The organism is Croceicoccus sediminis (genome assembly GCF_007570835.1).
GTDB lineage: Bacteria > Pseudomonadota > Alphaproteobacteria > Sphingomonadales > Sphingomonadaceae > Croceicoccus > Croceicoccus sediminis.
Genome location: NZ_SUNC01000002.1, coordinates 57,171 through 114,841, shown reverse-complemented (window position 1 = coordinate 114,841; position 57,671 = coordinate 57,171). Strand labels below are relative to the sequence as shown.

Genomic DNA, 57,671 nt, shown 5'->3' with positions numbered 1-57,671 from the left:
AGCCAGCAGGTATTCGCGCCCCGTTTCGGGATCGAAGCGGGAGGCGGCGAAAAGGCCCGGTTCCTGTTCGTAAGCGCGCACTATCTGCTTGCCCTTCGACAGGGCGGGATTGGCGCGGCGCAGGGCCGAAAGCTCGCCGATCAGGCGGTAGATCGGGTGACCAGTGTCGAAATTGGCATCCGCCGTCGTCGCGTCGGTGCCGATCAGGACGTTGTCGTTGTAGACCGCGGTGCGGCTGGGGAACATGTCCTCGCGCGCGAGCTGGTCGTTGCCGTCGCCGACGAAGCCTTGTTCGTCGCCGTAGTAGATCACCGGCGATCCGCGCAGGGTCATCATCATGGCATGGCCCAGCATGACGCGGGCGAGCAATTCTTCCTGCGAGATTTCGGGCATATCCTCGCGGATCAGGGTCGAGAAGCGGCCCATGTCGTGGTTGCCCAGGAACGTCGGCAGGTTCAGCGCCGCTTCCTCGCCCCCTTCGTACAGCACGTCGCCATCGAACATCTGGGCCAGCACGACCGTCCCCTGATCGCGGCCCAGCAAGTCACGCATCGCGGCCTGGAACGCGAAATCGAGCACGGAGGGCAAGCCGTCGCGGCGGGTGTACTGCGCGATGTAACCGCTGTCGGGCACATCCTTGTAGACTTCACCGAACATGTGGAAATTGGGAATGCCGCGCGCGGCGGCGCGGGCCTGCAACGCGGGGACGAATTCCTGCCAGAAGCCGGGGTCCACGTGGCGGGCGGTATCGATGCGGAACCCGTCGACGCCGAAATCGTCGACCCATGATCCATAGATGTCGATCATGCCTTCGCGCACGCGGGGGTGTTCGGTGAACAGATCGTCCAGCCCGACGAAATCGCCGAACCGGCTATCCTCGCCGGTGAAGGTCGAATTGCCGCGATTATGGTAATAGATCGGATCGTTGAGCCAGGCGGGGACTTTCACCCCTTCCTCGCCCGCAGGGACATAGGGGGTATAGGCGAAGGCCGGATCGGTCAGCTTCGCGAAGTTTTCCTCGCTGCTGTCCCCATCGCCCCTGAATCCGGGATTGATTGGCGCGCCGCCTGTGTCGCCGCGGGTTGAATAGGGGTAGTCGGCCCGGCTGCGATAGGGAAAGCCGTCGGGCCCCACTTCGCGGTACGTGATGACGTCGGCCGTGTGGTTGGTGATGATGTCCATGTAGACCTTCATCCCGCGCGCATGCGCCGCATCGACGAAAGTGCGGAATTCCTCACGCGTGCCGAAATGCCCGTCGGGGCGGGTGAAGTCCGTCACCCAGTATCCGTGATAGCCCGCGCTTTCATCGCCCTTGGGCCCTTGCACCGGTTTGTTCTGAAAGATCGGCGCGAACCAGATCGCGGTCACGCCCATGCCCTGCAGGTAGTCGAGCCGCTGCGTCAAGCCCGCCAAGTCGCCGCCGTGGAAGAAACCCTTGGCCGTGGGATCGTAACCCGTCGCCAGCCGGTCGCCGGTAAAGTCGCCGGTGTCGTTGGCGGTATCGCCGTTCTCGAACCTGTCGGGCAGGACGAAATAGACGACTTCTTCCGACGGCGCGCGCAGGCGGAAGTCGCCGTCGACGCGAACTTCGCCGGTGCCGTTGGCCTGTGGGGGCGGTGTCGTCGCGCAGCCCGCAAGCGCCAGTGCGCCAAGACTGCCAAGAAGGGCGTGGCGGATCGTCATGCGGGTTCTTTCGTTGCGGAGATGGTCTGCTGCAAACAGTCGATGTGCCGCGGCATGGCGCGCACTTCCTCGACCAGTGCAGCTTCGGTCCCGTCGAGCAGATTGCGAAGGTCCGCCTCGGCCATCGTGTCGGCGATGGGGTTGTGACCTTCGGCCTCGACTCCTTGTCCGGCAAAGACCTGGAACCATGCGACTTCGGTGAACAGTTCCTCGTGCTCGCGGGGGATGAAGCCAGCCTCGCGCCATAGCGCGATCTTGTCGGTCAGCGTCGCGGGCAGTTCCATGTTGCGCACTGCGTCCCAGAACGGCTCTCCGGTCCGCTGGTTCGCGGTGTAGTGGAGCACCAAGAAATCGCGGATGCGCGTCCATTCGAAATCGGCCTGCGCGTTGAAATGGTCGATCACGGCCTGGCCGGGCTTGCCCGAGGGAAGGACCGCGAGAAAGCGGCTGATCGCGCTCTGAATCAGGTGGATGCTGGTCGATTCCAGCGGCTCCATGAATCCGGCGGCAAGGCCGATGGCGAGGCAGTTGCGGTTCCAGTGCAACCGGCGCTTGCCGGTGCGGAACCGGATCGGGCGCGGATCGCCCTGTGCCTCGCCGTCAAGGTTGGCGAGCAGGATCGACGCCGCCTCGTCCTCACCCATGTGGGCCGAAGAAAAGACCATGCCGTTGCCGATGCGGTGCTGCAGCGGGATGCGCCATTGCCACCCGGCCCGACGTGCGGTCGATCGGGTATAGGGCGTGAAATCCCCGCCGCCTGCACATGGCACGGCCATGGCCCGGTCGCACGGCAGGTAGTTGGTCCAGTCGTCGAAGCCTGTTTCCAGCGCGCCTTCGATCAGAAGGCCGCGAAACCCGGTGCAGTCGATGAAGAAATCGGCAGACAGCACGCGTCCGTCGTCGAGCGTGATCGAGGCGATGTCGCCGCTTTCGCCATCTCGCTGGACACTGGCGATGAGCCCCTCGTGCCGCGTCACGCCGCGCGCTTCGGAATAGCGACGCAGGTATGCCGCATAGAGCCCGGCGTCGAAGTGATAGGCATAGGGCATTTCGGGCGAACCCGGCGCGCGGCGGCCGCGCTGCATCCGCATGGTACGCGCGGCCAGTTCGTTGAGCGAATAGCGCTGGAGCGGCTTGGCCAGTCCGAGCTTTCGGGCGCGCAGCCAGTAATGCTGAAACGGAAGCAGTCCTGCGCCGCGCCCGATCGCGCCAAAGGCATGCATGTAGGCATCGCCTTCGCGCAGCCAGCCGTCGAACTCGATGCCGAGCTTGAAGCTGCCCTTGGTCTCACGCAGAAACTCGGCCTCGTCGATGCCCAGCGCGCCGTTGAAAAGGTGGATCTGGGGGATCGTCGCCTCGCCGACCCCCACGGTGCCGATCGCCTCGCTTTCGACCAGTACGATGTCATGGCCGGTCGCGAAGCGCGACAGCGCGGCCGCCGTCATCCATCCGGCAGTCCCGCCACCGGCGATCAGGATCGAGGGTCTGGTCTGCTCCATCTTACGGGCCCCTGTATTCTTGCGCCCCGCACGATGTCTGGAGTCGGAGCGATTTGCCTGGGATCGTCATGAAGGAAGATCCCCGGCCGGACCATATTGAGGGAGAGGAGTCCGGCCGGGGAGGGAGAAACGTCTACCGATCAGAACCGGTAGGACGCGCCAACAAGGTAAGTGCGGCCATAACGTTCGTAGTCGATGACCTGATCGCGATCGGCGTTCTGGTACGAAACGAACGGCTCGTCCGTCAGGTTCAGGGCCTGGACCGTCAGCGACAGACCGTCGAGCGCGCCCGACTGGAAGCGATAGCCGACCTGTGCGTCGAAGATCGATTCCGCGTAAGTCTGGCGGAACTGGCGGCTGGCCGAGATGCCGATGAATTCAGCCAGGAACGACGAGCGGTAGCGGTGCGAGACGCGTGCCTCGAAGCCGCCTTTTTCGAAGAACGCGGTCGAGTTCACGACCCACTTCGAAAGGCCCGGGACGTCGCTTTGGAACGACGTGTCGTTGACCGTGTCGTAAACCGTCAGGTTGCTTTCGGTATAGGCGATGCTGGTCTGGAAACCGAACCCGTCAAGCGCGTCGGAGAACATGCCGAACGGGATCGCGGTGCTGACCTCGATGCCCTTGATCGTGCCGTCGGCCGCATTGTCCGGACCGCTGACGAAGCCCAGCGTCGTGGTCGCATCGACGATGGCGCGCTGTTCGTTGCTCAGCGTCGGGATAAGGTAGCTGAAGTCACGCACGACGCTGACGGCATTGGGGTTCACGAAATCGTCGAGCCACTTGTAGTAGCCGGCGATCGCGATGTAGCCCTCGCCGCCCGCGAAGTAGTGTTCGAACGACAGGTCGACGCTGTCCGCGAGATAGGGGCGCAGCTTCGGGTTGCCGCCGCTGGCCGAGAAGATCGAGTTCAGCGCGCCTTGCGGCTGCGTGGCGACCGATGCGTTAGACGATGCGTTCAGCTGGTCCATGCGGGGACGGGCCAGAGTGCGCGCCGCGCCGAAGCGGACCTTCGTGTCCGGCGCCACTTCGAAGTTCAGCGACATCGAGGGCAGGAGGTGCGCGTATTCGTCACCCGACGTAACCGGCGTGCGAACCGCGTTGATGCCGCCCGGCGAGTCGAAACCGCTCGACGACTGGTCGGTGAAGACGACCTGCACGCCGATGTTGCCGGTCATCGGGACCGAGCCGAGATCGGTGTCGAGATCGGCGCGCATGTAGCCGGTCCAGACCTTCTCGTTCACCGACCAGTCGCCCGGGAAGGGCAGGTCGGAGCTCTGGATATCGGTCAGGACGTAAGTGCCGTTCTCGATCAGGGTGAACGGGTTGTATGCGACCTGCGGGCCAAAGCCGAGGAAGCCGAGCGAGTCGATCGGGCTGAGCAGCGCGTCGGCAGGGATCGGCATTTCAAGGACGGCGTTCGGGTCGTTCGGGTTGATCGAACCGCCCGACAGGCTCAGGAAGTTCTGCGTGATGTCACGCGTCTTCGTGCGGTCCGAATAGGCGATGCCCGCCACCAGCTGCTTGACGAACGGATGTTCGAGCTTGCCGACGATCTCGCCGCGGGCAGACCACAGTTCGTCCTTGGTCATCGTGTCGTTGATGAAGCCGGTCTGGACGATATTGCGTCCGCCGCCCCAGCCGCGCGGGTCGGTCAGCACGATCGTGCTGGTGTCCGAATAGTCGGCCGTGTTCGAGAACTGGAACGGGAAGCCGCTGTCGCTGCGGGTATAAGTGACGGTGTCCGACGGATCGCTGCTGCTCGCGCCGTAGCCGAAGCCCGAATAGCTTTCGATCTGCTGAAGCCGGCGATCGGCCTTCGAGTAGGAGACGTCGAGGTTCAGCAGGATGTCGTCGTTTTCGTACTTCGTGTTCCAGCCTGCGGCGAACGTTTCGGTGTCCTTGCGGTCATAGTCGTTGCGCACGACCGGCTGGACATTGGCGAACGTCACGCTGTCGGGGAAGTCGCCGCCCGAATTGTCGGTGATCGTCGTGCTCGCGCCCCAGCCGGGGTTGAGCGGGAATTCGATGCCGCGCATCGGGATGCGTTCGCGATAATCGGCGTAGAACAGGTCGACCGAGGTGTTCCAGTCGGGGCTGGGCTCCCACTCGATCGTGCCGAAGGCGCCGACGCGGTCAAGGTCGACCGACTTGGAGAACGGCTTCATGCCGCCCAGAACCATGTAACCGGCGTCGTCCGGATAGCCCCATGCGTTGAAACGCTCGATCTGGCTCGGGCTCGACTGAACCGCAAGGCCAAGTGCAACGCCCAGCGTATCGTCGGCGAACTGGTCGACGTAAGTGCCGGTGGCGCGATAGCCCCAGCCCTTGAGATCGGGGTTGAGCGAACCGCCCTCGTTGAATTCGAGGCGACCCGCGACCGAGACGATGCGCTCACCCTTCGACAGCGGACGGATCGTGCGCAGGTCGACGGTGCCGGCAAGGCCCTGGCCGATGAGACCGGCATAGGGGGTCTTGTAGACGACGCCCTGGTCGATCAGTTCGGAAGGATACTGGTCGTATTCCACGGCGCGGTTGTCGCCCGAGGAAACGAGTTCGCGGCCGTTGAGCAGCGAGGTCGAGTAGTCGGGGCCAAGGCCGCGAACCGAGAGCGACTGGGCGCGGCCGTTGATGCGCTGCACGGCAAGGCCCGGAAGGCGGCCCAGCGTTTCGGCGATCGAGACGTCGGGCAGCTTGCCGATGTCTTCGGAGCTGAACGCTTCGGCGATGACCGGGCTTTCGCGCTTCAGGTTGATCGAGGTTTCCAGCGCCTGGCGATAGCCCGAGACGATGATGACGTTCTGCGTTTCCTCTTCGGAAACGTCCTGGTCGCCAGGTTCGACGGTGGCTTCCTGCGCATAAACGACGGCAGGCGCGGCGAGCGTGACGAGTGCGACCGTAAAGGCGGTGGCGCTGACGCTCTGACTCAACTTGGTCCGGAAATTCATGTTCCTCAGTCCCCTAAGCGCGAAGGCTTCGCCCCGTGGCGTGCCTCCTTGATTCTGGCCATGCAAACCCCGTCTTGGGTTGCTGGCGATGGGGCTGATACGTCCGAAACACGCCGCTGCGGAAGACAGCATACGTATACGCTGCCAGTGCGAAAAACTGACGGTATCGGCATTATTCCAATTTATTCATATACTTGCATACGCCTCTTTTCCTTCCAGACAGCGCCTCTGTGGGCTATGCTGAGGCCCACGACAGTGGCCGAGCGGGAGTTGCAGATGGGGCGCAGGCCAACGGGAAGGCCTACCAGTTTCGACATCGCCTATGCAGCGGGGGTATCGCAGCCCACCGTGAGCCGCGCGCTGCGCGGCGACCTGTCGGTCAGCAAGGAAACGCGCGAGAAGATCGAGAAGATCGCCCGCGATCTGAACTATACCGTCGACAAGAATGCGTCCTCGCTGCGTTCGCAGCGGTCGAACACGATCGCACTGCTGTTCTTCGAAGATCCCACCGCCGACGACAGCATGATAAACCCGTTTTTCCTCGCCATGCTAGGATCGATCACGCGGGCCTGTGCGAATCGGGGGCTCGACCTCTTGATCTCATTCCAGCGGCTGGAAGACGACTGGCACGTGCGTTACCAGGATTCGCACCGGGCAGACGGCCTGATCCTGCTCGGTTACGGCGATTTCGAACTCTACCGCTCACGGCTTGAAAAGCTGGTCGAACAGGGCACGCACTTTGCGCGCTGGGGCTCTGTTCGCAGCGATGAAAGCGGCGCAACCATCGGGTCGGACAATCTGGGCGCGGGCAGGCTGGCGGGCGAACACCTGTTGTCGAACGGACGGCGCAGGATCGCCTTTCTCGGCCATGCGACGTCCCAATACCCGGAATTCGCCCACCGCTACGAAGGCCTGTGCGAAGCCATGCGCGAGGCGGGGGTGGAGCCCGATCCCGCGCTTCAGTACGAGGCGCTGACCACCGAGGATGCAGGTTACCGCGCGGCAAGCGAACTGCTTGCTTCGAAAAAGCCGTTCGACGCGATCTTCGCGGCCAGCGACCTGATCGCCATCGGCGCGATGCGCGCGCTTTCCGGGGCGGGGCTGAGGATACCCGAGGACGTCGCCGTGATCGGTTTCGACAACATTCCCGCGGCCAGCCTCACCAGCCCGCCGCTGACAACCGTGCAGCAGGACGTGGCCGGTGCGGGCGCAAGGCTGGTCGATACGCTGATGGCGCAGATCGCGCGCCGTCCCGGCCCCGATGTCCGCCTGCCGACACGGCTGATCGTCAGGGGAAGTACCGTATCGTCCTGAGCCTGGGTGCAACGCGATACATTCGTATTCTTGTTGTGCGACCAGCGGCCATCGTGTGACCTGATCGAAACCCACGCGGCAAAAACATAGCTGCGGGGCAACGGGAAAGGATCGTTCCGCGATGGAAAAACCGCGGCAGGGCTTCTGGGGCCTGTGGAACATCAGCTTCGGATTCTTCGGCATTCAGGTCGGCTTCGCGCTGCAGAATGCGAACATGAGCCGTGTCTTCCAGACGCTGGGCGCCAGCATGGACGACCTGCCCGCGCTGTGGGTCGCGGCCCCGCTGACGGGGCTGATCGTACAGCCGATCATCGGCCACTTGTCGGACCGGACGTGGAACCGGCTGGGCCGCCGACGCCCCTATTTCCTGACCGGCGCGATCATGGCCGCCATTGCCCTGTTCCTGATGCCGCTTGCGCCCACGATCGCCGCCCCGCTCGTCTTTGCCGCGGCCATGCTCTGGGTGCTCGATGCCAGCCTCAACATCTCGATGGAGCCGTTTCGCGCCTTCGTCGGTGACATGTTGCGCACCGATCAGCACGCGGCGGGCTATGCCGTGCAGACCGCCTTTATCGGCGCGGGCGCGGTGCTGGGTTCGATCTTCCCCTGGCTGCTGGAACACCTTGGCGTCGACAATGTCGCGCCCGAAGGCGCATTGCCCAACACTGTCCGCTATGCCTTCTGGTTCGGAGCCGTCGCCATCCTGGTCGCCGTCGTCTGGACGGTCTTCACCACCCGCGAATACAGCCCCGAAGAACAGGCCGCCTTTTCCGGCCATGTGGCGGCCGACGACGACGGCGAGATCATCGCGCGGCTGGCGGCCAAGAAGCCGCTGGGCGGGATTGCCTGGATCGTGGCGGGCGTGATCGTGGCGCTCGCGGTCGACCTGCTCGGCCTGCAGAAGGAAGTCCTGCTGCTGGGCGCGCTGCTTGCGATCTATGGTGTGCTCGACATCGTCGCGATCCGCATGGCGCGCCGCGGCACGAAGCCCAACATGCTTTCCAGCATCGTCGGCGACTTTTCCGGCATGCCGCCGGTGATGAAGCGGCTGGCACTGGTGCAGTTCTTCTCGTGGTCAGCGTTGTTCATCATGTGGATCAACACCACGCCGGTCGTGACACAGTACGTGTTCGGCTCCACCGACACGGCCAGCGCCGCCTATAACGAAGGGGCGAACTGGGTGAACGTACTCTTCACCGTCTACAACGGTGTGGCCGCCGTCGCCGCGCTGGTCCTCTTGCCGTGGCTGTCGCGCCGATTCGGGCCGGTGCGCACGCACTCGATCTGCCTGACGCTGGGCGCATTGGGCTTTCTCGGTTTCTTCTTCCTGCGCGATGCCAATGCGCTGATCGTATGCGAGATCGGGATCGGTATCGCCTGGGCCTCGATCCTGGCCATGCCCTATGCGATCCTCGCCTCCAACCTGCCGCAGGCCAAGCTTGGCATCTACATGGGCCTGTTCAACATCTTCATCGTCGTGCCGCAATTGCTGGTCGCGACCGTCATGGGCTCGATCATGCTGGCGTTCTTTCCGGGCGAACCAGTGTGGACGATGCTTTTCGCCGCCGCTGCTTGGGCCGTTGCAGCCCTTGCCATGACCCGCGTTTCGGCCGCCATCCCCGCGAGGACCGCATGAAACTGACCCGCCCCCTGATCGCCGCAACCGCCGCCGCCCTGCTGGGCACGGGCAGCCTCTACGCCATGGGCAGCGCGCCCGACGAACCCGCGCAGGAAAGCGCCGATCCCTGGGCGCCGCAGCCCTATGTCGAACTGACCCATCCTGAATGGTCCAAGGACGCGGTGCTGTATCAGATCAACACCCGCCAGTTCACCGAGGAAGGCACGTTTCGCGCCGCCGAAAAGGAACTGCCCCGGCTAAAGGAACTCGGCGTCGATATCCTGTGGCTCATGCCGATCCACCCGATCGGCGAAAAGAACCGCAAGGGCACGCTGGGCAGCCCCTATTCGGTGCAGGACTATTACGAGGTGAACCCCGAATTCGGCACGAAGGAAGACCTCAAGCACTTCGTCGACGCCGCCCATGCACAGGGCTTTCACGTGATCCTTGATCTCGTCGCCAATCACACCGCGTGGGACAACGAACTCGCCGCCAAGCACCCCGACTGGTACGAAAAGGACTGGAAAGGCGACTTCCGCCCAACCCCGTGGTGGGACTGGTCCGACATCATCGATCTCGACTGGTCGAAGCCCGGCGTGCGCCAGCACGTGGGCGAGGCGATGGAATACTGGGTCCGCGAATTCGATATCGACGGCTATCGCGCGGACGTGGCCGGATATGTGCCCATCGATTTCTGGGAAACCGAGCGCGCCCGGCTGGACGCGATCAAGCCTGTCTTCATGCTGGCCGAATGGAAGACGCCCGACCTGACCCGCAAGGCTTTCGACGCGGTCTATGCCTGGGAATGGCATTCCACCGTCAAGAACATTGCAGCGGGCAAGGCCGATGCCACCGCGCTGTTCGGCTATTACGCCGAGAACGAGAGCAACTGGCCGCGTGAGGCCATGCGCCTCACTTATATCGCCAACCACGATAGCAATGCTTGGGAAGGCACCCAGTACGAGAATTTCGGCGACGCGCTGCCCGCGTTCATGGCGCTGTCCTTCACCGGCGAAGGGTTGCCGATGGTCTACAACGGACAGGAAGCGTGCAATGCCAAGCGGCTGGAGTTCTTTGAAAAGGACACCATCGACTGGTCTCAGGGCGAAGATTGCCAGCTCGGCGACCTGACGCGCGACCTGATCGCCTTTCGCAAGGCCAACCCGGCGCTGGCCAACGGACAGTGGGGCGCGCGGATGCAGCAGGTCGTCAATGACAAGCCTAAGCAGCTTTTCGCCTGGGTCCGCCAGCAGGACGGCAACAAGGTCGTGGGCCTGTTCAACCTGTCGGCCCAGCCGGTCAGAGCGAAGCTGGCCGATGCGCTGGCGGCGGGCACTTATACCGAGTTCGGCACCGGCGAGAGCGTGACGATCGCGGACGAAGGCACGGTCACGCTCCCGGCATGGGGCTATCGCCTCCTGTCATCGGGCGCGAAGTAAGAACGGAACGGAAGGTCGGCGGCGATGGGTAGCTATGCACGATGGGCGCTTGTCGCCGCTTTGGCCGGGTTCCTGTTCGGGTTCGATACCGCGGTCATTTCCGGCGCGGAACAGGCGGTTCAGCGGGTCTGGAACCTGTCGGACGCGATGCACGGGCTGGCCATTTCCGCCGCGCTTTGGGGCACGGTGGTCGGGGCCTTGCTGGGCGGCTGGCCGTCGGACCGGTTCGGGCGCAAGCCGACGCTGATCGCCATTGGCGTGCTCTATGCCGTGTCGGCCATCGGCTCGGCGCTGGCGTGGGATCCGACATCCTTCATCCTTTTCCGCCTGGTCGGCGGGCTTGGCGTGGGGGCCAGTTCGGTCGCCGCGCCCGCCTATATCGCGGAAATCGCGCCCAAGGCGCAGCGCGGGCGGCTGGTCGCGCTGTTCCAGACGATGATCGTGACCGGCATCCTGGTCGCGTTTGCCACCAACTGGCTGATCGGCGGCACGGGGGCTGACGACTGGCGCTGGATGCTGGGGGCAGAGACCTTGCCCGCCATCGCCTATCTGGCCGCGACGTTCGCCATTCCCGAAAGCCCGCGCTGGCTGCTCGTCCATGCGGGCCGCGAGGGAGAGGCACGCGCCATCCTCGCACGGGTGAACCCGGCCGCAGTGGACGAAACCGTTGCCGCGATAGAGGCAGAATCCCGCGCAGAGGCGCGCTCGATCAGCTGGGGCCAGTTCCTGTCGCGCCATTACCGGCGTCCGGCGATGCTCGCCTTCCTGATCGCGTTCTTCAACCAACTGTCGGGCATCAACGCGATCATCTATTACGCCCCGCGCATCTTCGAGATTTCGGGCGCGGGATCGTCTACCGCGCTGCTCGCCACGGTGGGCATCGGCGTCGTGAACCTCGTCTTCACGCTGATCGGCCTGATGCTGATCGACCGCGCGGGCCGCAAGCTCCTCATGTATGTCGGCAGCGTGGGCTACATCGTGTCGCTGGGCATGACGGCTTACGGCTTTGCCGCCGATCAGTTCGCGCTGGTCCTGCCTTTCATCTTCGCCTTCATCGCGGTTCACGCCATCGGGCAGGGCGCGGTCATCTGGGTCTATATCAGCGAGATTTTCCCCAGCGCGGCGCGCGCCAAGGGGCAGTCGCTGGGCGCGGGCACGCACTGGGTGTTCGCCGCATTGCTGACGCTGGTCATGCCGGTAGTGCTGGCGAATATCGCGCCCGTCATCATCTTTGCGTTCTTTGCGGCGATGATGGTCCTGCAACTGGTCTGGGTACGCTTCGCCATGATCGAGACCCGCGGGCGCAGCCTTGAAGATATTTCGGCGGACCTGCTGAAGGACGCGTGACCGTGTGGCCGGATCAGCGCCGGCCGTACTTCACGTCGCCATGCGCATCGAGGCGGACCGAGGTGTAGGGTAGCTGGAGGTAGTCCAGGACCCTGTCGGCGTGCCTTGAAAAGCCGGTCTTGTTGCGACCGAACAGGATTTCGCCCACGTTCAGCCCGACCCCGACGAAGAGGTGGCGGCGCGGTTCCTCACCGGCCTGGATATCCGATTTCAGGAAGTTCGAGGCATAATAGCCCAACTGAAGGTCCAGGAACCGCAGCGGCGTGTTCTTGAGCCCTTCGAAACCGCGCCCCTTGATGGAGAACATGTAGCGCTGCTGTTCGTAGTGCCTGCGTCCGCGATAGGAATAGACGTTGCTGTTGGGCACGATTTCCAGCTTGAACGCGATCTTTTCGCGCACGCCGGGAACGGTGTTGCGAAATACCGAAAACAGCGCGCCGGCAGAGTTCATGACGATGTCATTGAGCGAATAGCCGGTATCCGGCTCGATCCCGTCCGACAATTCGTTCGCGGCCATAAGCGCCGATGCCAATGCGGCGGCAACCCATGCGTCGCCTTGCGATGCATGGGTCGTCTTGTGCAGGCGCATGTGCAGGATTTCGGCAATCAGGTACGTGTCGAACGCGTGCAGCATCTTGTCCGAACCCAGGCTTCCGGTGTCCTTGCCGAACCAGCCTTCGTCGTGGAAGCTGAAGCTGTCGGTTTCGCGGAACAGCTTCTTCCCGCTCTGTGCGGAGAAGTAGAGCGCGAACAAGGCCATCTCGGTCTTGATCGTGCTGAACTGCGAACCGAAATTGCGGTGCGTCGCATAGCCGTGCGGCACGTGATCGGCCCAGCGTCGCAGGACGACATCGCCGTCTTCGTCGAAATAGGGATTGATCTCCGGTCTCGCCGACGGGTCCGGTTCCTGCTCCATCGCAGGGGCCTGGGACCTGGGTTCGGCCGGGCCGTACGCTTCATCGTCCTGCGCGAAGCGGGCAAGATCGAAACCGTTGTCCGACAGGATCAGCAGGGGACCGTTCCCGGACCGCCCAGGCATCGCACCCGCGATGGTCGACAAGTCGGTAAAATCACTTCGGCCTTCGATGGAAGATGCCTTGCTATCAAGGTCCAGCGACGCGATGACATCCAGATCGGTCGCGCGGGCCTGTGCGGTTCCGGCCGAAAGTGCAACGGCCGCAAAAAGCCAAGGCACCTTTGCGGCGCTCGACACGAGGTGCTTTGGCAATTTAACTGTCTCCGAATGCGACCAATTCAGTGGTAGCGCCAAACCATATTTTCCCCGCCACTTGAACCCCCAATTATTCTATGGCGATGGAGTCCGCCGCAAATCCTGCAATTCTTGTCTCATCCTTGCAGGATCGATTAAAATTACTTGCGCATGCGCCTTGAGCGGATTCGGCCAAGCAACTGGCGAATGCGCCCTTTCGGTTCGTTCTGATAGGACCGGTTGCCGACTTCGTCCGCCGAGAGACTGTCGATCAGCGTCTCATGACGAAGGCGTGAGTGGAGAAGAGGCGCAAGCGAGCGCTGCGCGCGGGGATTTTCGCGGTGATGCTCAATCGCGTGGAGCACTTCTGCCACTTTGCGGGTTATGTTTGGACGCGGATCGAACAGCGATTTTCTGGCCCATTCCACGTCCACCACCGGCGGATTTTCGGGGTCGATTTCTTCGAAGGGGCGCATCAGTCCCGATCCGTAGAAGAATTGGATTCCGGTGTCGTCATGTGCGCCAAAGTCGCTGATCAGGGCTGTGGGCACGCCCGCATGCACCGCTTCTAGCGCCACGGTCGATGTCACGGTAAGGCAGAGCGACGCGTCGGCGAGGAGTATTTCGACCGCTTCGTGGCTGATCGACAGGTTGGCGGGCGTCCCGCCTAACTTCTGCCCCGCCGCTGCCAGCGTCGCCTCGATGTGGACGCGGGCACGGTGCAAGGTGAACTCGTCGATTCCGTGCCGTGGCTTGATCACAAGTTCGTAATCCGGGAAACGCCGTGCCAGCAGGATCAGCTGATCCGACAGGAAAGCTCGGTCGTTGCGGGAGCGTGGGATCACGGTCTGTTCGAAGAACACGATCCGCTTGCGCGGTCGCGCCGCGCGATGGACTGGTGCGAGCAGCGCAGGCAGACCGAAAACAGAGGCGTTGGTGGAATCAGCTCCAAAAGCGGCGCACATTTCTTCGTAACGCGTAAGATCGTCTTGGGCGTTTAGCCAAAGGAAATCGGCTGGCGCGCGGCTGGCAAACCCGTCGTAGTGGTAGCGCAGCACCGCGCCGGGATATATACCCAGAATGAGCGGGCGATTAGCGCCCTTCATTTTTTCGAACCGCAGGAAGAAGCGGCGCCAGGCAGATCCGTCGACGGCCATTATCAACAAGTCGTATTTTGATAGCACGTCCGGGACGCACATGCTGTCGAGTGTTTCGACCGACCCATGGAAGGGAACTTTCAGACGGTCCAGCTGCGGCCTTGCGATCTGTTCGGATCTGGTCTGCAAAAGTGCGAATTCGACTTGGGCACCGGCGTCGGCGAACGGACGCCCGACAAGGCAGACCGACCGAATGAACGAATCGAACCCCGCGACGAGCAGGATACGCGCCGGCCCTTTCATACGGTCTTGCCCCTCACCAACTACTTGACCTGAAGGCCCTTAGCGCTCGATCGATGAAAGAAAAAGCTCAGCCATCGTGCGAAGCGCGCCATGCCCTCCAGCCTCTGGCAGGACCATGTCGGCAGCCACCAGCGCCTCGATATGGGAATCGGCCGGACAAAGGGAAAGGCGGGCCGCCTTCATACAGTCCACGTCGTTGATGTCGTTTCCGACGAAGGCGATCTCGTTCCACGTCAGATCGTTTTGCGCCAGCCAGTCCGAAAGGACCGCGTGTTTGGCGTCGACGCCGTGGATGACCTCCAGGTTTAGTTTCTGCGCGCGGCGTGCAACAACCTGGTTAGTTTCCTTCGATAGGACCAAAATGCGAAAGCCCGCGTTGCGTAGCAGTTCTATGCCCATCCCGTCGCGGCGGCTGCACATGACCGCTTCGCGCCCGTCCTGATCTACCAGAACCCTGTCATCGGTGTGCACGCCGTCGAAATCGGTGACGATCGTCCGGATACCTGAAAGGCCGGTTTCGGCCATGAGCCGTGCGTCCATCCTGTGCGCCATCGCCTCGGCGACATGCCAGTCCGAAGGATCATCGATTTCAAGTGATGGCGTAGTCAGCGCAACGGGGACCGCCCGCCCGCAGAAGCGGACCCCACGTTTGCGAAAGGCCGCGACGTTCATGGCATAGATCGCGCCGGTTTCTCGAAACTGCGGTTCGAGATCTTGGCGCCGTTGGCGCGGTGCGCTCTCGTCGTGGTTGATGCCTACTCCCGCTCCATCGCCATCAATCCGCCATAGGAAGCCGTGATCCTCCTTTACCGAGAACGCGCAATCGCTCCCATCGGCAAGTGCGGCGACAACCGCATCGATGTCTGCTGGCGAGGTGAAGGGGGACGTACACTGGAGGAACACGACGATATCGACCGGCGTCCCATCTTTCTCGATCTTGTCGAGAGCGTGGAGCACGGCGCTTTCCGAAGACGCCCCGTCCCCCGAAATCTCGGCGGGACGGTCGACGACGCGCGCGCCCCACGCAAGAGCAGTTTCACGGATATGTCCGTCGTCGGTGGAGACAAAAACCTCGTCCACCGACACAGCCGCGTTCGCGGCCCGGATCGACCGGGCCACGAGCGGGATGCCGCCAAGAGGTTTGACGTTTTTGCCGGGGATGCCTTTCGAGCCGCCCCGAGCCGGAATTATCGCGACGGTCCGCACTTTACTGCTGCCCTCCTGCCCGAGCGCAGCCTCCCGTCAACGCGCGAGGTTCACGACCTTGCCGTCACTGGCAGTCGCTTTCCACTTGAGCTTGTCGCGCTGGACCTGTTCGATCGGAAGCACGTCTTCCGACTTGTAGGTCAGCGTGCTGGCGATGTTCCGAACGTCGCGGCAGAGGCGCCGCATACCATCGGGCTCAAGGCTTGCTGCGTGGTCGGTACCCTTCCACGTGCGGTCGAGCGTGAAATGACGTTCGATGTAGCCGAATTTGCCTTGGCCATACCGTTCTTCACCGATGATGCCAGTAGTCATCGCCGCGATGTCTGCGGCAATCCCGAGGTGGTGGCCGGAAAAGCCGATGTACTTGACCTTATCGCCGAACTGTTCCTGCAGGCGATTAATTTCGAGGAGGCAAAGATCCTCGAACGGAACCGGATAACCTGAGGTGCAGGCATAGACCACCAGGTCTTTCGAGCGGCCCTGCTCAGAGTAGAAGTCGATGAGCTCGGCAATTTCGTCGCGCGAGGTCATGCCGGTCGAGACGTGAATCTCTCCGCCATAGTTGTCGCACAGGTAACGCTGCAGGTCATAGTGCTGGTTTGTCGCCGAAGGTATCTTGATCAGCGTGGGGTTGATCTCGGTGATCTCGCGCGCCGAGGTCATGTCCCAGACCGACGTCGAATATTCGATGCCCAGAGCGTCGCACTCGTCGCGCAACTCACGATGCTGGTCGAGCGTGAATTCGAGAAATTCGCGATGCGCGCCGTAGGTGTCACCGTAGGCGTTGGCCGGCACGGGATGCGGCGTTGCATATTCGGCGGGGCTCAGAAGCTCACGATTGTTGCGCTTCTGGAACTTTGCAACGTGGGCGTTGCAGACTTTTGCTGCGACGCGAATGAGTTCCTTGGCGATTTCCATGTCGCCTTTATGGTTGCAGCCGATCTCTGCAATGACCTTAACTTCGTTCATAAACCGACCCGAATCCTTGTCTTCTTTGTCTTATCCACGGCACAAGTGGTGCCGACAGCCCGAGGTGTTACTCGCACTCGTAGGCAAATCATACTTTCTTGGATAATTTGCTAATACAGCTCTCAACGTACGCTTTTATGCCTGTAATTGCTGCTTTGCACAATACCTGCGGCATAGACCTACGAAACCTCGAACGCTCCCATCGCCTTGACTTTGGGCAGGAAGCGCCAAGGCCAACCTGTCGACCAATAGCGAAGCTTGATGTTCCGATTTTGCGGGCGAAGGTCCAGGGCTGAGGCGAGATTCCTGCGCGCGGCCTCGTAGTTTTTCGCCGCCAGCCAGGCCTCGGCCGCGAGACGAAATGCCTTTGCGGAACGATAATTGTGCGCTGCGGCCTCTTCGAAGAATTGGGCGGCTTTTGCGTATTCTCGCGCATCCCAGGCCTTTCGGCCATCCGACAGGGCGTGCTGAAATTCGGGCGAATCGCCGATGCGCTGGGCTGCCGATGCGATGTGGTGGGCTTGGTAGATCGGTTGGCGGAAGTCGTGTGCCTGCCGAACTTCCTCAAGTGCCTTGATAAGCTCTGTACCGCCCGAAATGCCGAATCCGACCTGCCTGCTCCAATCGGGGGCGGGCTGTCCCACTTCGAGCAGGTCTAGATCGCCGGTTTCGTCGAGTCGGCGCAGGAGGCCGCTTCCGTGAAAGACGTGGGTTCCAAGAGCGTTGCGAATGCCAAAATCCGAAGCAATGAAGCTTGGTACTCCGCGTTCGAGAGCTTCGAAGATCGCGGTCGATGAAATCGTCGCGAACAGGCCTGCCCGGTCCAGGAGCGAGGGCAGGGGTTCGTAGCTGAGCGCCAAGTTTGCAGGCGTTTCGATCCTCTCGAAGATTCGCGCAATATGTTCGCTACTCTGGTGAAAGGTCTCTTCGCCCGGCTTGATTCGAGCCTTGATCAGGATTTCCCAATCCGGATTGGCACTAGCTAGCCGCGCCAGCTCGATCACGAGCTGTTCTCGTTCACCCGTCTTGGTAGGCACGATCACCTGTTCTGCAAACACGAGCAGCCTTCGCGTCGTGCAACGCTGGGGCCGGGCCGGGCCCGGTGTGCCGAAACCCGTGACAACCGCCCGTTGCTTAGGCCCGGTCGCGAAGAAGGCTTCGAGCGCGGTGCGATCGCGTTCGCCATTTACAGTGATGACGTCGTAGCCGGCACGCCAGGCAAGTCCTTCCTCGAATTTTTCGAAGACGAGGCCATTAAAGCCGGTGAATATTGCGGGCCGTTGACTGCCAAGATCGCGGCATGCGCCTTCGAACTCGTGACGGAACTGGGCGAGGCCGGAACCCTTAGTGTAGACGCCGATCGCATCAAGACCCTGGAAGATCTCGCTTCTTGCCAGCCCTTCAAGCGTGATCTGCCTTACCTCGTAAAGGTTCGACAGTCTGTCCATTACGGCCTGCGGGATGCGGTCCGGATCGGGCACTGCGTATCGAACATGCCAGTCGGCGCTGGCCAGTGTCGCGGCGTGCCGTAGGGTACCAAAAATCTGGCTGTCGCTATCGGCGAAGAAGATCACCTGGCGAGGAGTACGGCGCATGCGGCGAGAAGATCGATCGCCTGTGGGGTCGAGATCGAGTGGCATGATCGACCGCCTAGCCTTCTGGTCCGGAGAAGCAAGTAAGTAATATTTTCGCGCCGGGGGTTTCGCATTCGCAGAAAATGCAGCTAGGTACGCAACACTTTGCAGATGCGAATTGCCAGGACGATTTTTTAGATGCGCATTGCGCTCGTGAATGCCCTGTTTCCCGAACTCGGGATCGGGGGTTCGGAAATTTCCACGTTCTTTCTTGCCAAGGGGCTCATCGGCCTCGGGCATGACGTGCGCGTGCTTAGCCAGAATGTCGGTCAAGAATCGGTCTTCGATGAATTCGAAGGCGTATCCGTATTTCGGCTCGGGTCTCCGGCGGGCTATGAACCGAATGTGCTGGCGAAACCAAGGCTTGAAATTGACGCCCTGCGCAAGCAGCAATCCAAAGTGGCGCATCTGTCGCAGCGCATGCGCGGCGCGATCGAGGATTTTTCGCCGGACATCATTAATACCGCAGTCGTTGGCAACGCGACCGGCTTCTGGAAGCTGGCCAGCGACATGGAAATTCCGGTCGTCCACACGCTGCGGTCCTATTCTCTGCTTTGCCACCGCCGCATGCTGCGCGTGGACGGACCCTGTGATCGGCAGTGCCTTTCCTGCGCAACAAATTCCCGTCGCAGCTCTCGCAATCATTCGAACCTGGTCACCGGCGTAATCGCGATCAGCGATCATGTCCTCGACGTCCATTCGCGTTCAGGGTGGTTTTCGAACGTCGCCAACCGTGCAGTCATCGCGAACAGTTACGAGCCTACGCTAGAGCATGTGCCGGACAAGGCAGGAGCTTATGATTTCGGATACCTGGGCCGTATTCACGAGACGAAGGGCGTCGAGGAACTTCTCGTCGCTTTCATCGCGTTGCGCGCACGAGGCGGACCGCGAAGGCGCCTGTTGATCGCGGGCGACGGCAATCCCCAATATGTCGAGGACCTGAAGCAGCGTTTCGAGCATCCGGACGTCACGTTCGCCGGTTATTTGGATCAGGCCGATTTTTTCCGGCAAACGCGCATCTGCGTGGTGCCGTCGATCTGGTTCGAACCGTTCGGCCGCGTTTTCGCAGAGGCTCTGCATCACGCCACACCGGTACTTGGATCGCGCCGCGGGGGCGGTGCGGAGATCCTTGACGAGAACACCGGCTGGCTGTTCGACCCCGACGATCCGCAGGATTTTTTCTCGGCACTGGAAAAATGTATCGAACTTTCGCAGGATCGTTACGAACATATGGCGCGGGCCTGCCTGGAAAGCGCGACCGCCTATTCGGTGCCCGCCATCGCTCGGCAATATCAGGACTTCTATGCAAAGTGTCTTGCCTGACATGAAGATATTGGCCGTCGCGACATCTCCCCTGCAGATCCAGAATGTGCAGCAATATATACGCCAGCACGATCTGGATTTCCGTTCCTGCACGCTGGCCCACGTCGGTTCGGTGCGCGAAGAGGACAATCGTCGCGCGATCGCGCAAGCGGCCAAGACACCGTTCGAACGTATCGCGGCGTTCGCGCCCTACCGGCCGATGCCGCGCAAGCATTTCCCGAACGATCGGAACTGGGCGCTTGCCGAACACCGCAACCGGCAGGATTACATGGCCGGGATCAACCGATTATTCAGTAATACCGGCGCGGATTTCGACGTCGTTCTGCTGGGCGATTATCGGCCGATGTCGTTCCGCCAGTTCCTCCAGCCGCTTGCCGAAAAGCTGCCCGAGATCGTCCTTGTCGATGACGGGGCGGTTTCGCGGTACGTGATGAGTTACCGCGCCACGGGTGCCGACGCGGAGGAGGTCACACGCGGCATTCTGCCGGATCTGGGCGTGGGAGATCCCTTCCTGCCAATGGAACCTGCGGCGCTCACGTATTTTACGATCTACGGTGATGAATCTGAAATCGCGCAGAACGATCGCGTAGTGCGCAACGGGCAGTTCGACCGCGTCGTTGCCGGCAGCTTCAAATCAGTCGAGGATGTGTGGATCTGTGGGACCAACCATGTCGAGGCGAAGCTTGCCCGCATGGACGCCTACTTCTCGCTTTGCGAACGTATTCGCGATTGGTTTCCCGATCGGCGGATCGTTTACTTCCCGCACCGGCGCGAGGATTCTGCAAAGCTCGAGCGGTTGCAGAACAGGTTCGGCTTCGTCGTCAATCGAAATGCCGACGGGATGGAGCGGCACGTGCTTCGACGACAGGTCGTCCCTCACAAGATCATGGTATTCGGATCGACCGTCGCCGACACACTGAGCAGGATCTACGCAGAGCGCTCTCCGGTGACAATTGTCGTTCCCAAGGACCGATATTTCACCGGTTCTACCCGGTTCAATCACGTTACCAGCGTGCTGGTGGACAACGTCAGGCGCAACTCCAACGTGACCGCCGTGTCACAGTCGTTGTCCGCGATCGCGCCGTGGGCATCTTCGACCGAGGTGCAAATCGGAGGGCGCTTTCCCGCACCGGTCGTGAAATGCGACGCGCTTTACACCGATCTGCAGGGCCTTGTCCTTGGCGGGTCCGAGGGGGGATGGACCAGATTCACGGAAACCGGCGGGAAGAACGTACACCGCGCCACTCTTCTCAAGGCGCGCCGAGATCCGTTCGGCGCAGGCTTTTGTCACGTTTTCAGGCTCCGCGCCGAGGAGCGTTTCGCTTTTAAGCTGCGGCTGGCGGTATCGGGCGGCGGCTTTGCCGAAGTTGTGTTCGAGGCCGACACCGCGGAATTTCACGGACAGACCAACGAGATCGGTTCGTTGTTCGCCGAAGTACATGTCGATGAAAATCGCGATTCCACTATCACCGTTTTCTTTAAACCGGCGACATGGCGGCAGGTGGAATTGCAGCTTTTCACGCTGTCGAAGCGGGGAACCGAATCGGCCAAACACCAGGGGATGGTAACGGCGGGTTTTTCCCTCGCCCCCTTCCAGCCCAAGGAGGGCAGGGCCATTCCGCTCTCGGTGGACACGAAATCCACCGAGTTCCAAATGGGGATAGCCAGGAATGCGACAGTCCTGATTCGCGTGTCCGGCCGCGACGCGGACACCTTTGTCTGCATGCACACTGGGTGCCTGAAACCGTTGCGCACATCGCGCCTCAAAGCGCCTTGGCTGGGCATCGACAGGATCGAGGTGCTCAACTGCTCCATCAATTTTAACGGCGACAGCCCGCAACCGCTTTCAGCGCGCGCGCCGAGCGACAAGATCGGGAAAGGACTTCTGCGCATCCTTTCCACAACGTCACCGCTGCGTCTCGGGACGGATTGGCGGCAGCGTTCGGTGCTTGCCGCGACTTATGACAAAGTGCCGCTTGTGGGTAAGGGCGCGTTCGACATCGGCAATGCCGACTTCCGTACCGGCCGTGACTGCGTGCTTGCCTCCTACGTTTTCTCCGGCAAGCCGGAAGAGAAGGCGCGGCAACCTTTCTATATGCTTTTTTGACATTCGACACAGGCGGTGCGGCATGGATTTCGTGCCTTGCACCGCGCAAAGGATACACGCATGAATATCAAGCGAAATTCTGGTGAGGCAAATATGAACGAGGCTTCCCACGCGTCCGACGAATCGTCGATCATGCGTGACATCGTCAATTATGAGATTGAGATCGGTCGGCTATTGGCTGACCGCGAGAAGTTGACTGCGAACCTGGCAAAGGCCGATCAGCAACGCGAAGCCTGGCGCGAAAATCAGCTCGACCTCTTCCGATCTGACCTGTCGGCGCTCAGCACGGCGGTCCTCCGTCTGACCGAGGGGCAGGCTCAGCAATTTGAGAATATCTACCGCCTGCTCTCGCAGCTCATTCTCGCGGACAAAGCGGGCCGCCGCGAGCTTGAGGGCCTGAACCAGTCACTGGCATCGAGCGACGCGATTGCAGCTGCGATCAACCAGATGGTCAGCGGCAAGCAGGTCGAGCGCATCAAAGAGACGGCGATCAAATTGAAGTCCGGGATGGCGATGAACGTCGTGCGCGGCAAGGCGGTCTTCGACAAGGCGCTCGATGCGAGCAACTCCGAAGCCGTGGTCCTTGCCGAAAACAAGGACACTGGCGTTCATTCTTTCGTTTTTCCGTTGGACAAGATTACTGCCACGGGCCTACGCGGCGTTGCCCTAGAAGTGAAACCACTCAATCTTCGCGCGCTTCGTATCCGCCTTCAGGACGAGGACGGGCTCGAAAACCGAGCCGAGGTCAGTGTCGATCTCAAATCGCTACGTCACTCGCAGGTAGAGACCACACACGGCGCGGGCCGCCGTTTCGTGACGCTGCGTTCGCTTGAAGATGGTTGGGTTGAAGTCGTGCTCGAGGCATCGCTTGGCGCCAACGACGCCTCGACCCGCTGCGAATTGATCGCCATTGCCGACGTCGACAAGAAGTCGTCCCAACGCGCGGGTACCGGCCGGCAGGCTTTCGCTTTACGCAAGCTCGCAGCCCTCCAGTCCGACGGACTTCTGCCGCCAGAGGATCTCCAGAAGATCGATACCGCAGTTGCCAGACCCGCGGTGGCTCTTCACGAAGTCCGAATGCCGAAGCAGGAAACCGCCCGGCAAAAAAAGCGCGAGGAATTTCTTGCATCCGGCGCCTATCACAAGCTTGCCCGGCTCAGGAACATTCACGAAGGCAAGCGGGCCTTCATCATCGGCAATGGCCCATCAATCAATAAGCAGGACCTTACCCTGCTATCCGACGAGATCACCTTCGTCACCAACTGGTTCGTGAACCACCCGAACTACGCGGAGATCGATCCGACCTACTACGCCGTTTCCTCGCACGAGATGTTCGGCGGCTGGTCGCATGTCGATCCCAAGCCGAATCCCGACTGGCTTAGCGTGATGCTGGCCAAGGCGGGAAATTCGCACAAGTTCTTCTCGTTCGCCTTCCGCGAAATGCTTATTAACAATGGTATCTTCTCAAGCGAGGAGTGCGATTTCCTGCTGTTCGATCGGCCCAAATACCAAGTCGATCAGGTCGGCAGCATCAATCTCGACCTCACGCATCCGATGGACGATGGCTACACCGGCATCGTTACGTTCTGTCTGCCGCTCGCCCACTTCATGGGGATCAAGGAAATATACTTGGTCGGTTGCGATTGCGACTACGGCATCACGAGCCCGGATTCGCCGAAGTCCTATTTCTACGATTATTCTCAGCACAAAACCCGCACGACCAGCCACGAAGGACTGATGCGTGCCTGGGCCGACGATGGTCCGGTATTCAAGACATATGAAATCGTGCGCGACCGGTTCGCGCTCGACGGGATTCGGATCGTGAATGCGACCGAAGGCGGAAGGCTCGAAGTCTTTCCGCGCCAGAAGTTCGAAGATGTGGTCGGCGCGAAATAATGAGCGGCGGGACAATTCTCTGTTCGGTCGTTAACGACGGGTTTACGCCCGGCTTCGTGGTGATGGAAAGATCGCTGCGTGAGACGAATCCGGAATGGAACTTTCCGATCCGGGTCATTCATTCGAGCATCAATCCGCTATCCGAACAGTCGATAGCGGTGATCGAGGATCATTGCGACAACGTCGAGTTTGTGTTGGCGGACGACCGGATGCTCGCGCCGATCCACAGGTACGCCCGCGAGGTAATCAAGACGCCCGAAAGGCTCTTTCCGGCGTTTTCGATCCTCGAGGCTTTCCAGTGGAGCGATGCCAAACAGGTCATCGCTCTTGATTCGGATATGATCATTCTCGGTTCTCTGGAGCCGTTGCGACATGCCGTACGCCCGTTCAATGCGTGCCGCGCGCGCATGACGATCGGCAATGAGCCTGCCAATTTCTTCAATACCGGCGTCATGGTCCTGAACCGGTCGTTGCTTCAGGGCTTTCACCTATGGGACATCCCGACGATGCTGGGCGAGCGAAAGCCGAAGCGCGGCACCGGCAAAGCCGATCAGGCGATCCTCAACATCTTATTTCGGAACGAGTTCGTGGGGTATCTGCCGCAGCGGTTTAACTATACCAAGCGCTCGCTTCAGTTCGATCTTGAAAAAAGCGGCGTCCGGCTTCCCGCCACGACCGAGGAGATCCGGGATTTCATGGCGGCACGCGATACGCGGGTCTTTCATTTTGTAGGCGAGAAGCCTTGGGTCCCGAAGATCAAGTATGCTGAGCTTGAGCATGAAGCGGCCGAGCAAATCTGGCACGATGCCGTCTACCGCTATGGCAAACCTTCACTTTTCGTCCTGCTGGAGCAACTCCGCCGCCAGTGGCAAAAACGATTTGTCGCTGCGGTCCGTCAGGTGCGTGCGGAAAAGCCGGGCATGGTGGACGAGGCGAGGCTGAACGTCGGCATGGGCATGTAGCTGGCGATCACATGCCCGGCGGGCCGTTATTTGCCGCCTTGCTAGTGATGCGTTTCACGACTTTGTAGAATTGTTCGTCCGCCGTGATCGCGTCGATCAGCATCTGAGTGTACCGGGAACGATCTGAAACGAATTCCTTATCCTTTTCGGGGTCGAGGCATTCATCCCAAATCATTTCGACATAGTCTCGCCACGTGACGAGTGCGCGCAAATCGCGGAGCGGCTTTGCCGTCGTACTTGCAGCAAAACGCGCGTAGACGCTGCCTCCACCGACGATTTCGCGGCACTGCCCCATAACAAGCATCGTCACGAAATCACGCTCGATCGGGAAAATCGTTTCGTCGCTACAGCGATAGACCCTGCTCCCGGTCGGGCCGCTCCTGTCGCAAAGGGCCTGGGCCACGTCATCGTCGTCCGAAAAGAAAAGCGCGGCATTCCCGCTTTTTTCCAGATACGTCGAATAGGCGTCGATTGGGACGGTCTTGGCCATCAGCATGCGAAACTTTGCCTGGACCAAGTTTTGGTTGCCGGCCTTGAGCGCCTTGAGGATCGCCCGTCCGTAGGAAACCAGATCTCCGCGCCTAACATGGATCGCAACGAGTTCGCTGGCTTTCTCTTCTTCCACCAGCACCGAAAGGTGGCGGCGCAGAGGTAGCGACTTGAACAATTCGGCCATCTCACGCTCGACATCCTCGCGCTTTTCGTCGGGAGAGCGATAGACCAGAAGCGCACCGCTCACGTGGATTCCGCCCATCTCGAACTGTGCCGGGTCCTCGACCACTGCAGATTTGTTTACCTTGTGCCCATGCTCTTTCCAGAGATTGAGCATCGGGCGCGGGATCGGCCCGTCGACGAGCTTCAGGTCAGGTGCGCGCATGGCGAGGCGCGGAAGATCGATGATGCGCGAAATTTCGTAGTGCTGGGTTTCGTCGGCGATGTATTCGTCGCGCGGTTTGGGCCAGATTATCGTCGTATTCGAACCGACAGAACGGGCATACCTCCAGCAGGAAAGCATAGCCTGCAACCGGCTGGTCAGTCGGTCTGTCCGGAAACTGAATAATTCTTTCAAGGCTCAAATGCTCCTTGCCGCTACCTGTACCGGCGGCGTTACGAATATTCGACATGCAGGGCAACGCGGCATCAGTCGAGTACCGTTTGTTTTTTTCACCAAGGCTTTTCGGCGTCGGGAAAAAATCCGGCAGGTGGCAGTCGATAATGTGGTTGGGAGAGCCTTAAGTATAATTAGCAAACTTGAAACCGTCACGAGAACCGATCAGTTTGCATCGCGCCGGGTGAATGGCTGGGCCCGAACCACCGCAAGGAGTAGATTTGTTGGTAAATCTTTCAAAGAAGTTCGGAGTTGAGAAATCCCTTCTACAGCTTTTCCTGGATCAGGTCTCGTCCGACCGGACTGGCGGGAATGGCGGCATCACCACCTTCGAAGTGGACGAGCTTATCGAATGGATGATTCCGAAGCCTTGCGGCCACGAGCTTATCCGCATCGGAGGTAGTGGTGACGGCGCGTACCTCGTTCCCGATGATCTGAGCGGCATTGAGGCCTGTTTTTCACCTGGCACCAACAACTACAAGTATTTCGAAGACACTCTCGCTACTGATTTCGGCATCAAGTCGTTCATGTGCGACTTCACGTCCTCGGTCGAGAAATTCCACACGCCCCTGATCAAGGGCATGCAGTCGTTTGAGAAGAAGTGGCTGGATGTATCGGCGTCTCCGGACAATCTTGACATCAACAATTGGGTCGCTGCCAATAGCGCTCCCGATACCGACCTGATGCTGCAGATCGATATCGAGGGCGCGGAATATCGCAACCTGCTCCACGCCACCGACGAAACGCTTACCCGTTTTCGCATCATCGTGATTGAACTGCACGGTCTGGCCTATCTGTCTAAAGAGGAGTTTCGCGAGGGCATCTTTGGTCCCGTGATCCAGAAACTTTCGCGCCACTTCACTTGCGTTCACGCTCATCCCAACAACTGCTGCGGCGTCACAGTCCACGGCGGCGCGGCGGTCCCGAGCGTTTTTGAACTCACGCTCTTGCGAAATGACAGGAGGCGCCCGGGTGGTGAGCGTCTTGAACTGCCCAACCGGCTTGATGTTGTAAACGTTGATCGCCTGCCGCCAATCAGCCTTGAAGGTCCGTGGCTTAAACACGCCGATGCCGAAGCGAGCCTTGCTCAGGCCACCGAAAACCGCCTCGCTTGGCTGGAGAAGCAGGTCACGCTGCTGGTCGACGACAAAGCGAAGCGTGTGAAACGCGACGAATTGTCCGATTTCCTCATCCGGCGGTGCCTGCCCAATGCCAATCTCGCACGGGGCAAGAGGACCCGGCAATCGGCAGCAGACAAGTCAGTCAGGACGAGCGAGGCCTTTGCCGGGGTCAGGGATTCTGGGCGCGGGATCAGGACCGACAAGCACGCATCGCCCTGGTGGTCGATCGACCTCGGAGCCGTCTACGAACTTGATGGCATCGTGGTCTACAATCGCACCCGTGGCAAACCGCTTTGCGCAAGGGGTCTCAGGGTGCAGGCTTCGAGCGATGGTGAGGGCTGGGTGCAGATCGCGCGTCACCGCGCCAAGACATCGTTCGGCGGGCACGAATTGTTGAACGGGATCGGGCCGTTCTTCGTTAACTGCAAGAAAATGAAGGCGCGCTACGTGCGGTTGGTAGGGGCCGGCGAAACGATGCTCGATCTGGAGGACGTTGAAATCTACGGTTCTATCGCCAGCGACTGAGCCGCCGGCCACACTTTCGGGGGCGGACGATCCAACAGATCAGCTGCGGATATTCTCGTGATTGTCGAGGAACCAGCGGTAGGTCTCCTTGATTCCGTCTTCGAGCTTGATACCTGAACTCCAGCCCATTCTGGCCAGCCTGCTGACATCCATCAGCTTGCGCATGGTCCCGTCGGGTTTGGTCGGATCAGTCAGGATTTTGCCTTCGAATCCGGTGATCTTTGCCACTAGCCCTGCCAGTTCGAGTATCGAGACATCCGAACCGGTGCCGACATTGATCTGGCTCTGCATAGGCTGTGTATTGGCCTCGTAAGTCTCGCGGTCGAGATCGAGCACAAACAGGGAAGCGGCGGCCATGTCGTCGACGTGGAGAAATTCGCGCCGCGGCGTACCCGATCCCCAGATCACCACTTTTTCGCGTCGCTCCTGCGCCGCTTCATGAAAGCGGCGGATGAGTGCCGGCAGGACGTGGCTGTTTTCGGGATGGAAATTATCGCCCGGTCCGTAAAGGTTGGTCGGCATGACCGAGCGATAGTCAGTGCCGTGCTGCCGGTTATAGCTTTCGCAAAGCTTGATGCCTGCGATCTTGGCGATCGCGTAAGGCTCGTTCGTGGGTTCGAGCGTTCCCGTCATCAGTGCATCCTCGGCCATCGGCTGGGGTGCGTTTTTGGGATAGATGCAGGAAGATCCGAGAAACAGGAGGCGCGTCACCCCGGATTTGAAAGCCTGGTGGATGATATTCGCCTCCATCATCAGGTTTTCGTAGATGAACTCTGCCGGGTAGGTGTTGTTCGCATGAATGCCGCCTACCTTGGCAGCAGCCAAGATCACGACGTCAGGACGCTCCGCAGCCATGAATTCTCGAACCCGGGCCTGATCGGTAAGATCGAGCTCCGAATGGGTTCGGGTGACGATTTCAACCCGCTCGCCGTCTGCCAGCCGCCTTTCGAGCTGGCGATGGATCGCGGCGCCGACCATTCCGCGATGACCCGCCAAGTACATTTTCATCGCCCTGCCCTCAGTTTTCCGAACTTATCGGGACGACGAAGCCGTTTTCCTTGAGGAACGAGTGGCGGCGTGCTTCCTCTAGATCGGCCGCCACCATTTCCGCGCACATTTCGCGTGCAGTGATTTCCGGCTCCCAGCCCAAGAGTTCGCGCGCCTTGGTCGGGTCGCCAAGCAGTGTCTCGACCTCGGCGGGGCGGAAGTAGCGCGCATCCACTCTTACGATCGTGTCGCCGGGCTTGACTGAAACGGGGATATCGGTCCCCACCTTTTCCGCGATACCGACTTCGTCGATGCCTTCGCCCTCGAACCGCAGGGTGATACCCAATTCCTCAGCCGACCAGCGGATGAACTCGCGGACGGAGTATTGCTTGCCGGTTGCGATCACGAAGTCTTCGGGCTTGTCCTGCTGCAGCATCATCCACTGCATGCGGACATAGTCTTTTGCATGACCCCAGTCGCGCAGCGCATCCATGTTGCCCATGTAGAGACAGTCTTCGAGACCCTGGCTGATGTTCGCAAGGCCGCGCGTGATTTTCCTCGTCACGAAAGTTTCGCCTCGGCGGGGGCTCTCATGATTGAACAGGATGCCGTTGCAGGCATACATACCGTAGGCCTCGCGGTAGTTGACGGCTATCCAGTAGGCGTAAAGTTTGGCGACCGCATAGGGCGAACGCGGGTAGAAAGGAGTGGCTTCCCGCTGCGGCGTTTCCTGAACCAGCCCGTAGAGTTCGGATGTTGAAGCTTGGTAGAAGCGCGTTTTCTTCTCAAGTCCGAGAAAGCGGACAGCTTCCAGAAGCCGCAGGGTACCCATGGCGTCCACGTCGGCTGTATATTCGGGCGATTCGAAGCTTACTGCCACGTGCGATTGCGCACCCAAGTTGTAGATTTCGTCCGGCTGAACCTCTTGGATGATCCTTGTCAGGTTCGAACTGTCGGTCAGATCGCCATAGTGCAGCTGCAATTTGGGGTTGGGTTCGTGCGGGTCCTGATAGATGTGATCGATCCGCTGCGTGTTGAACAGCGACGCGCGCCGCTTGATGCCATGAACCTCGTACCCCTTATCGAGGAGCAATTCGGCGAGATAGGAGCCGTCCTGACCCGTGATGCCGGTTATGAGTGCGCGTTTGGTCATAGAGCTTTCTGAACTTTCACTTTATTTCTGCGAAGTGCGTGCCTTGTCAGCGAGGGGCTTTCCTAAGCGAATAGAGTCGAACGATCCAGACGTCTCGGCATTTCTTCCGATGCGCACATTCGTGGAGCTGGATTTACGTGTCGCCACCGTATTGCGGATAGGGCTGAAGATCACATCGCATATCCGGCCCCAACCTTTCCGTCAGGTGTTGTTGAAACTGGTCAAAGTCGCGCCTAAGCGAAGCGCTCAGTCATGTGCTTGCGACTGGCTAGGAGTGCGAGAGCGAACTTTGGGATGTTAGACAAGCTCAATTTTACGTCCAGAGGTATCGCTCGAGTCCCGCATTTGAAGACCATGCTCGGTGGGGACATTTCTCAGGTGGATGGCGAGACCTGGGTGGGGTGGGGCGCCAAGCCATCAGGCCGGCGCGCGGCGGAAAAGGCGCGAGTGGCGGGCGGCGAAGCACTCTTCCTCGAAGACGGTTTTGTGAGGTCGTGGGGTGCCGGGCCGGATTTCCCGCCGCTTTCGATCATCGTTGACCGTATGGGAATCTATTACGATTGCACCCGTCCAAGCACACTCGAAACCTTGCTCCAGTCGCCGACCGACGTTCTTTCGGGAATGCATGAAGAGGTCGCGAGGGCAAAGGCGCTCATCGTCTCAAAAGGCATCAGCAAGTACAACAACGCCCCGCCTCTTGCCGAGGGAACGCTGCGCGACAATGACAGCAAGCGCGTGCTCGTCGTAGACCAGACGGGAGGCGATCTCAGTATCGCGCTCGGTGGGGCGAGCGCGGGTACGTTTCGGGAGATGCTCTCTGCGGCGCGTGCGGAAAATCCCGGTGCGACCATTTATGTGAAGACTCATCCGGTGACCGCGTCCGGCGCCAAGGGTGGGCATTTCTGCGCAGGAGACGCGGACGAACGCACGATCCTGCTCAGCCAACCCGTGGCTCCTTACGACCTGCTCACCCAGATGGATCGTGTCTATGTCGTGACGTCGACGCTCGGTTTCGAAGCATTGCTTGCCGGGAAGGCGGTTACGTGCTTCGGCATGCCTTGGTATGCGGGCTGGGGTGCGACGGATGACCGAAACGCGTGCGACAGGCGGACACGAAGCCGCACGACGGACGAGCTTTTTGCGGCCGCCTACTTTCACTACTCGCGCTATCTGAACCCGGAGACGCGCGAACTCGGCACGATCTTCGACGTGATCCGGTGGATCGAACTGCAGCGCTCGGTCGAATCGAACTTGCACGGTAAGAATTTTGATGGCCGCGTCATCGGGGTCGGATTTCGGAGGTGGAAGCAGGGCAATCTGCGCCCTCTGCTGGGACTGAGGCGCGATGCTGTTTGTTTCGTATCCGACGTAAAGGCGGCAGGCCGCATGAATCCGCGGGAAAGTGACCTGCTTCTGTGGTGGGGCACCGAGCCGCCCGCGGCCCTTGTCGCCCTCGCGGAAAACAGCGGCGCAAATGTCGCGCGCATGGAAGATGGCTTCATTCGCTCGGTCGGTCTGGGCTCGGACCTGATCGCGCCCCTGTCGATCGTCGTCGATCGCAAGGGCCTTTATTTCGATCCTCGATTTCCTTCCGAACTTGAGGACATACTCGCTACGACCGTCTTCTCGCCGGCGGAGCTGGCCGAGGCGGCGCAGCTGCGGCGCACGATAGTCGAGAACGGCATCACGAAATACAACATGGAGCGCTGGTCAAAGCCGCGCTGGGAAAGCGAAGGGCGCGAGATCGTCCTAGTACCCGGGCAGGTCGAGGACGATGCGTCGATCCGGTTCGGTTGTACCACGATCCGCCGCAATGCGGATCTGCTGCGTGCCGCGCGCAATGCGCACCCCGAGGCATTCTTGGTATACAAGCCTCATCCCGACGTGCTGGCTAGAAACAGAAAGGGCCGCATCGTCGTGGGTGAAACTGCGGTCTTAGCCGATGTCGTCGAAACCGGCCTGTCGATCGCCGCTTGCATCGCTGCCTGCGATGTCGTGCACACGATGACTTCGTTGAGCGGATTCGACGCGCTGCTACGCGGCAAGCGTGTCGTGACTTATGGCCAGCCGTTCTATGCAGGTTGGGGCCTTACCGAAGACAGGGTCGTCGCAGGCGAAGTGCTCTCCCGCCGGGAGCGGAAGCTCGGTCTGGACGAACTTGTGGCAGGAACTCTCCTTCGCTATCCTTTATATTGGGATCCGGAACTGCGCGGCTATACCACCTGCGCAGCGACGGTCGCCCGCATCCTGCGTACAAAAGCCAGGATGCAGGCCGACGGTTCGTTCGAGAAATTGGGCGCAGGTTATCTGCGGCGCCAGGCTCGAAAGCTGGCGATCCTGCTCAAGAATCGGTGACGTTGGGTCATTCTAGGCCAGCATCGGCTTACAATCGAAGCACGACGCCAGCACCGACTGCGATTTGGTAGAGTATCTCTGTGATCTCCTTGAAGATCTGACGATTCGCGGAGTTGACCTTGGGCATTACCAAAATCTCGTCGCCTTCTTCCAAGGGCTTCTTGTAGGTTCCAAAATCCAGCATGTTGCTGTTATCATCGCCGGTCCCGAAGCTGCCGTCCTGACGCAGGACGAGGATCCGGTTCTTGTCGGCGTTGGGCGAGAATCCGCCTGACAATGCTGCATAGTCCTCGATCTTCATTTTCGGATCGAAAGCGACTGCATTGGGGAACCGCACCGCACCGGACACGACGATAATGCCATCCTTTGCCGGGACGGTCAGGATGTCGCCGTTTTCTAGGATCAGATCGTTGCGGTCCGGACTGTTGGCGATGACGACCTGCCCGCGCGGCACAATATCTCGGGCGCGCTGGACCCACTCCAGCAGACGGGTGGCTTCTTCCGTGCGAAGACTACTTTCCTGGCTGGTGCCGGAACGCGCGGTCAGCGCCGCTTCTTCCAGCGCATCGAGCGACGTGTCGAGAAGCCGCTTCTGACGTTCCCTGACGCTCTTGCGATAGAGTGCCAGATTCTCGATGTTCGAGAGTGGCGTCAGTTCGATTTGCGACAGCACGTCGCCCAGTTTCGATCCATAGGGAAGGACGTATTCCTGCCGGCTGTCGTGTTCGCCCTGTACCCGGACGGTGATTGAACCCTGCCGCTTATCGGCGGTGAACTCCACGGAGTCGCCATCGTAAAGTTCTATCTTGGGGGCATCGAGAAGCGAGTAATATTCCACGTTGCGCACCTCGCCCTGCGACCGCGTGACGCGCACGTTGGTCGCATAGGGATCGGGCTTGGCCATCCTGCCAAGCTCCATCACGGTAATAGAATCGCCCTCGAATTCGAAGACGTTCGCGTTGTCAGCTAGGCCTTGCACGCGCACGGTCGGTCCGCGCGACTGCACGAAGATAACGTCGCCATCGGCAAACTGGACCTGAGGCATGTTTCCGCGCAGCAGAAAGTCGTAAAGATCGATGTTCGCCCGAACATTGTCACCACGCTTGACCAAGATGTTGATGAACGATCCCCGCCGAGGATCTACGCCGCCAGCAAGATCGACGTAGTGAAGCACAGTATCGAGGCTGGTCCCGGCATAGGCGCCCGGTCGATTGACGAAACCGCCGACGAAGACACGCACCGGTTGGGCCGCGGCGAGGCGGGCGTAGACGAAGACATTGGATCTAAACGTCGTACGCACGGCCTGCTCGACAAGTGTTTGCAGGACAGCGTTGCGTACGCCCAACACGTTCACCGGACCGACATTGGGCAGGAAAATATTTCCGTTTTCATCGACCGTCAGGACGGACTGGAAGTTGTAGGCACCCCAAAGGCGGACCTGGATCCGGTCGCCGACCTGCAGGGTATAGTCGGGATTGAAAGCGGCCGGTGCCTGCGCCGCAAATGCTCCGGTGAAAAGCTGGGCGCCGAAAACGTCGCTTTCCTCGTTTTTGGCATAGTCGCGGGCCTGCGGCTCCGGAATCGTGGCAACTACGGTGTCGACTGAGCGCGGGTCGCTGCCGCCGGCCGATCTGTTCTGGCTTTGCGGGGTGTTGCGGCGCGGCGAGGATGACCGATCGGATCCGCTCTGGCTGTCACTGTTCGCCTGGACGCGACTACCATCGCTGGTTGTCTCATTCTGGTCGCCATCATCATCGTCGTCGGTCTGACTGAACTGTGCGAGCGCGGGCGACGCTGTCACGCCGGACAGACTGATCGACGCTGCGGCAATCAGCAGGAGGAAACTGGCGAGCTTTCGAAAGACGGACATCGTATCAATCCTTGTGATCGCGCACGATCGCGACGACCAGATGGAACAGGCCGGCGAGCATGACGACGACCAAGATGAAGAGCGCGGTATTGTAGAATCGCGAAGGACGCGTCGGCTCTTCGGGAAGGGTTGGCGGCTGGATCACCGACATGGCCTTGATGGTCCTTCCGCCTTCGATCCGGCCCTTTTCGAGTGCGGTGAGGGCGTTCTGATAGAGGTTCTGAGCAAATTCTGCCTTCAGCTGAAGCTGCTGAAACTGCTCTACCTTCGTGTTCAGCTGTTCGCCCCCCGACAGCCTTCGACGTTCCTGCGCGATCTGGCTGTCGATGGCGGCGATCTGCTGACGGATTTCGACCAGCGAGGGATGGTCGCTGACAAGATATGCGCCCATCGACGACAGTTCGATCTTGAGTTCCGAACGCTGCCTTTCGAGCTGCGCGATGATCGCGGTAAGAGCTTGTGCCGATTGCTCGGGCGAGACGAGTCCGTTCCGGTTCTGGTAGCTCGTGACCGCCTGCCGTTCGGCCATGGCACGGTCGCCCAGCCGCTCAACCTGCGTTTCGAGGAAACGGACTTGCTCAAGCGCTAGGTCCTGCGCCATCCGGTTCATGAATTCTCCGCCATCGCGAACCATAGTCGACGTTATCGCATGCGCGGTCTCAGCATCGAAGGCTTCGGCCGTAATTACGATGACGCCGTCGTATTCATCGTACTCCACCGTGATACGATCGAGGTAGTATTCGTAGAGATCCTCGTCGGTATAGCCGAACCAGAGACGAGAAATCGGATCGATCCAGCTCTGCGACCAATGCTCACGAATGTCGAGTTCGTCCTCCAGCTTCTGCATCATGCCGACCGAAAGGAGATAGTCGCGCAAGAGCAGCTGATCCGCACTGTTGCCGCCGGCCCCGTCGATCAGAGCGCTGGCCAGATCGGTCGGCCCGCTGTTGGAAAGGTCGGTGTTCTGCACGATGATATGTGATTCGGACACATACCTGGGCGTTGCGATGAACAACCAGTAGATTGCCGCAAGTGCGCACAGAATGACCGCCAGCGAAAGGATGGGCGCTGACCGTGCCCTCTTGCGCAGGGCGATCGCCATCGAGCGCATCCGCGGCTGCCATGACTGCCCGCCAACGGACGACGTGGCTCCGGCTTCAACGCCATCGGTTGTCGACGCGCTCGACACGCCCTCGTGGGAGCCGTCAGTTAATTGCCTCATTGTCCCGTCACCGTACGGCTTTGCGGCGTTTGGCCGCAATGCCGATGCCCTTATGATATTCCTTGAGCGCGTCGCTCAATTTGTCGAACCAGTAGGCTTTTCCCTCATGCAGGAGAATACCCGCCTCACAGAAATCCTTCAGAGTCCTTTCTCCGTGACTCACCATTATGAGACTGCCGCGATCCACCATCTTCTTGAATTCGGCCTTTGCCTTCTGCCGAAAAGGTTTGTCCCCGACGGCGGTCATTTCGTCCGAGATATAAACATCGAACCTGAACGCCAGCGAAAGACCGAACTGCAATCTGGCGCGCATGCCTGTCGAGTAGGTCTTTACCGGCTCGTCCAAGGCCTTGCCGAGTTCGCTGAAATCCTCGAGGAAGGCCGCGATTTCGTCCATGTCGTCTGCCCGGTCGTAAATCCGGGCGACAAATCTCATGTTTTGTCGTCCTGTCAGCGATCCTTGCAAGCCGCTGCCGATGCCCATTGGCCATGACACCGAGCAGTCGCGTGTAATCGACCCTCGCGTCGGTTCGTCAACACCGGCTATCATCCTGAGCAAGGTCGACTTGCCGGCGCCATTCTTGCCGACAAGGCCGACGTTCACTCCCCGAGGAATCTTGAAATTGGCGTCCTTCAGCACCCAGTCCCCGACGCCGTGGTCGAGCCGGTAGCGTTTGAATACATTTTCGGCGACGATCATTTGGCGATGATCTCCCTACGGAACACGCGATGTCCCATCAGCCCGACCACGATCATGAACAACGCGCAGATGTAGACATAGCTTAGGCTGGTCGACGGGACTTCGTGGTAGAATTCAGAAAACGCGGCGCGCATCGCTTCAAGCCCGTTTGAAACTGGGTTGTACATAAGGTACGAACGGTATGGTTCCGGAATGGCCGAGAGCGGGATGATCACACCCGATAGCAGATAAACCGGCCGCATCATCATCTTGATGACGGAACCGAGTTCGGGAACGAGTTCCGCAGCCACCGACAAAATCAGGCCGAAACCCACGCCTAGAAACCATAGCCCGAGAAACGCGACAACAGCCCCGATCGGATCGTACGGGGTTATGTCGATACCGAACATGAGGAGCGCCGTGAAGGCAATGATCATGACCAGCACCATGACCAGCAATTCGATTACGGACCGGACGAGCACGGCATCGACAGGCGTGATCTGGCGATAGACGAATAGCGACCTGTTCGACGAGATGCCCGCCCCGCCTTGAATTGCGGCGCGCCGAAACAGGAAGAAACCTGTGAGGCCCAGCACAAGCCATAGCTCTGCGTCCATATTGCCGACGGTGCGCTGGCGGATCACCGTGAACAGGACGCTCATGATCGCGATGTGGGCCATCGGTTCGGCGACCAGCCAGAACCACGAAGCGCGCTGGCTGAAAAGACGCGTGAGCGCTTCGCGCAGCAACAGCGCCTTCCAGACGGAAAGGGTGACTTGGAGAGGAGTGCGTCGGCTCGCCATCAGATGACGATCATCCTCTCGTCCTGCCGCAGACGAATGTTCTCCACACTTCTTGCCGTGGCCTTTTCCAATTCGTCTTCCAGTTCGGGCGAGAGAAGTTGCGGCCGCGTTTCCCCCTCTCCGACGGAGAAATGCTCTTCGATGAACTTGCGAACCTTGCGTCGGTCGCGCGTTTCGGCAAGCGCGAGGTTTGCCGCGCGAGCCAGCGCGATCCCCTTTTCGTTGTAACCAGGGTTCGAAAGGCCTTCCGGCGTCAGCGGCATGGGCGTGGGACCCAAGAAGCTCTCGATCTGTTCGTGCAGCCTGACATTGGTATTTCGGCCATCATAAATGCAAACGGCCAGCCGGTCGCCGGCTGGCATCGCATCCAGGATGGCGCCGACGGTCCTATCCCAATCTAGCGTCCTCGCATCGAAGCGCGAGAGATATCTCTCGATCTTCATGGACGAGCCCATTTTGAGTAACTGGATATAAGAGCTCTGAACGAAAGAGGCGATGTCACGGATGGTGAACAGCCAGAGCCGCCGCTGTGCTGGGATCGACTTGCCTAGCGCGGCGACGACCCGACCCGCATGGGGATAGAAGCTCTTGGTCCTTGCAAGGTTTGGCAGACCGAGCAGATCCTCGTCGCTGAGTATCAGCAGCGAGGCGTTCAGCTTTTTCGAGACATGGCCGAGCACCATTTTCCTGAAAAGGCCCGGAATCTCCGCGTCCATATCGCTCTTGATATGCGCCATGGCCTCTTTGCTGAACGGTTGGATCAACGTGCGTGCGGGACTGGCGATATCGTTCTCAAGCAACGTTTGTCGATTGATCCGCAACCAGTCCTGAAAGAACGTCGTACCTGTCTTGTGCGCGCCGAGGTGAATGACGGCCTTTTCAAACAATGATCTGTCCTCTTCGCAATGAGCGCATTGCTGAATTTCGGAGCCCCTTGAAGTATTTTTGCAAACTGTGAAAGGGCATTGCCGCCGCAAAATTGATGCAAACGGACGTTTCCTGCGAAATTCATCGCTTTGTCGTGAGTAGGAAACGATTCACCGCTGCAAGTTGCTGCAATGCAGCACTTGTCAGATATAGTGCAGTCACACTGTCGTTACGTCTTGCTAACCTGCGGAGGACTTATATAGGCTCGATTGTCGCTCTTTTGGACGGAAGGCGAATTATAACAAAGTATAACAAATGTTTATCTCGGCCCCTACCGTGTAGGCATTGCAGAATGGCAAGTGCTTGAAAATGCAGAAACCGAATATGAAAACGTCCGTCTCGACAGGTCGAAAGGCGCGGGAAGACGCGCTTTACGTCATCAATAAGGAAAGGGAGGCGCTGGCGGCCCTTGCCAATGCGCTTCCCGATGAACTGGATGAAGCGATCGACTGCATCCTCCATACGACGGGTCGACTCGTCATTGCCGGTATCGGAAAATCCGGCCATGTCGGCAGGAAGCTTGCCGCCACTTTTTCTGCGACCGGAACGCCGTCTTTCTTCGTTCATGCTGCAGAGGCCGGGCACGGCGATCTGGGTATGATTACCGCGGACGACACGATTCTCATTCTGTCCAATTCCGGGGCGAGCCCTGAACTTCGGCCGGTTCTCGATCACGCACATGCTCTAGGCGTGGCGGTGATCGGTATTGCCAGCCGCCTCGATTCCCCTCTGATGCGGGAAAGCAAGATCCCGCTACTTCTCCCCAACGTTCCCGAAGCCTGCCCCGAAGGTATTGCTCCGACCACGTCCACGACCATGATGATCGCCATCGGCGACGCGCTGGCTATCGCCGTTATGAGGGCGCGGGGTGTTTCGCGAAACCTCTTGGTCCTACTGCATCCCGGTGGTGCGATCGGCTTCGGGAACCTGCCGGTCGAAAGTCTGCTTCGCGATGCTGGCCCGCCGCCGCTGGTGCGAAAAAACAGCTCGATGCGCGATGTCGTGCTGGAGATATCGAGCGGTCGCAAGGGTTTGGCCGGGGTGACCGATGAAAACGGCAGTCTGCTTGGTGTCATAAGCGACGGCGATGTCCGCCGCTCGCTTGACCGCTTCCTGATCGCGCGAGCCGAAGAGGTGATGACGCGCAATCCCAAGACGGTGAGCGCCCATACGCGGATCAGCGAGGCGCTGCGTATAATGCTCGATAACGAAATCACCGCGATCTTTGTGATGAAAGAGGGTGAGCCCGGTCGTCCGCTGGGCGTTCTCAACATCCACGATCTCGGTCGTCCAGCCTGAGCTTTATCTTACTGTGACGACTATCGTTATTCCGGCCCGTTGGGCCTCTTCCCGCTATCCTGCAAAGCCCCTTGCGATGATCAGGGGCGTGGGCGGTGAGCAACGATCGCTCGTCGAAAGAAGTTGGCGGGCGGCAAGATCTGTTCCCGGCGATCACGAGGTCGTCGTCGCGACCGACAGCGATCGTATCGTGGAGGCGGTCGAAGAGTTTGGCGGAAGAGCCGCACTCACGCCCGAATATTGCCGCAACGGAACTGAACGTGTCGCCGCCCTGGCGAGCGACGGCCGGCCTGACGATATCTTCGTCAATTTTCAGGGTGACGCCTTGCTCACGCCTCCCGAGTTCGTCGCGGCGCTGATCGAACACATGAAAACGAACGCCGACTGCGAAGTTGCGACTGTTGCGGTGCGATGCAGTCCGGGGACATATCGGCATATCGTGACAGATCAGGCGCAGGGCAGGGTCGGTGGTACGACCGCAATCGTCAACGCGGCTGGCAATGCCTTGTACTTCTCCAAGCGTGTCCTGCCACACATCGCGCCTGGGGATGCCCTAGAAAAGGATCCACCCGTTCTTCTGCACCTTGGGCTCTATGCCTATCGCCGCAGCGCGCTTATGCGCTATGTCGCGCTACCGCCTTGCAGGGTCGAGGAGATAGAGGGGCTCGAACAACTCCGCTTCCTCCATTACGGCATACCCGTCGCGGTACTTGAACTTGAACAACCGGGCTGGGACGTGATCGAATTGAACAATCCTGAGGACTTAGAGCCGATTGAGCGAATTTTGACGGAGCGTGGAATCGCGTGATGCACTCGGGGGAATTTGAATTTCTGAAGGGGAACAGGCTGTTCCTGATTTCCGGCCCATGCGTGATAGAGAGTCGCGAACTCGTGTTGCGCGTCGCGACCTCACTTGCGGAGATGGCCGATAGGCTGCAATTTCCGGTGGTCTTCAAGGCGAGTTACGACAAGGCCAATCGTAGCTCCGGTCATTCTTTCCGTGGCCCCGGCATCGAAGAGGGTCTTAAGATACTTTCCGAGGTGCGTGACGAAACCGGTTTGCCAGTGCTTACCGATGTTCACACGCCCGAACAGGCGGTCATCGCCGGCGGCGTCGTCGACATCCTACAGATCCCGGCGTTTCTTTCGCGCCAGACCGATCTTGTCGCGGCTGCTGCGGCCACGGGCACGGCGGTAAACATAAAGAAGGCGCAGTTCATGGCGCCGCGCGACACGTTCCAAGTCGTCGCAAAAGCGCGTGACGCCGCCGCCGCCGCCGGATTTGACAACCCGGCGATCTGCTTGACGGAACGTGGAAGCTGCTTTGGATACAACAACCTGGTCGTTGACATGCGCAGCTTGCCCGTCATGGCCGAAACGGGTTGCCCGGTCATCTTTGATGCGACCCATTCGGTACAGTTGCCTGGCGGACAGGGCGACCGCTCGGGCGGTGAACGGCAACATGTCCCGACACTCGCGCGCGCGGCGGTTGCCGCGGGCGTCAACGGGGTCTTCATGGAAACCCACCCGGACCCCGACCAGGCTCTGTCCGACGGCCCGAACAGCTGGCCGCTCGATCAGATGGAGCCCCTCGTGGCCCAGCTTCTACGAATCCGCGAAGCGTGCGAAGATGGTTCGCCGGTCGCCTGAGCTCAAGATCGTAAGTCCCCAGGCGGTTCGCAGGATATTGTTCCTGCAAGGGCCGCCAGGGCCCCTGTTCAAACGGCTGGGCAAGGCCCTGTCCGAACGTGGTTTTGACGTCTTCCGCATCAACCTCAGTGGGGGGGATCGCCACGACTGGCCCGTGGGCGGGATGGATTATACAGGCACGCTGGAAGACTGGCCGATCTGGCTGGACCGTTTCATCGAAAAGCACGGAATCACCCAAATGATGCTTTTCGGTGATTGCCGGGCGCACCACGAATCGGCCCGGCGGATCGCTGCGGACCGTGGGGTCGATGTACACGTGCTCGAAGAAGGCTACATCCGGCCACACTGGATGACACTCGAGGATCACGGGGTTAACGGCTACTCGCGCCTTCCCAAGGATCCCGAGTGGTACCTAAAGAACGCCCGCCATCTGCCTGAAGAGAGCGAACCCAAGGTCGTCACCGCCAGCTTCAATCGGCGCGCGCGGGACACTTATTGGTATTATCACCACAATGTCGTGGGAAGGGTGCGCTTTCCTCACTATCGCAGCCATCGCCCGGGTTCGGTCGTTGTCGAAGGCTTGAACTGGGTCGTCCGGTTCGCGGGCCGTGCATCGCGGGAGAAACGGACCGCGCAGACAATTGAAAGACTGGCGGGTCAAAAGTTCTTTTTGTTTCCGCTCCAACTGAGTTCCGATTACCAGATCCGCCGTCATTCTGCGTTCAACGACATGGAATCGGCCGTTCGCTTCGTCATCGAGAGTTTCCTTCGTAACGCCCCGACCGACGTCCACCTGCTTGTCAAAGCACATCCGCTGGATCCGATGGCGCGCCGATGGCCTAAGCTGATTGCCAGCCTCTTGTCGAGCGACAAGGATTGTACACGCGTACACTATGTGGATGGCGGCAATCTGGAAAAGCAGGCGGCTCGGTCCCTAGGGCTGGTATGTGTGAACAGCACCTCTGGCACTCTGGCGCTGGCACATGGCATTCCCGTGAACGTGCTGGGTGATGCGGTCTATGACATTGCCGGGATCACCGACCAGAAGCATATCGACGACTTCTGGAAAAATCCGACTCCTCCCGATGAGAAGATCTGGAAGGCGTTCCGCAAAGTCCTATTTGACCGCTGCCTGATTTCCGGCGGCATCGCCAGCAAGAGCGCGGTAAATACGCTCATTGAGTCGATCCTGACGCGTTTGGGCGTGGAGGAGGAAGCGCAGAAGAAGCCTGGAAAAACTGCTGCTTCGGCTGTCGGCCATGCCTGATGGGGGCGGATTGCGATGGGTCAAGGCCCCGTTCTGGCTGCTTCAACTGGCTACTGGCGCAAAAAATTTTGAAAAGAACGGCCTGATTGGGTCCAAGGTCTTGAACCGCGCTGGTCTCCACCGCACGCGTGTGCGCCTCGCTGCGAAGCTCACGGCTCGCAGGCGTCGCCGCCTTGCTGCGGCACTGCCGAAAGAACTGGTTCGCGATTTCGAACGCAATGGTTTCATAATTGTCGAAAACGCAGTTCCACCCGGCGAATTCGCCGCAATGCGCGATGCGCTGCTCGCTTATGAGGGCGAAGCGCGAGAAATGGTGCAGGGCGATACAATCACCCGGCGCATGGCCGTTGACCGCACGATGAAATCTGCCATCCCGGCTCTTGAACGGTTCCTCTCATCACCGCTTTGGCGAAATGCAACGCGATATGTCGCTAGCTTCGATCGGGAGCCGCTGAACTATCTTCAGGCAATTGCGCGTTCGGGCAAAGGGCCACCCGATCCGCAGACTAATCTTCACGCCGATACGTTTCATTCCAGCATGAAAGCGTGGCTATTTCTGAGGGATGTGGCCGAGGAAGAAGGGCCGTTCACTTATGTGCCTGGCTCGCACCGGCCGACGCGCAAAAGGCTGGAATGGGAAGATGCCACTGCAAAGATGCTGCCAAACAGCGGTGATCGAATGACAAGGCGGGGATCGTTCCGGATCGAAGAGGAGCAACTTGCGCAACTGGACCTGCCTGCACCAAGCCGGCTGGCCGTTGCGGCCAATACCTTGGTCATCGCCGACACTTACGGCTTTCACGCACGGGGACCGTCGAGTCCCGGCATGGAGAGAGTGGAGATCTGGGCGTACAGCCGTTCAAACCCTTTCATACCTTTTTCCGGCCTCGACCTCTTTAGCCGCGGTAACGTGGCGGACAGGCGGATCGGGTGGATTTGGGCCTCGCGCGACAGGTTGCGCCGCTGGATGGGGCAGCCGTGGAAATCTGTAGGCCGGCGGACAATCCTGTAATGTCGCACGCCGCGGCAGTGCCCCGCCAAACTGGATGATATGGGTTGGTTTGTGCTAAGGTCGGCACTTAGCCGAGGAAATATCGCATGAAGAAGATCATTTGCCTGTTGCTCGCCGCCCCGTTGTTGAGCGCGCCTGCAATCGCCGGCGAGAAGGAGGAAACCGCCGCGCAGAGCGAGGAGGCCACCAAGAAGACCGACCCGAACGAGGTCGTTTGCGAATATCGTCGTCCGACCGGCAGCCGCATCCGTGAAAAGATCTGCCGTACGCGGGCCGAGGCCGAGGAAGAGACGCGGCTGAACCGGCACATGCTGGAACGCGGTTCGGGCAGTGTCGGGCGCACGATGGCATCGCCCAACGGCTGACCGGCCTGCTACTTCACAAAGGCGTCACGCAAAAGAAAAGGGCAGCCCGCGAAGGCTGCCCTTTCCGTGTGATTTCGCGAACGAAATCGAAGGTAAGTCGGATGCGACTTACTTGAGCTCGACGGTACCGCCGGCTGCTTCGATCTTGCTCTTGATCTCTTCGGCTTCTGCCTTGTTGACGCCTTCCTTGACGGCCTTGGGAGCGCCTTCGACGAGAGCCTTGGCATCTGCGAGGCCCAGGCCGGTGATGGCGCGGACTTCCTTGATGACCTGGATCTTCTTGCCACCGTCGCCGGTGAGAACGACGTCGAATTCGTCCTTTTCTTCAGCAGCGGCGCCTGCGTCGCCACCACCAGCAGGTGCAGCAACAGCAACAGCAGCAGCGGCCGAAACGCCCCATGCTTCTTCAAGAGCGGTTGCAAGTTCAGCGGCTTCGAGAACGGTCAGCTGCGACAGTTCTTCGACGATCTTCTGGATATCAGCCATTTTAATTCACTCCAATCAGTTCATGCCGACGCGGCCAACTGGCCTGTCCGTCGGTAAATCGCTTGAAACGTCTTATGCAGCGTCCTTGGCGGCGTATGCGCCGAAGACACGGGCAAGCTTGGCAGCCGGGGCAGTCGACAGCTGGGCGATCTTCGTCGCCGGTGCGTTGACAAGACCAACCAGCTTGGCGCGCAGTTCGTCGAGCGAGGGCATGGAGGCGAGCGCCTTCACACCATCGGCATCGAGCACCTGCGAACCCATCGAACCGCCAACGACCTCGAGCTTGTCGGTGGTCTTGGCGAAGTCGATGACGACCTTTGCCGCCGCAACCGGGTCGACCGAAGTCGCCAGCGCGGTGGGGCCGGTCAGGTAATCGTCGATACCAGCATAGTCGGTGTCGACGATTGCCCGCTTGGCAAGACGGTTCTTCGCTACCTTGTAGGTCGCGCCGGCTTCACGCATCTTCGAGCGCAGCTCGGTCGACTGGGCGACCGAGAGGCCGAGGTTGCGGGTGACAACCACCACGCCGACCTCGTTGAAGGTTGCGTTGAGCTCTGCGACCGCATCGGCTTTTTGCGAACGATCCATGTTTGCTCCTTCACGTTTGATCGCCTGCCGGAACAGGCGATCGGCTCATTGTGTCCACGCGCCATTGCCCGAAGGCTCCGGCGTGCGGGCGAGTCCGTTCGATCAGGGAAGGAGGAGCGCTTGCCCTTTCGCAAAAGGATGGGCGCGGATGGCGGACCCGAAAGTCGCCTGAAATCTCTTTTCCCCGTCTAGGCTGGAAATTAAGACCGGCAAATTCCGGTCACCAACTGTCTCGGACGGATGACGACGGCAAACCAAAAGGCCCACCGACATCGCGGCGGGCCTCTAAAGGGTTTGACGGGAGAGTCAAGCGGTGTCGGGCTCTAGCGCCCTTACTCGCCCTCGTATCCGAGCAGGTCGCCGGGCTGGCAATCGAGTTCCCGGCAGATCGCCTCCAGCGTGGAGAAGCGAATGGCCTTGGCCTTGCCGGTCTTCAGGATCGACAGGTTGGCAAGGGTCAGGCCGACGCGGTCCGCCAGTTCGGTCAGCGTCATGCGGCGTTCGTGGAGCAGGTCGTCCAGTTTCACGGTCACGGGCATCAGACGGTTCCTTCCAGGTCGGCGCGCATTTCGGTTCCCTTGCGGAAAACGCGGGCGAGGACAAAGAGGATGATGACCAGCAGGATCGCGCTGAGGGAGATGCCGTCGGCCTCGACGGTCTTGCCCTCGGTCATCTGCTCCAGCATGACCCCGCCTGCGGCCAGCGGCAGGCTGATGAACTGGATGGCGAGCATGAGCCAGGCCATGCGCGAAAGGCGGGTGGCATTTTCGGGCACGAAGGGATCGCCTTCGCCGACCGTGTTGACGATCCGGCGGCACAGCAGCGTGACCACGAAGACCATCCCCAGGACGACGGCTCCCATGGCAGCCATGCCGGCAAGGACCGGCAAGGCCTCGGGAACGATGCCTTCGGCCTGAACCTCGGCCAGGACCTGGGCGCGGAACAGGAGGATGGCCGGGGCCGCGATGGTGCAGGCCACGGCCGCGACGCCCGCGATGACCTGGATGATGATGAGGATGACCCGCGCGATGGCAAGCAGGGGGTCGATGCGTTTGAGCGACATGGCGGGGCTCCTTTCAGATGGTAAGGATCGGGTCGGGAAGGGCCGGCCGTCAGGCGACGACAGGGGCCACGGCTACCGATGCCGAGGCGTAGTTGGTTGCCTGGGGAGTGACGGTGGTTGCCCACATTCCGACGGTCAGCAGGAAGGCGGCGAAAACGGCTGTTAGGTTGGTCTGGTTGAAAGTCATTTGTCGAACTCCGATATGCTTGATATCGATATTCAATAATCCGATGCCGCCATATCGTCAATCGATAAATATCGAAAAACGATATGGCGTTGATTGTTTTACGGAAAATTCGGGGCGCCCAGACCGCAGATGAGTGCCTCGGGCCGGAAAAAACGCGAATCGCGGGGCGCCGCCCCCTTTGACAGCGCGGGGGACGGCACCTATATGCGGGCTCGTTCGAAGGCTTCGAGCAAGGCGGCCCTGGCGCGGGGGCCGACCCGGGATGGAGGCCTCGAAATCAGCAGAACGACGCGACGGCTGTGGGCCGGGAATGCCTCGAAAGGGGCTGATTCCCGTTTGTCCTGCGGCCTTTTGTCGTTTCTGCGCCATCGCACGCGTGCGACGAAATCCCTTGCCGGGGCGGCGGGTCGACTCGAAGTCGGCCGGACCGAATCGGCACAACACGAAGCAGAGGCTCCATACCTTTATGGCAACCCAGCTGAACGAGGCGAACATCCGCCCGACTGCCAAGAAGCGCATCCGCAAGATCTTTGGCGACATCCACGAAGTCGTCGAAATGCCGAACCTGATCGAGGTCCAGCGCGAGAGCTACGAACAGTTCCTCCGCTCCGATCCGGCGACCGGCTATGTCTCTGGCCTGGAAAAGACCCTGCGCTCGGTCTTCCCGATCCGCGACTTCGCGGGCACGGCCGAACTCGACTTCGTGCACTACGAACTCGAAGACCCCAAGTACGACACGACCGAATGCCGCCAGCGCGGCATCACTTACGCGGCCCCGATGAAGGTCACGCTGCGCCTGATCGTGTTCGAGATCGATCCTGACACCGAGGCCCGTTCGGTTCTCGATATCAAGGAACAGGACGTTTACATGGGCGACATGCCGCTCATGACCGAGAACGGCACCTTCATCATCAACGGCACCGAGCGTGTCATCGTGTCGCAGATGCACCGTTCGCCGGGCGTTCTGTTCGACCATGACCGCGGCAAGACGCACTCGTCAGGCAAGTACCTGTTCGCCGCCCGCGTCATTCCGTACCGCGGTTCGTGGCTGGACTTCGAATTCGACGCCAAGGATATCGTCAACGTCCGCATCGACCGCAAGCGGAAGCTGCCGGTCACCGCGCTGCTCTATGCCCTGGGCCTCGACAGCGAAGGCATCCTTGACCACTTCTACGACACCGTTGTCTGGGAACGCGGCGAAGGCGGCTGGAAAATCCCGTTCACCGCAGAAGGCTGGCGCGGCCAGAAGCCGGCGTTCGACATCGTCGACGCGGCATCGGGCGAAGTCGTCTTCCCGGCAGGCACCAAGATCAGCCCGCGCGCTGCCAACAAGGCGGCCAAGGACGGTCTTGCCGAACTGCTGATCCCGACCGAGGAAATCTTTGGTCGCTATGCCGCCAAGGACATGATCGACGAATCCACCGGCCGCATCTGGCTCGAAGCCGGTGAGGAAGTCAGCCCCGAGAACCTCGAGGCGCTGGACAATGCGGGTGTCGACAAGCTCGAACTGCTCGACATCGACCACGTGAACAAGGGTCCGTGGATCCGCAACACGATGGAAGCCGACAAGGCCGAGAACCGCGAAATGGGTCTCGAGGCCATCTACAAGGTCATGCGCCCGGGCGAACCGCCGACGAAGGAAACCGCAGAAGCCCTGTTCGAAGGCCTGTTCTTCGACGGCGAACGCTATGACCTGTCGGCCGTTGGCCGCGTGAAGCTGAACATGCGCCTCGGCCTTGATGCCGAGGACACGATCACGACCCTGCGCAACGAGGACATCCTCGCTGTCGTCAAGGAACTGGTCGACCTCAAGGACGGCAAGGGCGAAGTCGACGACATCGACAACCTGGCCAACCGCCGCGTCCGTTCGGTGGGCGAGCTGCTCGAAAACCAGTACCGCGTCGGCCTGCTGCGCATGGAACGCGCGGTCAAGGAACGCATGAGCAGCGTCGACGTCTCGACGGTGATGCCGAACGACCTCATCAACGCGAAGCCCGCCGTGGCCGCGGTGCGTGAGTTCTTCGGCTCCTCGCAGCTGTCGCAGTTCATGGACCAGACCAACCCGCTGTCGGAAGTCACCCACAAGCGCCGCGTCTCGGCGCTTGGGCCCGGTGGTCTTACCCGTGAGCGCGCAGGCTTCGAAGTCCGCGACGTTCACCCGACGCACTATGGCCGTATCTGCCCGATTGAAACGCCCGAAGGCCCGAACATCGGTCTGATCAACTCGCTCTCGACCTTTGCGCGCGTCAACAAGTACGGCTTCATCGAAACCCCGTACCGCAAGGTGATCGACGGCAAGGTGACCGGCGAGGTCCAGTACCTCTCGGCCATGGAAGAGCAGAAGAACACGGTGGCACAGGCCTCGGCCGACCTCACCGGCGAAGGCACTTTCGTCGAGGATCTCGTCTCGGCCCGCCAGAACGGTGAGTTCGTGATGAGCCCGTCCGAGCAGGTCACGCTGATGGACGTGTCGCCCAAGCAGCTCGTCTCGGTTGCCGCATCGCTCATTCCGTTCCTGGAAAACGATGACGCCAACCGCGCGCTCATGGGATCGAACATGCAGCGTCAGGCCGTGCCGCTGGTCAGGGCCGAAGCGCCCTGGGTCGGCACCGGTATGGAAGAGACGGTGGCCCGCGATTCCGGTGCTGCCATCTCGGCACGCCGCGGCGGTATCGTCGACCAGGTCGACGCGACCCGTATCGTGATCCGCGCCATCGGCGACGTCGAAGCCGGCCAGTCGGGCGTCGACATTTACCGCCTGCAGAAGTTCGAACGCTCGAACCAGTCGACCTGCATCAACCAGCGTCCGCTGGTGAAGGTGGGCGAAGTGGTGCAGTCCGGCGACATCATCGCCGACGGCCCGTCGACCGACATGGGTGAACTGGCGCTGGGCCGTAACAGCCTCGTCGCGTTCATGCCGTGGAACGGCTACAACTACGAAGACTCGATCCTGATCAGCGAACGCATCGTCAAGGACGACGTGTTCACCTCGATCCACATCGACGACTTCGAAGTCATGGCCCGCGACACGAAGCTCGGCCCCGAAGACATCACCCGCGATATCCCGAACGTCGGCGAGGAAGCCCTGCGCAACCTCGACGAAGCGGGCATCGTCTACGTCGGTGCCGAAGTGCATCCGGGCGACATCCTGGTCGGCAAGATCACGCCGAAGGGCGAAAGCCCGATGACGCCGGAAGAAAAGCTTCTGCGCGCCATCTTCGGTGAAAAGGCCAGCGATGTGCGCGACACCTCGCTTCGCCTGCCGCCGGGCGTGTCGGGCACGATTGTCGACGTTCGCGTCTTCAACCGTCACGGCATCGAGGTCGACGACCGTACCCGCGCCATCCAGAACGAGGAAATCGAACGCCTCGCCAAGGACCGCGAGGACGAACGCGCCATCCTCAACCGCGCGACCTACAACCGCCTGCGCGACATGCTCGTCGGCCAGACCGCTTCGGCAGCGCCCAAGGGCGTGAAGAAGGGCGTCGAGATCACCGAGGAGATGCTGAACGAGGTCGAGCGTTTCGAATGGTTCAAGTTCGCGGTTGCAGAAGACGGTCGCCAGGCGCAGCTCGAAGCCGTCAAGGAACAGTATGACGAGGCCGTCCAGGCCATCAACGCCAAGTTCGAGGACCGCAAGGAAAAGCTCGAACGCGGTGACGAACTGGCCCCCGGCGTCCTCAAGATGGTCAAGGTCTTCGTCGCGGTGAAGCGCAAGCTGCAGCCGGGCGACAAGATGGCCGGCCGTCACGGTAACAAGGGTGTCATTTCGCGCATCCTTCCCGCCGAAGACATGCCGTTCCTCGAAGACGGCACCCCCGTCGATCTGGTTCTGAACCCGCTGGGCGTGCCGTCGCGCATGAACGTCGGTCAGATCTTCGAAACCCACCTCGGCTTTGCCGCGCGCGGGCTCGGCATGCAGATCGCGGAGCAGCTCGACGAGTGGCGCACCAACAACCCCGACGCGATGGCAGGCCCCCCGCCCGCCGCGCTGATCGACAAGTTGAAGGACGTCTACGGCGAGAACTACTACGACGACATCGAGAACCGCTCGAGCGAGGAAGTTGCCGAACTGGCGAACAACCTGCGTCGCGGCGTTCCGATGGGCACTCCGGTCTTCGACGGCGCGCGCGAAGGCGACGTGACGACGATGCTGGAAAAGGCAGGCTACGAAAGCTCGGGCCAGTCGGTGCTTTATGACGGTCGTACCGGTGAAGCCTTCGACCGCAAGGTCACCGTGGGCATCATCTACATGCTCAAGCTGCACCACCTCGTCGATGACAAGATCCACGCGCGTTCGATCGGTCCCTACTCGCTCGTCACCCAGCAGCCGCTGGGCGGTAAGGCGCAGTTCGGTGGCCAGCGCTTCGGTGAAATGGAGGTCTGGGCGCTCCAGGCCTACGGCGCGGCCTACACGCTGCAGGAAATGCTGACCGTGAAGTCGGACGACGTTGTCGGCCGTACCAAGGTCTACGAAGCGATCGTCAAGGGCGACGACACTTTCGAGGCCGGCATCCCGGAAAGCTTCAACGTGCTCGTGAAGGAAATGCGCTCGCTGGGTCTCAACGTCGAACTGTCCTCGCTTACCGACGATAGCGAAGACGGCGACATGGCCGAGGCTGCCGAATGAGGAAACGCGGGCGGGCCACGTGCTCGCCCGCTTCCCCTTCGCACACAGGTTTTTCCCCTCAAGGGATTTGAAAAATGAACGAACTGACCAAATTCGCAAACCCGGTGGCCAAGCCGGAAACGTTCGACCAGATCCAGATCGGTCTTGCCTCGCCCGAGCGCATCCGTTCATGGTCGTTCGGCGAAATCAAGAAGCCGGAAACGATCAACTACCGCACGTTCAAGCCTGAACGCGACGGCCTGTTCTGCGCGCGCATCTTCGGTCCTGTGAAGGACTACGAGTGCCTTTGCGGCAAGTACAAGCGCATGAAGTACAAGGGCGTCGTCTGCGAAAAGTGTGGCGTCGAAGTGACCGTGACCAAGGTGCGCCGTGAACGCATGGGCCACATCGAACTGGCCGCGCCCGTCGCGCACATCTGGTTCCTGAAGTCGCTTCCCTCGCGCATCGGCCTGCTGCTCGACATGCAGCTCAAGCAGCTTGAGCGCGTGCTGTATTTCGAAAGCTACGTGGTGGTCGAGCCGGGCCTGACCCCGCTCGAAAAGTTCCAGCTTCTGACCGAAGACGAACTGCTCGACGCGCAGGACGAATATGGCGAAGACGCGTTCAGTGCCGGCATCGGCGCCGAAGCGGTCAAGATCATGCTCATGGAACTCGACCTCGAGCAGGAACGTGATGACCTGATGGAAGAGCTGGCGACGACCAAGTCGACGCTGAAGCCCGCCAAGATCATCAAGCGCCTGAAGGTCGTCGAAAGCTTCATCGATTCGGGCAACCGCCCCGAATGGATGATCCTTGATGTCGTTCCGGTCATTCCGCCCGAACTGCGCCCGCTGGTCCCGCTGGACGGCGGTCGTTTCGCGACGTCGGATCTCAACGATCTCTATCGCCGCGTCATCAACCGCAACAACCGCCTGAAGCGCCTGATGGAGCTGCGCGCGCCGGACATCATCGTCCGCAACGAAAAGCGCATGCTGCAGGAAGCCGTCGACGCCCTGTTCGACAACGGCCGTCGCGGCCGTGTCATCACGGGTGCGAACAAGCGTCCGCTGAAGTCGCTGTCCGACATGCTCAAGGGCAAGCAGGGCCGCTTCCGCCAGAACCTTCTGGGCAAGCGCGTCGACTATTCGGGTCGTTCGGTCATCGTGACCGGCCCCGAACTGAAACTGCACCAGTGCGGCCTTCCCAAGAAGATGGCGCTCGAACTGTTCAAGCCGTTCATCTACGCCCGCCTCGATGCCAAGGGTCTTTCGATGACCCTGAAGCAGGCCAAGAAGTGGGTCGAGAAGGAGCGCAAGGAAGTCTGGGACATCCTGGATGAAGTCATCCGCGAACACCCCGTCCTCCTGAACCGCGCACCGACGCTGCACCGCCTTGGCATTCAGGCGTTCGAGCCCGTGCTGATCGAGGGCAAGGCAATCCAGCTGCACCCGCTCGTCTGCTCGGCCTTCAACGCCGACTTCGACGGTGACCAGATGGCCGTCCACGTGCCGCTTTCGCTGGAAGCCCAGCTGGAAGCCCGCGTGCTGATGATGAGCACCAACAACATCCTCTCGCCCGCCAACGGCAAGCCGATCATCGTGCCTTCGCAGGACATGGTGCTGGGTCTCTACTATCTCTCGATGGAGATGGAGAACGAGCCGGGCCAGGGCATGGCGTTTGCCGACATGGCCGAAGTGCACCAGGCGCTTCAGGTCGGTGCCGTCACGCTGCACTCCAAGATCACCGCCCGCGTCATGCAGACGGACGAAGACGGTAACCAGTACGTCGCGCGCGTTGAAACGACGCCGGGTCGCATGCTGATCGCGGAATGCCTGCCCAAGAGCCACAAGGTTCCGTTCGATGTCGTCAACCGCCTTCTCACCAAGAAGGACATCGGTGACGTCATCGACGAGGTCTATCGTCACACCGGTCAGAAGGACACGGTCCTGTTCGCCGACGCGATCATGGTCCTGGGTTTCCGTCACGCCTGCCGCGCCGGCATTTCGTTCGGCAAGGACGACATGATCATCCCCGAAACCAAGGAAGCGATGATCGCCGAGACCAAGGCGCTGGTTGCCGACTACGAGCAGCAGTACCAGGACGGTCTCATCACCTGGCAGGAAAAGTACAACAAGGCGATCGACGCCTGGAGCCGTTGCGGCGACCAGGTCGCGGCCGAGATGATGGACCGCATTAAGTCCCAGCCCGTGGACGAGGAAACCGGCCGTCTGAAGCCGATCAACTCGATCTACATGATGAGCCACTCCGGCGCGCGTGGTAGCCCGGCCCAGATGAAGCAGCTGGCCGGCATGCGCGGCCTGATGGCCAAGCCGTCGGGCGAGATCATCGAAACGCCGATCATCTCGAACTTCAAGGAAGGCCTGACCGTTCTTGAATACTTCAACTCGACCCACGGCGCCCGTAAGGGCCTGGCCGATACCGCACTAAAGACCGCGAACTCGGGTTACCTGACCCGTCGTCTGGTCGACGTGTCGCAGGACTGCGTCATCGTCGAAAACGACTGCGGCACCGAGAACGCGCTCGAAATGCGCGCCATCGTTCAGGGCGGCTCGACCATCGCATCGCTTGGCGAACGTATCCTGGGCCGTACGCTGGCCGAGGACCTCGTCCACGCCAAGACGGGCGAAGTGCTGGCCAAGGCTGGCGACCTGCTCGACGAAGCGGCGATCAAGAAGATCGACGAAGCCGAATCGCAGGTGGCGAAGATCCGTTCGCCGCTGGTTTGCGAAGCGCAGCAGGGCGTTTGCGGCACGTGCTACGGCCGTGACCTTGCCCGCGGTACCCCGGTGAACATCGGCGAAGCCGTTGGCGTCATCGCGGCACAGTCGATCGGTGAACCCGGCACGCAGCTGACGATGCGTACGTTCCACATCGGTGGCGCGGCGCAGCTCAACGAAACCTCGCACCTTGAGGCGGTTTCGGACGGCAAGATCGTCTATCGCGACATGCCGACCATCGTCGACAAGCGCGGTCGTCGTCTGTCGATGGCCCGCAGCGGCGAAATCCTCGTCATCGACGCCGAAGGGCGCGAGCGTGAAATGCACCGTGTTCCCTACGGTACCTTCATCATGTTCGAGGACGGCGCACAGGTGAAGCAGGGCGACCGGATGGCCGAATGGGATCCGTTCACCCTGCCGATCATCACCGAGCAGTCGGGCGTCGTGAAGTACCAGGACCTGATCGACACCAAGACCCTGGAAGAGCGCGTCGACGAAGCCACCGGCATCGCCCAGCGCGTCGTGATCGAGTATCGCGCCGCCGGCCGTTCCAAGAAGGAAGACCTGCGTCCGCGCATCACCCTTCTGGGGCAGGCAAGCGACGAGACCGAGGCAGCCCGCTACATGCTGGCGCCGGGTACGACCCTGTCGGTCGAGGACGGTCAGGAAGTGCAGGCCGGTGACATTCTCGCCCGTGCTTCGCGCGAAGCGGCCAAGACCCGCGACATCACCGGCGGTCTGCCGCGTGTTGCCGAGCTGTTCGAGGCCCGCAAGCCGAAGGACAACGCGGTCATCGCCAAGGTCTCGGGCCGCGTCGAGTTCGTTCGCGACTACAAGGCCAAGCGCAAGATCGCGATCATCCCGGAAGAGGGTGATCCGGTTGAGTACCTGATCCCGAAGTCGAAGGTGATCGACGTTCAGGAAGGCGACTTCGTGAAGAAGGGCGACAACCTGATCTCCGGTTCGCCCGATCCGCACGACATCCTCGAGGTGCTTGGCGTCGAGGCGCTGGCCGAATACCTGTGCACCGAGATCCAGGAAGTCTATCGACTCCAGGGCGTGAAGATCAACGACAAGCACATCGAGGTGATCGTTCGCCAGATGCTGCAGAAGGTCGAGATCACCAACGGCGGCGACACCACGCTGCTTCCCGGCGAACAGGTCGATTACGAGGAAATGCTCGAGTACAACGCGAAGCTCGACAAGGGTAAGCAGCCGGCAGAGGGCAAGCCTGTCCTCCTCGGTATTACCAAGGCTTCGCTGCAGACCCGTTCGTTCATCTCGGCGGCATCCTTCCAGGAAACCACGCGCGTGCTCACGCAGGCCGCGGTCGAAGGCAAGAAGGACTCGCTGATCGGTCTGAAGGAAAACGTCATCGTCGGCCGTCTCATCCCCGCCGGTACCGGCGCGGGCATGAACCGCGTCCGCGTGGCCGCTACCAGCCGCGACGCAGCCCTGCGCGCCCAGTATCGCAAGATGCAGGAAGCGCTGATCGCTGCCGAAACGGCCAAGGAAGAGCACGAGGCCGAACTGGCACAGGGCCCCGAAGCCGCGATCGGTGACGATCCGCTGGCCAAGGTCGAGGGCGAGACCCACGGTCTCGACGCCGATGCCGGTGACTACCTCAACGAAGAGGCCGCCGATCACGACGGCAGCGAGGAAGAAAGCGAGAGCTGATCCTCCTGCGCGCTTTCCCCGCGAAAGCCTGGAAATAACAAACCCCCGTCAGAGCGATCTGGCGGGGGTTTCGTTTTGGAACAACGCGTGTTTCATTTCAGGTGTTTACTGCCGATTTACCTTCCTGCCCTAAGTTCTGCCCCACACGCGGTTTCACTTATTTGGGGATTGAACCGGTTATGGGAGGCAGACAGGCCGCCCTTTTTGGTCGCGCCGACTACCTGATGGTCCGTCGCTTGCAGGACTACGCAGACCGTGGCCAGCTTGCGGCTGCGACGTCGGCGTTCGGTGCTTTCATCACGTGCGTCATCCGCCTTGGAGGGCAGGGCGTGCTGATCCAGTTCGCCTGGCTGGGCTTCATGCTGGCGATCAGCCTTGCCCGTGTCGAAGTGATCCGCCGCTTCACCCCCGAATCGATCGACCTTTCCTATTTCAAGAAACAGCGCCGCTACATGTTTGGCCTCGGCATTGCCGATTCGGTCGGATGGGGCGTGGGCATCGGCATGTTCGCGATGTTCGCGCGCGAAACCGAGCTTTACCTCCTGTCGGTCCTGGTCGCGGGCGTCGTCACGGCCTCCATGATCTATTATCGCGCCCTGCCGCGGATCTGCGCGGTCTTCGTGGGTACGATGACCCTGACGGGCTTCGGCATCAGTTACGCGACCTTCGGCCGGATCGAGATCGTGTCCTTTGCCCTCATCAGCGCGCTGGCCATGATCCTGTTTCGCGGCATCTACGACGATGCGAAACTCTATCGCCGCAAGTTCGAGGGCGAGGCGGAACTGGCTGAAAGCGCAGAAACGATCCAGCTCCTGCTGCACGACTATGAAGCGCAAAGCGCGGACTGGCTGTGGCAGGTCGACAAGGGCGCCTGCCTTGTCGCGGTATGCGACCGTTTCGGCGAAGCGGCGGGATGCGAGTCGTGGAACCTCGAAGGGCGGGAAATGGTCTCGCTGTTCGACCACGGGCCGCAGCGCGAATTGCTGGCCCATCGCCTGCTGGTGCGCCAACCGTTCCGCGACCTGACGATCAGCCTGACGGTGGGTGGCGAAACCCGCTGGTGGACGATGTCGGCCAATGTCTGGGACGACGGCACGATGCATGGCGTGGCGCGCGATACCACCGACACGCGTCAGGCGGTTGAACGCGTCAATTTCATGGCGCACCACGACATGTTGACCGGCATCGCCAACCGGTTCCTGTTTGGCGAAACGCTGGCCGAAGTGCTGGGGCGCAAGCAGAACGCGGGTGGGCTGGCGCTGCTCTATCTCGATCTCGATCATTTCAAGCAGATCAACGACACCTTCGGCCATTCGACCGGCGACCGGCTTCTGGCCGAAGCGTCGAAGCGCATCAGCGGCGCGGTGAAGTCGCACGACCTCGTCGCGCGGCTAGGCGGGGACGAATTCGCGGTCCTGCTAACCCGCCTGACGGATCAGGAAACCGCCAAGATCGTCGCACAGCGCATCGTCGAGGAAATGGAAAAGCCCTTCGTGCTCGGTGACCAGAAGCTGTCGACCAGCACGTCGGTCGGCATCGCGCATGTCGATCGCACGATGCAGGGCGCGGCGCGAAACCCCGATACCCTGCTGCGTCAGGCCGACCTTGCGCTCTATGCCGCCAAGGCGCTGGGCCGGGGCACGTTCGCGGAGTTCGAGCCGTGGCTGGAAGAGCGCGACCGCGAACGCGCGCAGCTTGAGGCCGACCTCAAGACCGCGATCCAGAACGACGAATTCACGCTGCATTACCAACCGCTCTACGACATCGCGCAGAAGAAGACGGTGGGCTTCGAAACGCTGGTCCGCTGGCAAAGCCCGATCTGGGGCGTGGTCATGCCGGGCGAATTCATCCCGCTGGCCGAAGACAGCGGCCTGATCGTGTCGCTGGGCGAATGGATCATCCGCAATGCGGTCGAGGAAGCGGCAAGCTGGGCAGAACAGGAAACGGTGGCGATCAACCTTTCGCCGCTGCAGATGCGGTCCCCCCGCCTGATTCCGACACTGGCCGAGGCGATCCGCAACACCGGTATAGACCCGTCGCGGATCGAGCTGGAAATCACAGAGAACATGCTGATGCATGACAGCGAACGGAACGTTGCCATGCTGCATGAACTGCGCGGCATGGGCATGCGCATCTCGCTCGACGATTTCGGGACCGGCTATTCCTCGCTCAATTACCTGCGGTCTTTCCCATTCGACAAGATCAAGATCGACAAGTGCTTCGTCGAGGATATCGAGGATCGCGAGGACTGCCAGGCGATCGTGCGGGCCGTCATGCACCTGGCCGGTGCGCTGGGCATGTCGACCGTTGCCGAAGGGGTTGAACGCAAGAGCCAGCTGGAATGGCTGCGCACCGAAGGGATCACCCAGATCCAAGGCTATCTCATATCCTACCCCGTCAACGCCGAGGAACTGAGCGACGGGCGCCCCTTCAACGAGGATCGGGCCCAGTGGTTCAAGCCGCCCGAACTGCGCGGCAAGAAGGCGGACGGAGACGGCGACGCATTAGAAAACGCCGCCTGAGCGCGCAGACCGGCCGTTGGCGGTGACAAATCCCGTCATTCTGGCCGATTGCGTGAAATTGCGGATTGATGACTTGCGCCCACGTTCCTAGCGTAGAGCCATGTTCACTCCGCAGCTCCTGCTCGGCATCGTTTTCGCCACGATCGGTATTTTCGTGGCGCTGATGGGCGTGGACCAGGTCCGCAAGGGCGGGGCAGGCGACAACAAGAAGCTGATCGCCTCTGGCATCGTGCTTGCCGTGCTCGGCATCGTCCTGGCCGTAATCTAGCCCGCGTCGGGATTGGCGTCCAAAGTCCATCCGCCGCCCAGCGCCTTGATCGCCGCTGCATGGGACGCGACCGCGTCTCCCTTTGCCGACAGCGCCGCGCGTTCCGCCTCGTCATAGGCGATTTGCGCCTGGCTGAACGCGATGCGCGAATCTTCACCCGCCTCGTATCGCTGGCGCGCCAGTTCCAGGCTCGTCGCCGCATCAGCCCGCGCCGCCTCCAGCGCATCCCATGCCGCGCGCGCCGCGTTGTAGCGGTTGAGCGCGGTCTCGCTGTCGGCCAGCGCGCCCAGCACCGCCTGTTCATAGGCCGCGGCCGCTTCGTCGGCGCGGGCGTCGGCGGCCCTGATCTGCGCGCGGATGCGGCCGCCTGCAAAGATGGGCCAGGATAGCGTCGGCCCTACGGTAAAGCGCAGGGAATCGCCCGAAGCCAGATAGCCCACGGCCCGCGCCTGTTGCCCGATGGAGCCGATCAGCGAGATTTTCGGAAAGAGCTGCGCGGTCTGCACGCCGATGTCCGCGGTCGCAGCGGCAAGCTGGTATTCGGCGGCGATCACGTCGGGGCGGCGGCGCAGGACATCGGCGCGAAGGCCGGCGCGGACCGCTTCCGGAGGGGTGGGCACGGGCGCGGGTTGGGA

At 60.8% G+C, this 57,671-nt stretch carries 42 protein-coding genes (2 of these 42 cut by a window edge); 20 read left to right on the top strand and 22 right to left on the bottom strand.

Features of this window, described 5'->3' with window-relative positions:
• The 3 genes from FAX90_RS08605 to FAX90_RS08595 form a co-directional block, all read right to left on the bottom strand.
• Positions 1-1,683, bottom strand: the 5' portion of a protein-coding gene (locus FAX90_RS08605) for an alpha-amylase family glycosyl hydrolase (RefSeq protein ID WP_144096997.1). 174 nt of this gene lie to the left of the window's left edge; the window shows 1,683 of its 1,857 coding nt (coding positions 1-1,683); it begins with the start codon at positions 1,681-1,683; its stop codon lies off the left edge, out of view.
• Entirely contained in the window at positions 1,680-3,182 is a 1,503-nt protein-coding gene (locus FAX90_RS08600) for a tryptophan halogenase family protein (RefSeq protein WP_144096996.1), read from the bottom strand. The genes FAX90_RS08605 and FAX90_RS08600 overlap by 4 nt, the downstream gene beginning before the upstream one ends.
• Before the next feature lie 140 nt (positions 3,183-3,322).
• Complete coding sequence (locus FAX90_RS08595; RefSeq protein WP_170234921.1) at positions 3,323-6,130, bottom strand: TonB-dependent receptor; 2,808 nt, start codon at positions 6,128-6,130, stop codon at positions 3,323-3,325.
• Positions 6,131-6,406: 276 nt separating this feature from the next.
• Between FAX90_RS08595 and FAX90_RS08590 the strand changes: the two genes are divergently transcribed.
• The 4 genes from FAX90_RS08590 (at position 6,407) to FAX90_RS08575 (ending at position 11,848) form a co-directional block, all read left to right on the top strand.
• Positions 6,407-7,444 (top strand): LacI family DNA-binding transcriptional regulator, encoded by a 1,038-nt coding sequence (locus tag FAX90_RS08590; protein ID WP_144097367.1) that lies wholly within the window; start codon positions 6,407-6,409, stop codon positions 7,442-7,444.
• Positions 7,445-7,565: 121 nt separating this feature from the next.
• On the top strand, positions 7,566-9,080 hold the full coding sequence (locus FAX90_RS08585) for an MFS transporter (RefSeq protein ID WP_144096994.1): 1,515 nt from the start codon (positions 7,566-7,568) through the stop codon (positions 9,078-9,080).
• Positions 9,077-10,501, top strand: a complete 1,425-nt coding sequence (locus tag FAX90_RS08580) for an alpha-amylase family glycosyl hydrolase (RefSeq protein ID WP_144096993.1) — start codon at positions 9,077-9,079, stop codon at positions 10,499-10,501. The genes FAX90_RS08585 and FAX90_RS08580 overlap by 4 nt, the downstream gene beginning before the upstream one ends.
• 24 nt (positions 10,502-10,525) lie before the next feature.
• Positions 10,526-11,848 carry a sugar porter family MFS transporter gene (locus FAX90_RS08575; protein ID WP_144096992.1) on the top strand — a complete coding sequence of 441 codons (1,323 nt, stop codon included), beginning with the start codon at positions 10,526-10,528 and terminating at the stop codon, positions 11,846-11,848.
• Positions 11,849-11,861: 13 nt separating this feature from the next.
• On the opposite strand, the gene FAX90_RS08570 is transcribed toward FAX90_RS08575, so the two are convergent.
• The 5 genes from FAX90_RS08570 to FAX90_RS08550 all read right to left on the bottom strand — a co-directional run bounded on the left by FAX90_RS08570 (position 11,862) and on the right by FAX90_RS08550 (position 18,273).
• On the bottom strand, positions 11,862-13,043 hold the full coding sequence (locus FAX90_RS08570; RefSeq protein ID WP_205700655.1) for a DUF2279 domain-containing protein: 1,182 nt from the start codon (positions 13,041-13,043) through the stop codon (positions 11,862-11,864).
• Positions 13,044-13,219: 176 nt separating this feature from the next.
• A complete protein-coding gene (locus FAX90_RS08565) occupies positions 13,220-14,458 on the bottom strand; it encodes a DUF6716 putative glycosyltransferase (protein WP_144096990.1) in 1,239 nt (412 codons plus the stop codon).
• 39 nt (positions 14,459-14,497) lie between these two features.
• Positions 14,498-15,664: an acylneuraminate cytidylyltransferase gene (locus FAX90_RS08560; RefSeq protein ID WP_144096989.1), complete on the bottom strand. Its 1,167-nt coding sequence runs from the start codon at positions 15,662-15,664 to the stop codon at positions 14,498-14,500.
• A gap of 36 nt (positions 15,665-15,700) precedes the next feature.
• A complete protein-coding gene (locus tag FAX90_RS08555; RefSeq protein ID WP_240704806.1) occupies positions 15,701-16,582 on the bottom strand; it encodes an N-acetylneuraminate synthase family protein in 882 nt (293 codons plus the stop codon).
• A gap of 230 nt (positions 16,583-16,812) precedes the next feature.
• The gene (locus FAX90_RS08550) at positions 16,813-18,273 is read right to left on the bottom strand and encodes a DUF6716 putative glycosyltransferase (protein WP_144096987.1); all 1,461 of its coding nucleotides are present in this window, start codon (positions 18,271-18,273) and stop codon (positions 16,813-16,815) included.
• 132 nt (positions 18,274-18,405) lie between these two features.
• Here FAX90_RS08550 and FAX90_RS08545 point away from each other — a divergent pair, with 132 nt between their 5' ends.
• From FAX90_RS08545 to FAX90_RS08530, 4 genes are all read left to right on the top strand, one after another.
• Positions 18,406-19,590: a glycosyltransferase gene (locus tag FAX90_RS08545; RefSeq protein ID WP_144096986.1), complete on the top strand. Its 1,185-nt coding sequence runs from the start codon at positions 18,406-18,408 to the stop codon at positions 19,588-19,590.
• Position 19,591: 1 nt separating this feature from the next.
• On the top strand, positions 19,592-21,697 hold the full coding sequence (locus FAX90_RS08540) for a hypothetical protein (RefSeq protein WP_170234920.1): 2,106 nt from the start codon (positions 19,592-19,594) through the stop codon (positions 21,695-21,697).
• 93 nt (positions 21,698-21,790) lie between these two features.
• Positions 21,791-23,593, top strand: a complete 1,803-nt coding sequence (locus FAX90_RS08535; protein WP_144096984.1) for a hypothetical protein — start codon at positions 21,791-21,793, stop codon at positions 23,591-23,593.
• Positions 23,593-24,555 (top strand): glycosyltransferase family 8 protein, encoded by a 963-nt coding sequence (locus FAX90_RS08530; protein ID WP_144096983.1) that lies wholly within the window; start codon positions 23,593-23,595, stop codon positions 24,553-24,555. Before FAX90_RS08535 ends, FAX90_RS08530 begins: the two co-directional genes overlap by 1 nt.
• Before the next feature lie 7 nt (positions 24,556-24,562).
• On the opposite strand, the gene FAX90_RS08525 is transcribed toward FAX90_RS08530, so the two are convergent.
• The gene (locus FAX90_RS08525) at positions 24,563-25,384 is read right to left on the bottom strand and encodes a hypothetical protein (protein ID WP_144096982.1); all 822 of its coding nucleotides are present in this window, start codon (positions 25,382-25,384) and stop codon (positions 24,563-24,565) included.
• A 467-nt stretch (positions 25,385-25,851) separates the two neighbouring features.
• Here FAX90_RS08525 and FAX90_RS08520 point away from each other — a divergent pair, with 467 nt between their 5' ends.
• Complete coding sequence (locus tag FAX90_RS08520; RefSeq protein ID WP_144096981.1) at positions 25,852-27,309, top strand: discoidin domain-containing protein; 1,458 nt, start codon at positions 25,852-25,854, stop codon at positions 27,307-27,309.
• 39 nt (positions 27,310-27,348) lie between these two features.
• On the opposite strand, the gene fcl is transcribed toward FAX90_RS08520, so the two are convergent.
• Positions 27,349-28,317, bottom strand: coding sequence for a GDP-L-fucose synthase (gene fcl / locus FAX90_RS08515; RefSeq protein ID WP_144096980.1), 969 nt, complete (start codon positions 28,315-28,317; stop codon positions 27,349-27,351).
• A gap of 10 nt (positions 28,318-28,327) precedes the next feature.
• Complete coding sequence (gene gmd / locus FAX90_RS08510) at positions 28,328-29,449, bottom strand: GDP-mannose 4,6-dehydratase (protein WP_144096979.1); 1,122 nt, start codon at positions 29,447-29,449, stop codon at positions 28,328-28,330.
• Between the two features lie 294 nt (positions 29,450-29,743).
• Between gmd and FAX90_RS08505 the strand changes: the two genes are divergently transcribed.
• The gene (locus FAX90_RS08505) at positions 29,744-31,804 is read left to right on the top strand and encodes a capsular polysaccharide biosynthesis protein (RefSeq protein ID WP_144096978.1); all 2,061 of its coding nucleotides are present in this window, start codon (positions 29,744-29,746) and stop codon (positions 31,802-31,804) included.
• 28 nt (positions 31,805-31,832) lie between these two features.
• Here the strand turns inward: FAX90_RS08505 and FAX90_RS08500 are convergent, their stop codons facing one another.
• The 5 genes from FAX90_RS08500 to FAX90_RS08480 form a co-directional block, all read right to left on the bottom strand.
• Positions 31,833-33,674 carry a polysaccharide biosynthesis/export family protein gene (locus FAX90_RS08500; protein WP_144096977.1) on the bottom strand — a complete coding sequence of 614 codons (1,842 nt, stop codon included), beginning with the start codon at positions 33,672-33,674 and terminating at the stop codon, positions 31,833-31,835.
• A gap of 4 nt (positions 33,675-33,678) precedes the next feature.
• The gene (locus tag FAX90_RS08495) at positions 33,679-34,665 is read right to left on the bottom strand and encodes a KpsE/RkpR family capsule polysaccharide export protein (protein ID WP_144096976.1); all 987 of its coding nucleotides are present in this window, start codon (positions 34,663-34,665) and stop codon (positions 33,679-33,681) included.
• A gap of 238 nt (positions 34,666-34,903) precedes the next feature.
• Positions 34,904-35,596 carry an ABC transporter ATP-binding protein gene (locus FAX90_RS08490; RefSeq protein ID WP_144096975.1) on the bottom strand — a complete coding sequence of 231 codons (693 nt, stop codon included), beginning with the start codon at positions 35,594-35,596 and terminating at the stop codon, positions 34,904-34,906.
• Entirely contained in the window at positions 35,593-36,378 is a 786-nt protein-coding gene (locus FAX90_RS08485) for an ABC transporter permease (RefSeq protein ID WP_144096974.1), read from the bottom strand. Before FAX90_RS08485 ends, FAX90_RS08490 begins: the two co-directional genes overlap by 4 nt.
• Positions 36,378-37,265, bottom strand: coding sequence for a hypothetical protein (locus tag FAX90_RS08480; protein WP_144096973.1), 888 nt, complete (start codon positions 37,263-37,265; stop codon positions 36,378-36,380). Before FAX90_RS08480 ends, FAX90_RS08485 begins: the two co-directional genes overlap by 1 nt.
• Positions 37,266-37,629: 364 nt before the next feature.
• Between FAX90_RS08480 and FAX90_RS08475 the strand changes: the two genes are divergently transcribed.
• The 6 genes from FAX90_RS08475 to FAX90_RS08450 all read left to right on the top strand — a co-directional run bounded on the left by FAX90_RS08475 (position 37,630) and on the right by FAX90_RS08450 (position 42,898).
• Positions 37,630-38,604, top strand: a complete 975-nt coding sequence (locus FAX90_RS08475; protein WP_144096972.1) for a KpsF/GutQ family sugar-phosphate isomerase — start codon at positions 37,630-37,632, stop codon at positions 38,602-38,604.
• Positions 38,605-38,617: 13 nt separating this feature from the next.
• A complete protein-coding gene (locus FAX90_RS08470; RefSeq protein WP_144097366.1) occupies positions 38,618-39,412 on the top strand; it encodes a 3-deoxy-manno-octulosonate cytidylyltransferase in 795 nt (264 codons plus the stop codon).
• Entirely contained in the window at positions 39,412-40,254 is an 843-nt protein-coding gene (kdsA, locus tag FAX90_RS08465) for a 3-deoxy-8-phosphooctulonate synthase (protein WP_144096971.1), read from the top strand. Before FAX90_RS08470 ends, kdsA begins: the two co-directional genes overlap by 1 nt.
• Before the next feature lie 37 nt (positions 40,255-40,291).
• Positions 40,292-41,521, top strand: coding sequence for a capsule biosynthesis protein (locus FAX90_RS08460; protein WP_240704805.1), 1,230 nt, complete (start codon positions 40,292-40,294; stop codon positions 41,519-41,521).
• Positions 41,514-42,533: a phytanoyl-CoA dioxygenase family protein gene (locus FAX90_RS08455; protein WP_144096969.1), complete on the top strand. Its 1,020-nt coding sequence runs from the start codon at positions 41,514-41,516 to the stop codon at positions 42,531-42,533. Before FAX90_RS08460 ends, FAX90_RS08455 begins: the two co-directional genes overlap by 8 nt.
• A gap of 86 nt (positions 42,534-42,619) precedes the next feature.
• Positions 42,620-42,898, top strand: coding sequence for a hypothetical protein (locus FAX90_RS08450; protein ID WP_144096968.1), 279 nt, complete (start codon positions 42,620-42,622; stop codon positions 42,896-42,898).
• Between the two features lie 108 nt (positions 42,899-43,006).
• Here FAX90_RS08450 and rplL read toward each other — a convergent pair whose 3' ends face one another.
• The 5 genes from rplL to FAX90_RS16595 form a co-directional block, all read right to left on the bottom strand.
• On the bottom strand, positions 43,007-43,384 hold the full coding sequence (gene rplL / locus FAX90_RS08445; RefSeq protein ID WP_144096967.1) for a 50S ribosomal protein L7/L12: 378 nt from the start codon (positions 43,382-43,384) through the stop codon (positions 43,007-43,009).
• A 72-nt stretch (positions 43,385-43,456) separates the two neighbouring features.
• The gene (gene rplJ, locus FAX90_RS08440; RefSeq protein WP_144096966.1) at positions 43,457-43,972 is read right to left on the bottom strand and encodes a 50S ribosomal protein L10; all 516 of its coding nucleotides are present in this window, start codon (positions 43,970-43,972) and stop codon (positions 43,457-43,459) included.
• 332 nt (positions 43,973-44,304) lie between these two features.
• Positions 44,305-44,511: a helix-turn-helix domain-containing protein gene (locus tag FAX90_RS08435; protein WP_144096965.1), complete on the bottom strand. Its 207-nt coding sequence runs from the start codon at positions 44,509-44,511 to the stop codon at positions 44,305-44,307.
• On the bottom strand, positions 44,511-45,035 hold the full coding sequence (locus tag FAX90_RS16690; protein ID WP_205700654.1) for a DUF2975 domain-containing protein: 525 nt from the start codon (positions 45,033-45,035) through the stop codon (positions 44,511-44,513). Before FAX90_RS16690 ends, FAX90_RS08435 begins: the two co-directional genes overlap by 1 nt.
• Before the next feature lie 49 nt (positions 45,036-45,084).
• The gene (locus FAX90_RS16595) at positions 45,085-45,222 is read right to left on the bottom strand and encodes a hypothetical protein (protein WP_170234919.1); all 138 of its coding nucleotides are present in this window, start codon (positions 45,220-45,222) and stop codon (positions 45,085-45,087) included.
• 466 nt (positions 45,223-45,688) lie between these two features.
• Between FAX90_RS16595 and rpoB the strand changes: the two genes are divergently transcribed.
• The 4 genes from rpoB (at position 45,689) to FAX90_RS08410 (ending at position 57,036) form a co-directional block, all read left to right on the top strand.
• Positions 45,689-49,852 carry a DNA-directed RNA polymerase subunit beta gene (rpoB, locus tag FAX90_RS08425; RefSeq protein ID WP_144096964.1) on the top strand — a complete coding sequence of 1,388 codons (4,164 nt, stop codon included), beginning with the start codon at positions 45,689-45,691 and terminating at the stop codon, positions 49,850-49,852.
• A gap of 74 nt (positions 49,853-49,926) precedes the next feature.
• Positions 49,927-54,246 (top strand): DNA-directed RNA polymerase subunit beta', encoded by a 4,320-nt coding sequence (gene rpoC, locus FAX90_RS08420; RefSeq protein ID WP_144096963.1) that lies wholly within the window; start codon positions 49,927-49,929, stop codon positions 54,244-54,246.
• A 179-nt stretch (positions 54,247-54,425) separates the two neighbouring features.
• On the top strand, positions 54,426-56,768 hold the full coding sequence (locus FAX90_RS08415; RefSeq protein ID WP_144096962.1) for a putative bifunctional diguanylate cyclase/phosphodiesterase: 2,343 nt from the start codon (positions 54,426-54,428) through the stop codon (positions 56,766-56,768).
• 100 nt (positions 56,769-56,868) lie between these two features.
• A complete protein-coding gene (locus FAX90_RS08410) occupies positions 56,869-57,036 on the top strand; it encodes a DUF2964 family protein (protein WP_144096961.1) in 168 nt (55 codons plus the stop codon).
• Here the strand turns inward: FAX90_RS08410 and FAX90_RS08405 are convergent.
• Positions 57,033-57,671: the final stretch of an efflux transporter outer membrane subunit gene (locus FAX90_RS08405; RefSeq protein WP_240704804.1), read on the bottom strand. The gene runs 786 nt beyond the window's last position; 639 of the gene's 1,425 nt are visible here — the last part of the coding sequence; its start codon lies beyond the right edge, outside the window — the gene reads right to left on this strand; its stop codon occupies positions 57,033-57,035. The genes FAX90_RS08410 and FAX90_RS08405 overlap by 4 nt on opposite strands.

Excerpts from the sequence above, each read along its gene's own strand:
- FAX90_RS08415 (WP_144096962.1), top strand. The coding sequence starts at position 54,426 with ATGGGAGGCAGACAGGCCGCCCTTTTTGGTCGCGCCGACTACCTGATG.
- FAX90_RS08545 (WP_144096986.1), top strand. The coding sequence starts at position 18,406 with ATGCGCATTGCGCTCGTGAATGCCCTGTTTCCCGAACTCGGGATCGGG.
- FAX90_RS08555 (WP_240704806.1), bottom strand. The coding sequence starts at position 16,582 with ATGGAAATCGCCAAGGAACTCATTCGCGTCGCAGCAAAAGTCTGCAAC.
- kdsA (WP_144096971.1), top strand. The coding sequence starts at position 39,412 with ATGCACTCGGGGGAATTTGAATTTCTGAAGGGGAACAGGCTGTTCCTG.
- FAX90_RS08580 (WP_144096993.1), top strand. The coding sequence starts at position 9,077 with ATGAAACTGACCCGCCCCCTGATCGCCGCAACCGCCGCCGCCCTGCTG.
- FAX90_RS08550 (WP_144096987.1), bottom strand. The coding sequence starts at position 18,273 with ATGCCACTCGATCTCGACCCCACAGGCGATCGATCTTCTCGCCGCATG.
- FAX90_RS08535 (WP_144096984.1), top strand. The coding sequence starts at position 21,791 with ATGAACGAGGCTTCCCACGCGTCCGACGAATCGTCGATCATGCGTGAC.
- FAX90_RS08505 (WP_144096978.1), top strand. The coding sequence starts at position 29,744 with ATGTTAGACAAGCTCAATTTTACGTCCAGAGGTATCGCTCGAGTCCCG.
- FAX90_RS08450 (WP_144096968.1), top strand. The coding sequence starts at position 42,620 with ATGAAGAAGATCATTTGCCTGTTGCTCGCCGCCCCGTTGTTGAGCGCG.
- FAX90_RS08455 (WP_144096969.1), top strand. The coding sequence starts at position 41,514 with ATGCCTGATGGGGGCGGATTGCGATGGGTCAAGGCCCCGTTCTGGCTG.
- FAX90_RS08525 (WP_144096982.1), bottom strand. The coding sequence starts at position 25,384 with ATGCTCAATCTCTGGAAAGAGCATGGGCACAAGGTAAACAAATCTGCA.
- FAX90_RS16690 (WP_205700654.1), bottom strand. The coding sequence starts at position 45,035 with ATGTCGCTCAAACGCATCGACCCCCTGCTTGCCATCGCGCGGGTCATC.
- FAX90_RS08585 (WP_144096994.1), top strand. The coding sequence starts at position 7,566 with ATGGAAAAACCGCGGCAGGGCTTCTGGGGCCTGTGGAACATCAGCTTC.
- FAX90_RS08490 (WP_144096975.1), bottom strand. The coding sequence starts at position 35,596 with ATGATCGTCGCCGAAAATGTATTCAAACGCTACCGGCTCGACCACGGC.
- FAX90_RS08565 (WP_144096990.1), bottom strand. The coding sequence starts at position 14,458 with ATGAAAGGGCCGGCGCGTATCCTGCTCGTCGCGGGGTTCGATTCGTTC.
- FAX90_RS16595 (WP_170234919.1), bottom strand. The coding sequence starts at position 45,222 with ATGACTTTCAACCAGACCAACCTAACAGCCGTTTTCGCCGCCTTCCTG.
- FAX90_RS08435 (WP_144096965.1), bottom strand. The coding sequence starts at position 44,511 with ATGCCCGTGACCGTGAAACTGGACGACCTGCTCCACGAACGCCGCATG.
- fcl (WP_144096980.1), bottom strand. The coding sequence starts at position 28,317 with ATGAAAATGTACTTGGCGGGTCATCGCGGAATGGTCGGCGCCGCGATC.
- FAX90_RS08530 (WP_144096983.1), top strand. The coding sequence starts at position 23,593 with ATGAGCGGCGGGACAATTCTCTGTTCGGTCGTTAACGACGGGTTTACG.
- rpoC (WP_144096963.1), top strand. The coding sequence starts at position 49,927 with ATGAACGAACTGACCAAATTCGCAAACCCGGTGGCCAAGCCGGAAACG.
- rplL (WP_144096967.1), bottom strand. The coding sequence starts at position 43,384 with ATGGCTGATATCCAGAAGATCGTCGAAGAACTGTCGCAGCTGACCGTT.
- FAX90_RS08590 (WP_144097367.1), top strand. The coding sequence starts at position 6,407 with ATGGGGCGCAGGCCAACGGGAAGGCCTACCAGTTTCGACATCGCCTAT.
- FAX90_RS08410 (WP_144096961.1), top strand. The coding sequence starts at position 56,869 with ATGTTCACTCCGCAGCTCCTGCTCGGCATCGTTTTCGCCACGATCGGT.
- rpoB (WP_144096964.1), top strand. The coding sequence starts at position 45,689 with ATGGCAACCCAGCTGAACGAGGCGAACATCCGCCCGACTGCCAAGAAG.
- rplJ (WP_144096966.1), bottom strand. The coding sequence starts at position 43,972 with ATGGATCGTTCGCAAAAAGCCGATGCGGTCGCAGAGCTCAACGCAACC.
- FAX90_RS08475 (WP_144096972.1), top strand. The coding sequence starts at position 37,630 with ATGAAAACGTCCGTCTCGACAGGTCGAAAGGCGCGGGAAGACGCGCTT.
- FAX90_RS08595 (WP_170234921.1), bottom strand. The coding sequence starts at position 6,130 with ATGAATTTCCGGACCAAGTTGAGTCAGAGCGTCAGCGCCACCGCCTTT.
- FAX90_RS08500 (WP_144096977.1), bottom strand. The coding sequence starts at position 33,674 with ATGTCCGTCTTTCGAAAGCTCGCCAGTTTCCTCCTGCTGATTGCCGCA.
- FAX90_RS08600 (WP_144096996.1), bottom strand. The coding sequence starts at position 3,182 with ATGGAGCAGACCAGACCCTCGATCCTGATCGCCGGTGGCGGGACTGCC.
- FAX90_RS08540 (WP_170234920.1), top strand. The coding sequence starts at position 19,592 with ATGAAGATATTGGCCGTCGCGACATCTCCCCTGCAGATCCAGAATGTG.
- FAX90_RS08575 (WP_144096992.1), top strand. The coding sequence starts at position 10,526 with ATGGGTAGCTATGCACGATGGGCGCTTGTCGCCGCTTTGGCCGGGTTC.
- FAX90_RS08485 (WP_144096974.1), bottom strand. The coding sequence starts at position 36,378 with ATGGCGAGCCGACGCACTCCTCTCCAAGTCACCCTTTCCGTCTGGAAG.
- FAX90_RS08520 (WP_144096981.1), top strand. The coding sequence starts at position 25,852 with ATGGCTGGGCCCGAACCACCGCAAGGAGTAGATTTGTTGGTAAATCTT.
- gmd (WP_144096979.1), bottom strand. The coding sequence starts at position 29,449 with ATGACCAAACGCGCACTCATAACCGGCATCACGGGTCAGGACGGCTCC.